Origin of the sequence: Shewanella vaxholmensis (assembly GCF_031932135.1) — a bacterium.
In the GTDB taxonomy this organism is placed as follows: domain Bacteria; phylum Pseudomonadota; class Gammaproteobacteria; order Enterobacterales; family Shewanellaceae; genus Shewanella; species Shewanella hafniensis.
The window spans coordinates 57,672-115,342 of record NZ_JAUOEV010000012.1; the positions used below are offsets into that span (position 1 = coordinate 57,672).

Sequence of the window (57,671 nt, forward strand, 5' to 3'; positions counted from 1 at the left end):
GGACTGAAAGCGGGCGAGACGGTACTGATCCATGGCGGCTCGGGCGGTATTGGTAGTACGGCCATTCAACTCGCCAGCGCTTTAGGTTCAACAGTGATAGCGACGACTGGGCAAGATGAGAAGCGCGATTATTGCTTGAGCCTTGGGGCGGCTGAAGTCATCAACTATCGCACCCACAACTTTGTTGAGCCCGTCATGGCGCTCACCCAAGATAAGGGGGTAAACGTGGTCTTTGATATCGCGGGTGGCGATTTTATTAACCTCGATTTACAAGCCTTGGCGATGGACGGTCGTATGGTGTCGGTGGCGATGCAGCGCGGGCCTAAGGCTGAAGTCGAGATTTTCCGCTTGATGGCAAAACGCATTATGTGGACAGGGTCGACCTTAAGACCGCAAAGCGTGGAGGCAAAAGCCGCGATTGCCGCCGAATTATTTGAGAAAGTCTGGCCACTGTTAAACGCCCATAAAATTGTGCCGAATATTTTTGCGACCTTTCCATTAGGCGAAGCCGCGAAAGCCCATGCACTGATGGAGTCGGGTGAGCACAGGGGCAAGGTGGTATTGACTGTTATTTAGATTAGGCACCTTGGCTTGGCTGCGATGCATCGTTTAGGTCGCTGCCATTCGATGCCAGTCTGCGATCTTTCTGACAAAAGTGTGGCTGAGTAACGCAGTGGTAAATAGCCGTTTGCGCGACTGTCGTTAAATCGTCATGGTTAAACCTGATGCTTAACCTTGCAGTAACCTCGAACGGCAACTTCGAATCGCAAAGTTTAAGCCCATCGAACATAGTCGATATGATTTTTTTATTGGGAATAAAACTTGCCGCGTCGATTTTTTAGACTAAAGTCGTTAATGATTAAACTTTTTGGGTACTTTGGCAGAAATTAATACGTAATTAGTGAAAATTTCATGGTATGAGGCATTGATTATCGGAAATATTCTGTAAAAATACCCAGTTGAAAACGTCAGAGACTTTCCGGCGCTATTCGTGGATCAAAGCAAGCGATGCTTCGCTTATTCAGGCTAAAAAACTCATAGTGTATGTGTTGATTTAAGGGTATTAGCATATATGTATAACACAGCAAAGAAACAGGTTTGGTATGGTGAGCTGAGAACATCGAAAGGCAACGCGATTGTCGTCCATGACAACCAGCTGCCCGATGCCTCCCCAGGACGTATCTACCTATACAATACCGATCGCGATGCGATCATTGAGTATGTGGAAGATATAGTCAAAGTGAACCTATACGACTTAGATGAGGCTGCGTTAAAAGCTGCTGAGGCTAAGTTTAGTGGTGCATGGAAGGCGGCTAGAGCTCAATTCATGAGTAAGCATCAAGCTCGTATTGACCTAAACAACGTGAAGGAAACTGCGCCTGTACGTAAGGCAAAGCCTGAAGTTGAACCAGAAGTGGAATCCGATGCCGTAGGCGTGGATTTTGACGATGATTGGGGCGATGATTTTGATGATTAACACAGTGTCGGCTTAAGGGCTAACACTGTGAGTGTAAGGAATAAAATAGGGCTTATTTTATTCCTTATCGCTTTATTTCCTTCCGCGAAACCGAGTGTTAACCTCAATTCATCGCTATTTTATCGCGACTCGATTTACCCGCTAATATACCGCTAATTTATAGCTAATGTTACGCATCGGCATCGAACTGATATCGGCTGATGTGGTGATAAACCTTGCCAGGTACTAACCAAACATCATCACCAAAGCGCTCGCCTTGATTCGGTGAGTCTGGCAGCATCTGCGGCTCTAAACACACGCCATGATGTTGATTTAATACCTGTTGATTGCGACCTACAGTGCCATCTAAAAAGTTAGCGCAGTAGAGCTGCACGCTCGGTTGATTGGTATAAACCGTCATAGCGCGACCACTCACTGGACTGCTTAAACAGCCAAAGCGGGCGAGTGAACCGTCGGGGTCATTCATCATATAACAGTGATCATAACCGCGCGTACTTGCGAGTTCTGCGGCATGCAGTTTGTCGCCTAAGCGTATCGGCTGACTCAAGTCGAAAATCGATCCTGCAGTCTCGGCAATCCCGGTGGGAACACTGACATCATTCATGGTGAGATAACGCTTGGCATCGATTTGCATCAAATGCTCGTGATTGGTCTCTGAACCATCGAGGTTGAAATAACTGTGCTGGGTTAAGCTCACGGGACAGGCTTTATCCACCGAGGCTAAGATCTCCACATAGAGATTATTGCCTGCGAGGCGGTAATCCAGTTGAACCGTGCAATTACCGGGGAAACCCATGTCGCCGTCTGGACTCATTAAGGTCAAGCGCACACCATCGGGCAGTTGGCCTAAGTGCCAGTTTTTACGGTTAAATCCTTCACGGCCGCCGTGTAAACAGTTAGTCGCTTGGTTGACATCAAGTTGATAATCTTGGCCTTGATAGTGCATTTTGCCGTTAGCGATACGATTTGCAAAACGGCCAGCAATGGCGCCTAAGTGAGCCGATTGGGTCAGGTAGTCTTCGGCGCTGTCGCAACCAAGGACGATATTGGCACGTTCGCCGTGTTTATCTGGGGTCCACAGAGCGCGGATAATTCCGCCTAAGCTGATGACTTCTAATGCGAGTATGCCATTGTCGATCCGAACCCGTTCGATTTCGCCGCCACGGGGATCGGTCCAAGGATCCAAAACACTGAAACGTACCATTTAGCTTCCCTCTGTGTTGAATATGCTCACTGCTTAATTGTGTTAAATGAGTATGTTAACCCTATTATTTGCCATCAACACTATAAAGTTCAGCGATGAATTCGTATGGTATCGACGGCGTTGTCACTGTATTGGTTTTCTTTGTTTTAAGCGCGTTCTGGCTAATTGTCTATGCGGCCCGCGCCAGCGCTGGCGGAACATAAATAGACAGTGGCATCGATGGCGGTTTTATCGAAAAATTCATGTTCAACAGCGGCAACGACAGCGTCGGTCAGTTCATGATCGACTAAAGCCACCACGCAGCCGTCGGTCATGCGGATACCGCCACGCTCGCCAATCACTTGGCTGACAATCTCAACTAAAGTATCAAATTCGGGCAGTGTCACTTCAAAATCATCCCGCAGTGAAACATGGGATTCCGCCATTAAGCGGCTGAATTTTTCAATGTTATTTTGCTCTAACGCGCGTGCAGCACTTAGGGTTCTTTGGTTTTCTGTGACTACGTGTTTCGCTCTGCGATATAACACTTCATCTAAATCGGCTTTTGCGCTTTCTAATCGACGTAAATCGAGGTGACGCAGTGCATCTAAGCCAAAGTATTCTGCCGCTTGGGCGCATTCATTGCGACGTTGTTGATTGGTGGCGGCTAAACGTTGTTTCTCAATATGGGCATCTATGATGATAAGGCTTAGGTTTTCTGGGATAGGAATGGCTTCACTGTCCAGATCTAAGCAGTCAATCAGTAGTGCGTGGTCTTGCTCACCCATAGCGCTGCACATTTGATCCATGATGCCACAGGCCGATTCAACATACCTGTGCTCGCCGCGCTGTGCGAGTTGCGCTACCGCCATTGGCGATAAATGCAGTTGGCTGGTATCACTGATGGCAGTGCCGAAGGCGACAACGAGGGCACCCGAGGAGGATAAACCTGCTGCAAGTGGCACATCGCCCACAATGGCTAAGTCTAAGCCCTTGGCTAATAAACCCGTTTGCGCCATAGCCGCAGTAAAACCTTTGAGGTAATTCACCCAGCCATCTTGCGGGTCCATGTCGTTTTCTTGACCGAAGGTCCACTCTTTAATTTGTCCGGGGAAGGCATCGGCAACGGCACGAAACTTAGTGTCGTCACGGCGTTTTACCGCAATCACTGTATGAAAATTAATGGCCGCGGGGAGTACAAAACCGTCGTTGTAATCCGTGTATTCACCGATCAGATTGACGCGCCCAGGGGCTTGATATAAATCGTCGGCTTTAGTGCCAAAGGTTTGGACAAATAACTTTGTGGCGCGCTGCGCAGGGTTTGACATGCTGTAAAAAATTCCAAAAAAGCTGAGCTAATTTCGTTACCGTCATCGATTTATATCACGACTGAGTCGGTGATGTAACTGAGATTTTTTGCTGAAATGGCGATAGGTTGTAAGGAGAAAATCGATACTGTAATAGGAAGTCAAAATAGCGTATTCAGTGCGTTATCTAGTCGATTGATTTGTAAAGATTAGTCAGTAGTTAGTTGGATGCCGCACAAACTTGCAGAAGAGGTTACTGCTTGTTTGTGCGGCCTATTATGGCGTGATTTTAATTCAATGCAGCATTAGCAGGCACTTAACTATTGGACTCTGCATTAATCTTAGGATCAGCCACTTGCGCTGTTTCTTCCGCTTGCGCGGTGTTTTTCTCTGAGTCTTGCAACAGCTCGTAAATCACATGATCCACAAAACCGGCACCGGCGGCTTCGTACAGGTTGTAAACACTGTGTACGCCGGATTCTCGAAGCGCCGCGGCGTCGTCACTGTACTGCACAATCGCGCTGATCTTGCCTTGATAATTCAGTTTTTTAAGTTGCTCAACCGCAAACATATTTCCCGCGTGGTGCGGCATGGCCAGCAGCACTAATTCAAGATTCGGTGCTCTGTCGAGCTTCTCCCAAAAGTCGGTATCCGAGGCATCACCTTGTACTACGTTGCGGCCCTTGGCTTTATGTAAGTCGACTATGTCTTGCTTGTGCTCAATGCCGAGAATTTCGCCGTCAAATTGCTCCCTGAGTTCATCGTAGGCGCCGCTACCAATACGGCCCATACCTAAAATTAAGAAGCGTGGATTGCCAATGGCGATCGGTCTGTCTTCTGGATGCAATGGGCGTTTTTCAAGCTTGATTAAACGCTGTTGGAATCGTTGATAGATGTTACCTACGGTAGCGTTAAGCGGCGCGGCGAGTAAAAAGCTAAAGCTTAATGCCACGGCGATGATCACTAGCCACTCGGGAGGTAACCAGCCTTTATAGGTGGCAACGGCGGCGACAATCAAACCGAATTCACTGAAGTTACCTAGGTTGAACGAGCCTAACATAGAGGTACGTGAACGCAGCTTAAAGCGGGTAAGAATGTAGACAAACAGCAGGATTTTAAGTGGCACTAACAGCACTAACAGCGCCGCGAGCACGATATCCGATACCGTAGGTAAGCCGTTGAGCCCAATGGTTAAGAAGAAGGCGACGAGGAAAAGTTCTTTAAAATAGAACAGGGATTTTGCCAGCTCAGAGGACTTTTTGTGGCCCGCCAACAAGATACCGATAATCAGTGCGCCGAGATCGGGTTTTAAGCCAACAGACTCAAATAACCAAGCGCCAACCACGAGTGCCATTACTAGACCAAAAAGGACTAACAGTTCACCGTGGCCAACACGGTCGAAGGCTTTATAAATGAGCGGCTTAGCCAGTGGTAGTAAGAGTAATGCGAAGGCCCATACCGAAGGTACATCGCCCTTAGAAATGGTTAAAAACAGTACGGCGAAGATATCCTGCATAATCAAGATACCAATGGCGACTCGGCCGTAGAGGGATTGGACGTCGCCCTTATCTTCTAACACTTTGACCGCAAATACGGTACTGGAGAAGCTTAACGCGAAGGCGATTAACGTCAGTTGCTCAAGGTTAAGACTGGTGAGTTGGCTTAAACCTAGTAAGCCGAAGAGTTTCAGAATCGGTACAAAAATCACGATCGAGAGTATTAAGTGCACACTCGAACCCGCCCACACTTCGGCCTTGAACAGGCTGCGAATATCGAGTTTTAAACCAATCGCAAACAACAGCAAAGTTACGCCTAGGCTGGCGAGTTCTTGCAGCAATGGTAGGCTTTCTTTATCTATCCCTAGGACGAATAGTACAAAGCCCGCCACTAAGTAGCCGATGAGCGGTGGCAGTCCTATACGGCTGACGAGCATGCCGCAGATGAGTGTGATAATGAGGATACCGGGTTCCATGATGCTCCAATCTAAAAAGTCCAAAATAGTGACTGATTGTATAAGAAATCTATGACACTGGAACAAAAAAGCGGACTTTTAATGAAAAAAGTCCGCTTTTTATTGGTGTTGCGGCAAATACACTCGCCGGTTAAAACCTGCGCGAGTGAAATTGCTTTAGTGGTCTAAGTCTAAACCGTGACTATTTCACCAGATGATCTAAATGGGCGGCAAAATCTTTAGGGCCCATAAAACCAGTCACACGTAAATCTTCCCTTTGCTCGCCTTGTTCGTTAAACATCAACAAGGTAGGCAAACCGAGCACATTGTATTTTTCGAGTAAGGCCACATCGACCTTATCACTCTTAGTCACATCTGCTTGCAGTAGCACGATTTTATTCATGCGGGCTAACACGTCAGCATCCTTAAAGGTGATGGCTTCGAACTCTTTACAGGCAACACACCAATCGGCGTAGAGATCTAGCATCACAGGCTTACCTTGGGCGGCTGCTGCGGCGATTTCTTGCTCAAGATCTTTAATGGATTTAATCCGTTTAAAGCCATGGGCTTCTTCAGTTGTCGCCGCAGTGCCTACGGGATTGTGATTAAAACCTAAGTGGCCCATCACAGCTTGGAATCCATAGGAGAAACTCGCCAGTAGCGTCAGAGTTAATAGCACTGAACGGACAGTTTGTTTCCAGTTGAAGGGACTGAGTTTGTTCTGATGCATCAAGTAGCCGGTGAAGCTCACGCCCCACAGTGACCAAAGCACATCGGATACCACGCCCGTCCAAATGCGACCGAGCATTACGATAGACACAGCGATCAACAGGAAGCCGAAGACGGTTTTGATGATGTCCATCCAAGCGCCTGCTCTGGGTAATAATTTACCGCCAGAGGTGCCGATAATCAGCAGAGGTAAACCCATGCCCATACTCAGCACATACAGGGCTAAGAAGCCTTGGAGTAAGTCGCCGGTTTGCGCCACATAAACGAGCGCACCCGATAGCGGCGCGGTAGTGCAAGGTGATGCGACCAGACCTGAAATCACGCCCATCAAGAATACGCCAACTAAGTTGCCGCCTTTTTGGTTGTTCGATACTGAGTTCATCTTCTCCTGCCAGCTCGATGGCAGTTTTAAATCGTACAGGCCAAACATAGATAAGCTGAGCACAAAGAACAGAATCGCCAGAACCACTAACACGGCGGGATGTTGCAATGCCGCTTGGTATTTCAGTCCTGCCGATGCGACCACTAAACCTAAGATAGAGTAAGTGATTGCCATGCCTTGGACGTAGGCCATAGACAAGGTAAAGGCTTTCGCGGTTGAGAGTTTTTGCCCTTGGCCAACAATAATGCCAGACAAAATCGGGTACATAGGGAACACGCAGGGCGTTAATGCCAGACCGACACCTAGACCAAAGAAGATCACTAAGGTCCAAATCAGGCTGTCGTTTGACAGCATTTGGCTCAGGGTATCTTGCTGAGTAATAGGTTGGGTATTGGCTTTATCGGCCGTGCTCGGTTCAATGCTGGCTGACTCAGTGCTGGCAGGCTCTGCTGCGGCGGTCGATTCGCTCGCTTCGGCACCTGCGATTAAGCCATCGTTGGCGGCAATCGCTTTTAGCACCACGTCACGTTTGGTCGGTGGATAACACAACTTGCCTTCGGCGCAGCCCATAAAAGTGACGGTAAGCGTGGCATTTTCATCGGCCTGTTTCAGTGCAACGGGAATATCCACATAGGTGTAATAGACTTCTTGCTCGCCAAAATACTCATCTTCATGGGGCTTGCCCTTGGGCAGCGCCACTGTGCCTAGCTCGGCGCCATTGACAGTAAACTTAAGCTTGTCGCGGTACATGTAGTAACCGTCGGCAATCACCCAATTGAGTTTGACCTGATTACCTTCTTGCTTGAAATCGAAGGCAAAGGCTTGATCGACAGGCATCAATTCCGGTTCACTCTTCATGAAGTCGAATTTGTTACCGAAAACTCCTTCACTGTGCGCTAATGGCGTGAGGAGCAATAAAGACGTGAAAATAAGGCTGAGTAGTTTTTTCATGGCTGAGTGTTGTCTTTTATCCAATCTAAGTAGGCTGGTAGCCCGTGGGTCACAGGCACGGCAATAATTTCTGGTACTTGATAAGGGTGGAGTCTAAGCACAAGTTGTTCTAACTCTGAATATCGACTTTGTAAACATTTAATCTGTAAGCTAAATTCTTGTTCTTCACAGATTTTCCCTTCCCAAGCATAAATTGAACGTATCGGGGCGGAGATATGAACACAAGCGGCAATACGCGACTCAACTAAAGCCCGAGCCAAGGTATTGGCTTGTACTTCATCGGGGCAGGTAGTGCTAACCATTAAATACTGATGCTGCATGGTATTAGGTATCGTCTCTTAAGAATCTTAAAGTTCGCTTAAGCCAACTGAGTTAGGCTACTTTACGTGTTTTAATGGTCTCATACATTAGCGCGTTAACAAAAGGGTGAGCTAAATATCAGTTGTTAAATCCGTTGCTCAATCAGAGGTTATTAGCCCCTTAGTCTGTCGCAATGCTTAGCCTGACTTGAATTAAGACCGGATAGTCCCCATTTAGTTTACACAGATAGTCAGATAAACCTGAGGTCGGTATGTTTTTCATTATATTTTTACTCTTTGTGCTGATCCCAGTAATAGAGCTGTCGGTGCTGATCCGTGTGGGTGAAGTGCTTGGCACTTGGACTACCATAGGTTTAGTGCTGTTTACCGCCGTGCTCGGGGTCTCTTTGGTTCGCAGCCAAGGTTTAAGCACCTTAATGCAAGTACAGCAAAAACTTGCTCGCGGTGAAGCGCCGGGGCAAGAAATCGTCGAAGGCATGATGTTAGCCATGGCGGGTATTTTACTGGTGATCCCCGGTTTTGTGACCGATGCCATTGGCCTGTTATTGCTGACGCCATTCACCCGTCGTCCCATTGCTGCCTTGCTGTTTAAGCGCATGCAGTTGCGCGTTGTAGCGGGGTTACAGGGCGGAATGCACGGCGGCTTTCAAGCGGGCCAAAGTCCCTTTGGGCCTAAGCCGCAGGACCCATTTGGCCAAGCGCCGTTTGATGATAGCGTGAAGAAAGACGGTAATGTGTTTGAGGGCGACTTCGAACATAAAGTCGATCCAAGTGATATCAAGCCCGCGAGTCATCAGCTGCCTGATAAAGATCAGAATAAAGAACAAGGTAACGCGCAGGATAGAGATCCTAAGCCTTAGTCTGTTATGGTCTAGCTAATTTGATTTACGCGTTTATTCGTTTGAGCTTCTACCCAAACCTCGCTTCAATACCAGCGGCCTTCAGAATCCTCTGAGCTACGCCGCTGGTGCTTTTTTTCCACTCGTTATAAAAATTCCACTGAGTTGAGAAAGGCTTCTGCGGTGCGACGGTTTTGGCCATTGTCGTCATAGCTGGCGGTTAAAATCAGCAGGTGATTATTGTAGGCATAGGCATGCTGCACTAAGGTGCCGAGATCCTTACCCATATCCATACTGATCTCATAACCCCGCTGCCCGCCGTGTTCGATATAACCGCGCGTCAATTTCAGCTCATCTGTTCCCTGCATCTCTTTAAACTTTTTTGCTAGCGTGTTGGTGTCATCGAAGGAAAGCTCAGTAATGTCTTCCTCATCTATAGTTTCAAACTGGGAGCTGTAGGCGATAACGCTCAATACCAGCGGTTCTTGAGCTTGTTTTTGAGTGGTGATGGTTTCAACGCTGACCTGTCCCGAGTTTTTATGTAGCGCCTTAGGATTAGGTAACATGTGCACTTTCACGGGGACAGAAGTTAATACATGGGATTCGAGGGGTTTGACTGCATACCATTTTTGATACGCCATAAAAACGAGGCCGAGCAGCACAGCTAGCTTGATGAGCTTCATATAACTTCCTTATTTAATAATCACTTCCTTGAGCCTGTCGCTCGCCATCAAGTGTAAATGGCAAGTCAGATAAGCGCAACAGATCGCAATAGCTAGGGTGGGACATGTATTAGAAATGACCAGCCAGCCACGAGTGACTGACCGGCCGCGCCGGGAAGCGTTTTTGGAACAATTGCGGAGCTAAAAAGTTGAGTGTTATTTGTTAGGTGACTCACCTCCTATCGCTGTCGCTTTAATATTGAATACTAGGCTGTACATCACTGGCAGTACTATGAGTGTCAGCAGTGAAGCAAAACCGAGACCGAAGATAATCGTAATCGCCATTGAACCAAAAAAGGCGTCTGAGATCAGTGGGATCATCCCGAGCATAGTGGTTATCGCCGCCATCATGACGGGGCGCACGCGGCTGACACAGGAATCGACCAAGGCGAAATAGGCGGGTTTACCTTCACTGAGTTCGAGGTTGATTTGATCGACCAAGACGATACCGTTTTTAATCACCATGCCCGATAAACTCAGCAGGCCGAGCAGCGCCATAAAGCTGAAAGGTGCGTCGAATAACAAGAGTCCCGCAGACACACCAATCAAGGCCAAGGGCACAGTAAACCAGATCACTAAGGGCTGACGCACTGAGTTGAATAGGAATACGGTGATTAAAAACATCGCCAGATAACCCATGGGAATCGAGCTGAATACCGCGGTTTGCGCTTCGCCTGCGGTTTCAAATTCACCGCCCCATTCCAAGTGATAACCTGCGGGCAGGCTGATCGCTTCTACCTTGTCTTTCACTTTACGCAGTACAGAGTCGGCGGTTTCATCACTGCCAAGCTTAGGATCGGCCATCACAGCGAGCATACGCATACGATCTCGGCGCATCACCAGCGGGTTTTCCCACTCAGTGTTAAAGCTACTCACCACTTGGGTGGCAGGCACAAAGGTGTTGTGTTCGCTACTCCAAATTTGCAACTTCCACAGGCTGTCGGCCTGCAAACGTTCTTCGGCGGGCGCTCTGGCGACGATGGGCAACAAGTGGCTGGTTTCTCGGTATAAACCAATTTGCTTACCGCTAAAGTTAACCAATAGGGCATTGTCGAGATCTTGCTTACTGATCCCCGTTTCCCGCGCTTGGGCATTTTCCAGCTGTGGACGGATCAAGGGCACTTGATTACGCCAGTTGTGACGTATGCCATCCATGCTCGGTTCGGCGTGGAAAATGGCCTCGGCTTGGGCGCCTAAAGCGCGCAGCACTTCAGGATTATCACCGTAGAAGCGTGCCTCAATTTTAGCGGCGGGCGAAGGGCCGTTCTCCATGTTTTTCAAGCGATATTGCGCCTGTGGGAAACGTTGATTTAACAAGGTTTCTAACTCTGGCATATAGGCTTTAACGGCGTCTAGATCTTGCATTTCGACTATCAACTGGGCAAAGGCGGGATAGCCTTTTTCTGGCTGATAGGGCAGGACGAAACGCTGCGAGCCTTGGCCGATAACGCTGGTTAAGTGTTTCAACCCAATATCTTTTTGCTCGTTCTGTTGCAGTAACTGGCGCTCAATATCGGCAGTAAAACGTTCGGTCGCCTTAATGTCCGTGCCTTCTGGCATCCAGATATCCACAAAGAAAATCGGCGTGTTAGAGGCAGGGAAGAACACATTCTTGATATGACCAAAGCCCACTACAGCGCTGAACAGCATGGCTATAACCAGCAGAATACTCACTAATCTAAAGCGCAGCGCTAGGGTTAAACTTGCGCGATATAAGCTGAAGAACCAGCCCTTGTAAGGGTCTTGGGCTTCTTCGTCGCTCGGCGCATCCTTAAATAACAGATGGCAGAAGAACGGCGTTAAGGTGATGGCGGTGATCCAACTGATAAACAGCGAAATCATCAACACTTGGAATAAAGAACGGCAGAATTCACCTGCGGCATTTTGCGATAAGCCAATGGGCGCAAAGGCAATAATGGCAATTACAGTCGCGCCCAATAGCGGCCACTGGGTTTGAGCCACAATTTGCTTCGCCGCTTCGAGACGGGTTTTACCACGGCGCAGGCCAATCAAAATACCTTCGGTGACCACAATCGCGTTATCGACCAACATGCCAAGGGCGATAATGAGTGCGCCGAGGGAGATGAGTTGCAGCTCAATCCCCAGCACTTTCATCACGATAAAGGTACCCAAAATCGTCAGCAGTAAGATCAGGCCCATCAACATACCCGAGCGCAGCCCCATAAACAGCAGGAGCACGGCGATCACGATAGCAATCGATTCTAATAAGTTGATTAAGAAGCCATTGACTGTCTCATCGACCGCCTGACTCTGATTGTAAACCGTCGCTAAATTCATGCCGATTGGGCGTTGGGATTCAAGCTCGGCTAAACGGTCACTGACCTTTTGTCCAACTTCAACCACGTTCACGCCACTAGAGAAAGAAATCCCCAGTGATAACGCCGCTTCGCCCTTGTTGTGGTAAAGCACATTCGGGGTTTCGTCGTAATCCTTTTCGATATTGGCAATGTCGCCAAGGTAAATCAGCTCAGTGCTACCCGGTGGGCTGACAATCAAGCGCGCCAGATCCTGCACATTGCTAAATTCGCCCGTGGGATGAATGCGAATACGGTTATCGCCAATCACTAAGCTGCCCGCGTTGGAGACCACGTTTTGATTGTTCACTAAACCATAGATGTAGCTTTGATCTAATCCTAGTGCCGATAGTTTTTGCTGGGAGATTTCAATCACGACTTGCTCGGTGACGTTGCCCGCAACTGAAACTTTTTTCACCCCGGGCACGAGCACGAGTTCACGGCGCAGATAGTCGGCGTAATTGCTTAACTCGCGGTTGCTGTAATCGGGGCCTGAGAGATTAAATAAAATGCCATACACATCGCCAAAGTCGTCCATCACCTGCGGCGCAGTGGTGCCCGGAGGCAAGTTGCCCGCCGTGTCGTTGACCTTACGACGCACTTCATCCCACACCTGTGGCAGGGTGGTTTTGTCGTAGCTTTCTTTAATCTCGATTTGGATTTGTGACAGGCCCGCACTGTTAATCGAGGTCACATGCTTAATGGCATCGAGTTGCTGCAGGGCATCTTCGAGCGGCAGCGTGACTTCTTCTTCAACTTGCTCAGGTGATGCGCCGGGATAAGCCGTGATCACTAGGGCTTCTTTAATGGTGAATTCGGGGAATTCCAATTGCCCCAAACCGGTAAAACTCACGCCGCCACCCACGAGTAGCAGCAACACAAACATCCAACTGATGACTTTGTGGCGTATCGAATACTCTGCAATGTTCATCAATTACACCCCACGCTGCCAGCGTAGTGGTTTGACTTTCATGCCAGCGGATAATTGAGACACCCCAGCGCTAACGATAAGGTCGCCCTTGTTGATACCCGTTAAAATCTCAACACCTTGGTTATTTACGCGTCCTAGGGTCACCATAGTGGGTTTGACTTCACCCGATTGGGTTTGATAAACCCACACTTGCACTTGGCCATCTTGATCGCGTTTATCGATGGCGGTTACGGGCACTATGCTGGATGCAAGGGCGCTTGGATCTTTAACTAAGGCTAAGGTTAACTCGGCGCTCATCCCAGGAAGTAATTGAATATCTTGGGGTTGAGGCAATGAAAATACCACTTCATAGGCTTGAGTACCTGGGGTGACTTGGGTGGAGTATTCTTTAAATTTGGCGTCGAAACTCTGCTCGGGAAAGGCGCTAAAACGCACCTTAGCCGTAAAGTGAGCTTGATCTGTATATTGCTTTAACCCCGCCGCCATCGCCTCGGGCACTTGAATGCTCACATCGAGCAAGTTGTTGTTTTGCAGTGTTAACACCCCTTGATTGGCCTGCACGATTTGGTGGTTATCCACTAAACGTTTAGCAATCGTGCCGCTAAAGGGCGCGGTTAAGCGGGTGTAACTCAGCTGATCGCGTGCTGCCGCAAGGGCGGCCTTGGCCGATTTGAGCTGCGCCTGCGTACTATCAAACTCAGATTGTGAAATCAGCTTACGATTGAGCAGCTCGACCTTACGTTTAAAGTCGGCGGCTAACAGTTCGTGCTCGGCCTCACGGGTCATTAAGTTATTTTTGGCATCCCTGTCGTCAAGCTGGGCGAGCAGGCTACCTTGAGCGACTCTTTGGCCTTCGACTAATGTCAGTTCGGTTAATTGCCCTGAAATACGGAACGACAATTCGGCGCGGCTGTTAGCGGCAACGCGGGCAGGAAATGTTCTAAAATCTCCAGCTTCTACGTTGAGCACTTCAAACAGTTTAACCGGACGGACAGTGTCCACTTGTACTGAACTTTCCGCAGGCGAACAACCACTGAGCAGGGCTGGAAGCAGCATTGCCAGTTGCAAGAGTCGATATGATTTCATGGTGGCGATTTCCTAGTTAACAAGTTGTCAGCATTTCTGGGCGCGAAGATACCAGCTAAAGTAGTTGCAATAAACGGGATACTTTGGGATTATCAGTCCCACATAATGAGATTGAACTTAAGGTCAAAATGAAGACAGAGGACTTAGCGTTATTCCACAGAATTGCTGAAACCGGTAGTTTGATTGAAGCGGCTGATTTGCTTAACTTGCCCAAATCGACTGTCAGTCGGCGTTTGCAAGCCTTGGAAGATGAGCTGAATATTAAATTGTTCCACCGCCAGAGCCGCTCCATGACGCTCACGTCTGCAGGTAGCCATTTTTACCAGCGCTCGCAAAACATTCTGGCCCAGCTCGATGAAACCCTATTCGAAATGACCAATGATGATGCTGAGATCAGCGGGCATCTGCGCATTCAAATGTTCCCCATCCATAGCATGAAAATCTTGATGCAAGCCATTTTCCGCTTTATGGATATGCACCCAAAACTCACCTTAGAAGTCATCAGCAGCTCAGAATCCGTCGATATGGTGAAACATAATCTCGATGTGGCCTTTGTGGTTGAGCCTGCGTTGGATACCTTAGATTTAGTGGTGCGGCCGATTTTTACCACTGACTTACGTTTTTACGCCAGTCCGCAATATTTAGCGGTACACGGCACACCTAAAACACCGAAAGAGATTGAAGCGCATAATGTGTCTATGTTCCGTTTATCCAACGGCAAAATTTTTAATGAGTTATTTATCGGTTCAGAACAAGAGGTGAGAGTCAGAGGCAATTTCTGCTCGAACAGTATTGAAGTGGCGGTTGAGTTTGGATTGCAAGGGCGCGGTATCGTGTATGCGCCTGCTGAAGTCGTGGATGAATATGTGCAAAGCGGTGAGCTAGTGACTCTGTTACCTGAAATCCAGCCCCATCAAGGCGAATGTTTCTTAGCTTATCCATCAAGACGTTACGTGAGTTTAGCCTGTCGACGCTTTATCGACTACATAATGCAAGAGTTAGTGCCAAATGGCGTGCCGATCAACATGAGCGAGCAAGGCCCACGTCGATCCTGCAAAGCCTCTTCAGAAGCGTTTTCAGATGATGTTTTGCCACTTTCTAGGCAAAAAATCGAACTCGTTTCCCTTTAGCTCATGGCGTTAGCGGTTGTGACCTTTGTCGGTTCACAGATCCGCTGCGCCAGCCAGTAACAGGCAATCCCCATCAAAATATTGGTCACAGGCAGCGCCAGCAGCAGGCCTTTAACGTCACCTATATAGGATCCTAAAGCCGCCAGCGGCAGCATAAGTAGCACTAAGCGGCACAGGTTGATCACCAGTGAACTCATAGGTCTGTGGTAAGCATTGAGCGAGGTCGCCACAATAATCACTATGCCCAAAGGGCCGTAGGCGCAGGGCAGCACTAAGATGTAAAAACTCAACCACTCGATCACCAGCGGATCGGTACTGAATAAGTGCGCAATAGGCTCAGCTAAAAAGATCAGCGGGATATAGAGTAAGGTTTGGAAAACAAAAATAAATTTTATCGATAATAGCAGGGCTTCTTTCGCTCTTTGTGGCTGTCCTGCCCCTAAGTTTTGCGCGATAAAGGGCATTAGGCTCGACGACAGTGCCATCACTACTATTAACAGCACTGACTCTAAGCGAGTCCCAGCCCCAAAGGCTGCCACTGCGCTATGGTCGATATGCGCCAACATCGCCATGATAACGGCATTGGCTAATGGATTGATTAAATTCATCAAGGCGGCGGGTTGGGCGATATGGGCTAATTTAGTCCAGTTGGCGCGCATTCTGTCGATGTCAAAGGCCGCCCATTCGAGCATCTTGCGCCTAACAATCAACAAATAGCCCGACAAAGATAAGGCAATCAACCAAGCGAATAGGGTTGCTATCGCGGCGCCTTGGATTTCTAAGCGCGGAAACGGCCCAATACCGAAGATAAGTAATGGATCGAGGATAAGGTTAATGACTGCCGCTAGCGCCATAATCATCGCAGGCGAGCGGGTATCACCGGTGGAACGTAAGCCCTGATTGCCCACCATCAACAACACCAGCAGCGGCGCACCGACATACCAGTAAATCATATAGTCGTGGATCAGTGGCAAGCTGTCATCGTTTGCCCCGAGTAAGCGAAACAGTGGCTCGATAAAAATGCTACCCAGGGCGGCTAAACTGGCAATCAAGCCAAAGGTCAGTAATAAGGCATCATGCAAGAATACTTTGGCCTTGTGGGCATTACCCGAGCCGATAAGTCGGCCTAAATTGGTCGAGACTCCAGCACCAATACCAATGGCGATACTCGAGATCACTAAGGTCACCGGAAAGGTAAAACTGATGGCGGCTAAGGCTTCGGTGCCCAATTGGCTGATAAAAAAAGTGTCAGCGAGGCTGAAACCTAGAATGGTCATAATGCCAATTAAGTTGGGGAGGCTCATGTTGAGCAGTACACGACCAATTGGCGCGGTGAGCAGCCCGTGTCTGTCTTTCATGGAAAAATAGTGCCTTGTTAGCGAGCGGAGGCGAGATTCTAGCAGGATTGTGCGGACTTGAAAAAACCGACATCAAAAAATTGAAGTTTTTTTTATAAATGCCCTTGGATCTCGACACTATCAGCCCCATATCTCAGACAGCAAAAGAGCAGACTCAGGTGTCTGTTTTTTTAATCACAAATAGGCTCGATTGTAGGGCATCAAATCATTAGGAGAGTTCATAGATGAATATTCGTCCATTACATGACCGCGTAATCGTTAAGCGTCTAGAAGTTGAATCAACATCAGCGGGTGGCATAGTACTGACCGGTAGCGCCGCTGAAAAATCAACTCGCGGTGAAATCCTTGCTGTGGGCAATGGCCGTATCTTAGAAAATGGCACAGTTAAACCACTGGATGTCAAAGTGGGTGACGTGGTGATCTTCAATGAAGGTTACGGCGTTAAGAAAGAAAAAATCGACGGACAAGAAGTTTTGATCCTGTCGGAAGCTGACCTGATGGCAGTAGTGGGTTAATCCTCAGCATCAATTCGACATTCCAATTAATCATTAAAAATTTAAAGGATAATCAAGATGGCAGCTAAAGAAGTTGTATTTGGTAATGACGCTCGCGTAAGAATGCTGGCTGGCGTAAACATTCTCGCAAACGCAGTGAAAGTGACCTTAGGCCCTAAAGGCCGTAACGTGGTATTAGACAAAAGCTTTGGCTCACCACTGATCACTAAAGACGGTGTGTCTGTTGCCAAAGAAATCGAGTTAGAAGACAAATTCGAAAACATGGGCGCGCAAATGGTGAAAGAAGTTGCTTCTAAAGCCAACGACGCCGCCGGTGATGGTACTACTACTGCAACTGTACTGGCTCAAGCCATTGTTGTTGAAGGCTTAAAAGCCGTTGCAGCCGGTATGAACCCAATGGATCTGAAGCGCGGTATCGACAAAGCTGTTATCGCTGCAGTTGCTGAATTAAAAGCCTTATCACAACCTTGTGCAGATTCAAAAGCGATTGCACAAGTTGCGACTATCTCTGCAAACTCTGACGAATCTATCGGCGAAATCATCGCAACTGCGATGGAAAAAGTCGGCAAAGAAGGCGTGATCACAGTTGAAGAAGGCCAAGCGTTAGAAAACGAATTGGACGTAGTAGAAGGTATGCAGTTTGACCGTGGCTACCTATCTCCATACTTCATCAACAAGCCAGAAACTGGCAGCGTTGAATTAGATCACCCATTCGTACTGTTAGTAGACAAGAAAATCTCTAACATTCGCGAACTGTTACCTATCCTTGAAGGTCTGGCAAAAACCGGTAAGCCATTGCTTATCGTTGCTGAAGACGTTGAAGGCGAAGCATTAGCAACTTTAGTTGTGAACAACATGCGCGGTATCGTGAAAGTGGCTGCCGTTAAAGCACCTGGCTTTGGCGATCGTCGTAAGGCAATGCTGCAAGACGTAGCAATCCTGACTGGCGGTACTGTTATTGCTGAAGAAATCGGCCTAGAGCTTGAAAAAGCAACCCTGGAAGATTTAGGTACAGCTAAGCGTGTTGTGATCACTAAAGACAACACCACCATCATCGATGGTAACGGCGAGCAAACACAAATTGCTGCTCGTGTAAGCCAAATCAAACAACAAGTTGAAGAATCAACTTCTGACTACGACAAAGAAAAACTGCAAGAGCGTATGGCTAAACTAGCTGGCGGCGTAGCAGTCATCAAAGTTGGCGCAGCGACTGAAGTTGAAATGAAAGAGAAAAAAGCCCGCGTTGAAGATGCTCTGCATGCAACTCGCGCTGCGGTAGAAGAAGGCGTGGTTCCTGGCGGCGGTGTTGCTCTGGTTCGCGTAGCTTCTAAGATCGCTGAAGTTGAAGTATTAAACGAAGACCAAAAACACGGTGTGGTTATCGCACTGCGTGCAATGGAAGCGCCACTGCGTCAAATCGCCACAAACGCGGGTGAAGAAGCGTCAGTTGTTGCTAACACAGTGAAGAACGGCAGCGGTAACTATGGTTACAACGCCGGCAACGACACTTACGGTGACATGTTAGAAATGGGTATCCTTGACCCAACTAAAGTGACCCGTTGTGCATTGCAATTCGCTGCGTCAATCGCAGGTCTGATGATCACTACAGAAGCTATGGTTGCTGAAATTCCACAAAATGCTAGCCAAGATATGGGCGGTATGGGTGGCATGGGCGGAATGGGCGGCATGATGTAATCTTACTGGTCTAAATCGGTGATAACTGCGTTGCTTCACCACTCGTTTAAGAAAGCTAAACGTCGTGGTAAAGCGCCTTGTTCTAACTCGATTTATCCTACGTAAGATACTTTGCTGGTCTGGAGCCTAAAAGCCTCAAACCAAAGTTCTTGTAAAAGAAAACCCCGATACTGGAAACAGTGTCGGGGTTTTGTTTTTGGTCTGGTAGCTTGGGCAAGTTTCAGGTGTACTTACCTACACTTTTTGGAATTTAAGCACTGAAATGGCCATGAAAGTGTAACATTGTACACTTTTTGGTGGCTTATCATTTTCAACAATCCAAAAGTGTAGTTCTGTACACTTTTATATTGAATGGGGCTGGTTTTAGGACTAAGGTGTATGAAGTTACACTTTTGGAGATGATGATGGCATCACCGCTAAATCAACAATCCCTCGGCTTGTTAATTAAAGAACGAAGGAAAAGTGCTGCTCTTACTCAAGACGTGGCAGCCATGCTGTGCGGCGTAACCAAAAAAACGCTGATCCGAGTTGAAAAAGGTGAGGATGTTTATATCTCAACAGTATTCAAAATCCTTGATGGTCTGGGGATTGAGATCGTTTCGGCTCAAACCAGCGACACCGAAACTAACGGCTGGTATTAACCTATGAGTACTTCCAAAAAGCTCACGTTAGAGATGCACCTCGGTGATTTAATTATCGGGGAGTTATCCTTTGATGCGACGACCGACACCTTTGCCGTACATTACACCAAAGACTGGCAACAAAGTGGATTCCCACTATCCCCAACAATTCCCTTAGATGGCACAGGAAGTAGCAGTCAGATATCGATGTTTTTGGTTAACTTATTACCGGAAAACAAAGGATTAGATTATCTAATTGAATCGCTTGGCGTCTCCAAGGGGAATACCTTTGCCTTGATCCGCGCCATTGGTCTCGATACCGCTGGTGCTGTTGCTTTTGTTCCTAAAGGGACTTTGCTGCCTGAAACACAATTACGGCCAATTAAGGCTGAAGAAGTTATTCAGCGAATTGAAGATCCCACAATGTGGCCGATGGAAATTTGGGACGGCAAACCTCGACTGTCGGTTGCGGGTGTGCAACCTAAATTAAACCTGTTTTATAACGGTGAAGAATTTGCATTTGCCGAAGGCGCACTGTCATCTACCCATATTGTTAAATTCGAAAAATATCGCCATTTAGTGCTCAATGAATTTATGACGATGCGCTTAGCCAAGGCGATTGGAATGAATGTGGCTAATGTTGATATCGTTCATTTTGGAGATTACAAAGTACTCTGTGTCGAACGCTTTGACCGACGTTATATGCCAAATGAGCAAAGGGTATTAAGAAGGCATATTGTCGATAGCTGCCAAGCACTTGGTTTTAGTGTTAGCAAAAAATATGAACGTAATTTTGGTTCAGGGCGTGATGTTAAAGATATTCGTGAAGGGGTAAGTTTTAACAGGCTCTTTAGTCTTGCTGTAAAATGTCGCAATCCAGTGGCTGCTAAGCAAGACATGTTGCAATGGGCGCTGTTCAATTTACTGACCGGCAATGCCGATGCACACGGTAAAAACTATTCGTTTTTTATGACGCCAAGCGGAATGGAGCCAACTCCTTGGTACGATTTGGTCAGCGTGGCTATGTATGAGGATTTTGAACAACAGCTTGCGATGGCAATCGATGACGAATTTGATCCAAACAGCATTTACGCGTATCAATTGGCCGCATTTATTGATGGCTTAGGTTTACCAAGAAATCTATTAATCAGTAACTTAACGACAATAGCGCGAAGAATACCGCAGGCAATAACTGAGGTGGTTTCAATGCTCCCGGCTCTCGATGAGAGTGAAACAGTATTTGTGGCTCATTACAAAGCGCAGTTGCTGGCGAGATGTGATCGTTACCTTAGTTTTGCCGCCGAGGTCAGGGATGTGGAAGTGTAGCTCTAGCTACATCTTATCACCCAGCGGTAATTTCGTTGGAGGGAGAACTTCTTTAGCCACAGTGTTGGCTGTTAATCTTCGGAGATTTGTGACTGTCCCATCTTTCTATATTGTTAGTTATTGCGGCCTTACGGCCGAGATGAATCAAAGTCGTGGGGCTTCACCCCACACCTGATCTAGGAGGACTGCTCATCCTATCCTCCTTGCTATTGTTTTCACAAGCAGCCAAGACGTCCCTAGCGAAGTTACATGCATTGACTCTCTATTTATAAAGCAGGGCTTCGTGCTTATTCGAAAATCGCTAACGCTTCCGATGGATGTGCTTTACATCCATGCAAAGCCATCCAGTTCGGCAGTCCCTGCATCTCGCTTATAAGCACAAAAATCACCGATTTTCATTCGCCCCTTCCCCGAAAACTACGCAGACGTCCTGTCTGCGTCACACGCCATTCTTTCAATAAAGAGTCTTCAGCGCCCTTCAGCAACTTCGCAGGGGAGGGTGAACTTCTGTAGCCTCGGTATCGGCTGTTAATCTCAAAAGAGATATTCCTGTTCCATTTTCGTCGGCCTTGACTCACCGGGAGCGTCCATATATAGCCATGTTATTACTATGGAGTTCTGTCAATAAGTGTACTAAAAGAAAAGTATTAAAAGAAACCAACCTTCGTGTAGAATACATAACAATATTATGTAATTAGAAATAGATAGAAGGATTTTGTTATGGGGTCAAGAACATTTGCAACAAGGATGACTTGCTTTTCTTTAGTGTCGGCAATTGAAAGCGATTTAAGACACATAATTGCAATTATGGACACAACCAATAAATTAGATATTCCTAATGATGTATCGAGTAATGCGAAGGAAAGGTTTAAAATCCATTTTAAAGAAAACTTTTGTGATAAACAGCCTATTATAGATTTAATTGAATTTAGTGATTTCTCCGACCTTGCAAAGATACTTTCAAAGAACAAAAATGTTCAAAATACTATTGATAAAATAGAGGTTGAAAGAATTATAGAAGGCTTGAATAACTTAATACAAACTAGAAATAGAACTTGTCACTCAAGACCTCTAGAATATAATGACATTAATGATCTAACGGAGTTCTCAATAGTAATAAAGAAAATTGGAAGTCAGCATTGGTGGACTAATATAAATGAGGCATTAGAAAATCTTAATAATCCAGCATTCGCTTTGTCTTTGCAAATACCTTCTTACTGGAAATCTAATAAAGTAAATATTTATAACAATTTACCTTTGCCTGAGTTTGATGATACAGGATTTTTAGGTCGTAAAAATGAGAGGATTGCAATAAACGATTTAATTTATTCTCACACCCGTGTAATTTCATTAATTGGAGAGGGTGGAGTTGGTAAAACAGCTTTAGCTTTAAGATGCCTCTATGATGTTTTAGAAAGAGTAGAAAACTCTGGTGAAAATATCTATGACATGGTTGTGTGGGTTACACTAAAAGCTAATAGATTAACTAATTCTGGAGTTATACAGTTAAGAGATGCGATTGTTTCTACATTAGGGTTATTTCAAGATATTGGAGATAATATAGGTTTAAATACAAAGTTATCTATTTCTGATTTACTAGAAGAAATATCACTTTACATGTCTGAGTTTAAAATACTCCTATGTATTGATAATTTGGAAACAATTGAGCAGCATGATATAAGAGATTTTTTAGCTGGGATTCCAAACGGTTCAAAAGTATTAATCACAACAAGAATTGGTTTAGGAGAAATTGAATATAGATACAAACTAGATAGTTTAGATGAAAAGTCATCTATTGATTTAATCAGAAAACTATCAACATTATTAAATATTGAGTCGTTAAAGAAAAGAAAAACATCTTCCTTGGAGAATTTGGTTAAGAAATTGTATTATAATCCATTGCTAATAAAATGGTATGTGTTAGGTGTTGGATCAGGAAAACAACAAGACGAATTATTAAGTAAAGATTCACTTAGTTATAAAGAAGCTCTAAAGTTTTGTTTTGAAAACTTATATAATAAATTAACAACTGTTGAGCTAGAAATTATAAAAACTATAGCTTGCTTGAGAAATAGCGTTACAGCTGTTGAACTAAGGTATATTTTAAGTAATAAGGATGAGTTGGAAATAGCTGAAAGTTTACATAACCTAAATAATTCAAGTATGTTAAAGTCAGATTTACATGACTCAAAAGAAAACAAGGGAATAAGAACATATGCTCTAACAGATATAGCAAGTGATTACTTATCATCAATATCGTCAATAGAGGACAGTTTTCATGCCGATGTAAGACAAAAAAATAAAGAGCTACGAAGGCATATTGAAGAAAACTCTACAGAACGAAGCCATTATCATCTAGATATCACAAACATTCACGCAAACAATCGTGATGAAAAGATTTGCGCAGTTTTTCTTAAGCAAGCATTAAGTATTTCAAAGAGCGGTGGTGTATATGAAGAAGCATTAATTCATATTCAGAAAGCGAAAGGAATGATGCCTAGCTTTTCAGAGTCCTATCGTATCAATGCTCAATTATTAAGCTCAAGTCCTTATAAAGCTGAATCAGAGTATGAAGCTGCAATAGAGTATAACTCTGAGTCCGTAATCGCTTACTATTCTTTTGCTCAATTTTTAGTGCAAGAAGAAGATTTTCCATATGCCTTAGAGCAGATTGATAGAGCAATAAAATTGAAAGAAAAAGATGAGTCTCTTATATCATTTAAAGCTTTAATTCTTACAAGAATGGGAGATTATAAAGAAGCAATAAGTTTATATGAAGAGATTCTCCCCGTTCAACGTAAAAACTCTCATAGAAAATTTAGAATAAGTACTTATCAACAATTAATAAGTTGCTACAAAAGGTATGCGGAGAGGCTGCTAGTTGATAGTGACCTACCTAAATCAAATGATATTGTAAAGAGAATATTCGAGCTATTCCATGAAATGTTTAATAGCGAGAATTATGATGAAAGATCGCTATCTTTATTTAGCCAGATTATTATACTTTGTGATCGAATAGATATGAAAAACACTAACCTTACACAAACTAATGCCGCAATAAAATTACTTGATGATTACAGAGTTATATTTAGTGTTCATGATAAAAATCATATAAGAGGATATTTATCCGCTTCACTAACAATGTTACATTCTCAAAATAAACAAAAAATTGAGACTATTATTGAAGATTTAATAGGTGAGCAAGTTAATGAATATTCTGATGAACTAAGTTTTTTTAAAGGTTGTATAAAAGATATTCGTATAAAAAATGGAAAGCTATCATTTGGTTTTATAACTGGTGATGATAATAAAGAATATTTCTTCCACCGAGGTGAAGTTAACCCACATGAAGTACTAGATAATAAAGGTGATTATAGAGGGGCGCGCGTGGGGTTTTCTCCAAGCCATGGGGTAAAAGGACCTACAGCAAAAAATGTTCACTTAATATAACCTTTATTTGACATTATATTAGTTTTAAAATTTTGCTCACAGAATTTAACTGGCCACCCATTGTTAAATTTTATAAAAGGGATGGTAGGCATAATTCTGTTTGCTTTACATGACTCGCAAGCAACACCAAATATAAAAGAGATACACCTTCCCCGGCGAAGTTGTCGAAATACGCAGATAGCTCTTAGTTGTTTGAGTGGGGCCGTGGCGACATCATGGATGATGGCGCAGGCTCGGGGAAAGTGATGTCCCATCTGAGCCGTTAGGCCGCAAATAAGCATCGAAATCTAATAATCCTATGTTATGTTTTTGCTGGGCCGTGTTTTTGGCGGCGGTTCAATAAGTCTAATCACTCGCTTAATCACATAGCTTAATTACATAACAAAAAGGGTGCATCGATGAACGAAGAGCAATACGAGAAGGGTCTTGAGGTGCGTCGTGCTGTGATGGGCGATAGCTATGTGGATAAGGCGCTCAATAGTGCGACGGATTTTACCCAGCTGCTGCAAGATTTAGTTACTGTGAGATTTAGTTAAATTGAGGTTTAGTGGTTTTAACATTCGCTAGGGGAGCTGAGTTACGCGCATTCCCCTAGCGCACGATGGCTACAAACTTGAACAGTCTGCGCTTATTTTTGTAACTGGGCTTTTGCGGCTTCTACTTTTGAGAAATCCAAACCGAGTTCAAGCACAGCTTCTTTGATCAAGGCCGGTTTCTGCATCACTAGCCCCAGCAGTTGTTGTAGTTTTTCGGCTGGGATGCCTAATTGACCGAGCGTACCCATCGCCATTAATGGATTTTCGGTTAATGTTTGAAACAGTTCTTGGATCTTAGTGTCACTTACGTTGTGTTCTTTTAAGATGGCAATAATGGGATTCATTGCATTACCTTGTTGATATGAAAGTTAAACAGGTGCCGATTTTATCACAATTCTGCCAGAGTGGTTGCCCCACACATGCGTACCCGTTGGATTTTGCCACGCCTTGCCTATGCCATTAAGCGCATTAGATTTTATCCCCAATAAGCTTTACTCTGGTGATGTATTCCTCAAAAGTCTGCCGATAAAAACCTGCGCGACAGTTGTGCATCTTGAGTCGTTGCACTGGGTATTGTGGCTCTAGATATTATGGCTGTGGATATTTGTTGCATTAGATAGTGCGGAGCTGCGCCATGCCGCTTTTATCATCCCTTAAAAATAGAAAGGAACTGTGGTTATGCTTGATGTTGTCGCGAACCAAGACAAAAGTATTGTGGTTAAACAGTTGCGATATGGGCGTGATAATGAGGTGCTGGTCGTCGATGAGTGGCAACTGCATCCCGCTGAACATTGGGCGATTTTCGCGACCGACAGCTATTGTGGTTCCTTGCTCGGGCGAATATTAACCGGTGATATTCAGCCCAATGAAGGGACGATTGCTGGCCTGCCGCAACGTATCGGCTGGGTGTCACTTGGGTTGCAGCAAGCGTTGCTGGAGCGCGAGTTAGAAAAAGACGAGTTGGATTACGGTTCGAGTGTCGAATCCTTAGTGTTGGAATGCTGCCAAGATGCCGCACAACTCGCGCCACTATTACAAAAGGTTGGGCTTGAGCCGCTGCGCCTGCGTGGTTTTCGGCAGTTATCTACGGGCGAAACGCGCCGAGTTATGCTGGCGCGTGCGCTGGCAATATTACCGCAATTGCTGATCTTAGATGACCCTTATGCTGGGCTCGATGTTGAACATCAGGCGAGCTTATCTGAGCTGCTGAGTGAAGTGGCTGAGCATACTCAGTTGCTGATCATCACCTCGCGCCAAGAAGAATTGCCGCCGTGTATCAGCCATGTGGCGCTGTTTAATGGCGAGATGCTCAAATCGGGGCAGAGTGTGCACAAACTCAGCCCGTCGATGTCGATTGAGCAATGGCACAATCATCCTGTGATGGCGCAGTTGAATGCGTTATCGGCGCAGCGTAGTGATGAACTCTTGGCCTTGATGGAGCGGCAAAGACACAACGCAGAGGCGTTTGATCCTCTGGTCGAGATTAAAAATGGCAAAGTGGAATATGTCAGTGGGCTGATTTTCAGTGGCGTGAATTGGCGCATCGAGGCGGGGCAACATTGGCAAGTTCGCGGCCCAAATGGCTGCGGCAAAAGCACTTTGCTAGGGCTGATTTTAGGCGACCATCCCCAATGCTATAGCAACGACATCACACTCTTTGGCCGACCTCGCGGAAGCGGCGAGAGTATTTGGCAGATTAAACAACGGATTGGCATAGTGTCGTCGGCGCTGCACTTGCAATATCGCGTCAGTTGCTCGGCATTAGATGTGCTGCTTTCAGGCTTTTTTGACTCTATTGGTCTGTACCAGAAACCCACTAAACCTCAGCTGGATTTGGCGAAGGAATGGTTAGCCATTTTGCACATGACAGGGCTGGCAAGCACCAGCTTTAAGAAGCTCGATTATGGGCAGCAGCGGTTATTGCTTATTGGTCGCGCCTTGATTAAACAGCCCTTATTACTGATTTTAGATGAGCCGTATCAGGGCTTAGATTTTATCAATCGCACCTTAGTGATGCGGGCGTTGGAGATGATAGCCGAGCATCATCTGAGCCAATTGCTGTACGTGTCGCACCATAGGGAAGATGCGCTGCCCGCTATCCATCATTTCGTGGATTTTATTAAGCAGGGCGACGGTTATTCGGTGCAGGTGAGTGATAGCGAGTCCAAGGATTGAGCCAGTCTTAACAAGCAAGCAAGCAAGCAAGCAAGCAAGCAAGCAAGCAAGCAAGCAAGCAAGCAAGCAAGCATCAGCAACCGCTGGCGAGTCACGGCTACTTAGCTGTTTGCTGAGCGTGTAATGAAAATCGGTGTTGGAAGTGTTGTTATGCAAAGCAGGGATGAAAAGCCTGAGGCTTGCCATCCCATTGAGCTTTTATTACAAGCTATCTGCCACCAGATCTCTATTACTAGCTATCTGCCACAAGCTTGCTATTTCACTCGTAGTAACCCGTACAGCACACCCTTTGTAACAATTCCTCGGCGCTCAAAGGCATTTTAAGGGCTGCCTCATTTGGCTTGAGTTGATATCGTATAGCCCATGTTTAGCGTCAGTCTAAAGCGCTACTGCTGTTGTGTGCATCTATCTAAAAATAATAAAGGAATCTCCACTATGCCTCATTGGCTCAGGGCAACTGCCATCCTGTGGGCTGGCTGCTCGGCGCTTGCCGTTGCTGCGCCCAGCACCTCCGAACCTTCATACTTTGATCCACAAACCTTATTTGCGCCGCTGTCGCTGCCTTATCCCGCGACGGCACTGCGAAATGGCGCGGGCAAGCCCGGTGCGATGTTTTGGCAAAATCGCGTTGATTACAGTTTGCACGCCACTATCGATACGCAAAACGATAAGTTAAGCAGCAAAGAAGTCATCACTTACACCAATAACAGTCCAGATGCCTTACCAACGCTGTGGGTGCAGTTAGATCAAAACATGTACCGCAAGGACTCCCGCAGTACTGTGGCGTCCGAATGGCGTCGTGGTCAATTTACCGATGGATATCAATTCGATAAGGTCACAGTCTTGATTGGCGGTAAACGCTATGATGCTAAATTCTTAATCGATGATACCCGCATGCGGGTGGACTTGGCCGAGCCTCTGGCGGCGAACGGCGGCAAGCTACAACTGCAAATCGATTATAGCTATCAAGTTCCCGGCACTTGGGGCGGCCGTACTTCAGTCACGCCGTCGACTAATGGCAAGATTTTTGAAATCGCCCAGTGGTTTCCACGCATGGCGGTATATGACGATCTCCATGGCTGGAACAACAATCCCTACATAGGCTCTGAGTTTTACTTGGAATACGGCACCATAGATTACACGGTCACAGTGCCGGGTAACTATTGGGTGGTGGGTTCTGGCGAGTTAGTGAATCCTAAGGATGTGCTAACCAAAACCGAGCAGCAGAGATTCGCCGCGGCCAAGCAAAGTGATAAAACTGTGTATATCCGTACTTTAGAGGATCTTGCTAAAACCGACAGTCGCCCAAGTGCGAGCAAAACCTTAGATTGGCATTTCCGTATGGAGCACACCCGCGATGTGGCCTTTGCGGCATCGCCCGCGTTTGTGATTGATGCGGCGCGAATTAATCTACCCAATGGCAAAGCGTCGCTGGCGATGTCCGCCTATCCCGCCGAAGGTGTGGGATCGAATAAGTGGGACCGCGCCACTGAGTATGTGAAAGCCAATATTGAGCATTTTTCCCAATGGTATCCTTATCCTTGGCCTGCGGCGGTCAACCTCGGCGGTCAGGGCGCTGGCATGGAATATCCCGGTATAGTGTTTGATGGCATGGACGATAAGGACGATCTGCTGTTTTGGATCACCGCCCATGAACTCGGCCACAACTGGTTCCCTATGATTGTGGGCTCAGACGAACGTCGCCACGCCTTTATGGACGAAGGGTTTAATACCTTTATCGATGTGTATGCCTCGGATGCTTTCAATCAAGGCGAGTTTGCACCTAAACGCGACAGCGAATATGCGCCTAAGGGCGGCAATCCTGTGGATGAAATCTTGTCTGTGTTGGCCGATGCAGAAGCGCCAACTCTGATGGCACCCTCGGAAGCGGTTGCTGAAACCTATCGCCATTCAGTGAGTTACTTTAAAGGTGCCTTAGGGCTGGTCTTGCTGCGTGAGCAGATTTTAGGGCCTGATAGATTCGATCCCGCCTTTAAAGAATACATTGCTACTTGGGCGTTTAAGCATCCTACGCCATCGGACTTTTTCCGCTTTATGGAAAGCGCCGCTGGTGAAGATCTCGCATGGTGGTGGCGTGGCTGGTATCTCAATAATTGGCAGTTGGATATGGCAGTCACAGGTGTAAAAGCTGTAGATGACAAACATGGCAAAGGTACAGCTATCAGTTTGACCAGTAAACAAAAGTTGGTCATGCCAGCCACGCTGCGTTTGCAATATATTGATGGGACGAGTGAGGATTTTCGTATTCCGGTTGAAACCTGGATGCACCGTGTTTCGCCAACGATTGTCTTACCTGTCACTAAACCCGTGAAGACGGCAACACTGGATCCCGAGCATAAATTACCTGACGCCGACCGCAGCAATAATAGCCTGAGCTTGTAATTGTTTTAGTGTTGAAAATCCCGAAAGCGCCCTAGTGGCGCTTTTTTGTTGCTGCAAAGTGCAAAAGTTTGCCACTGAAATGAGTTTTTTAACTTCCGATACTTGATATGTGCTAATCGCTTACAGGTGCTTTTTGGAGTAAACCATAGGGGCGGGCAAGCGCCCCTCGAATATCCGCTAACGAAAATACCTTAGAAAACCGTCCGAAGGTTTTGCCATAGAACACACATTCCACCACTGGCAGAGTAAATACATTGTGGCTCGCCGCTATCTCAGCTTGGGCTTGGCAATCGATATAGGCCATCTGCATCAGCGGGAACGCTTGCGCTAACATCTCAGCAATTCTCGGTTTGAGCGTTTGGCACACACCGCAGTCCGGCGCGCCAAATAACAACAGCACCGCTGCGTGCTCGGTTAACAAAGACTCAAGCATCTCTGGTGAGTCAATTTGCGTGATGATATCAGTGTGCATGCGTTGCCATTGGGAAGTTGCTATGGGTATGAATTAATGGGCTAGTTTGCGTGTTTTTAGGGTTAAAGCCAGCCCATTTTTACCACGCTACTACCGATAAATTGACCAAGGTAGAATAAGCCAAGCATGAGAAGCCCGATACTGGCAGCAATCACTCCGGTTTGCTGTATGCCTGTCAGGCTATCTCGCCATTGTTTTAGATTACTTATCATTTTACTACCTGCTCAGGCTTAAGGTTACACGCGTAACTTTACATATGTCGTATCGCTAACGGCACCACTGGCGCTCGCAGGGAATGCCATCATTGTCACCATCCATTTGAGTATTGGGGCAATGTTGGATATAGAATGTCGCTTCTGCGCAGGAACTCATCTGGCTGCAATGGGTTTTACCCGCTTCACATTGGAATCTTGGCGTTGCAGGTGTTTGAGTTCTCACTTTAGTTTCGTACATGGGCATTGGCTGAATGTCTTCATTTGTGAGGACTGGTACTTCATCGATTGCAGGAGCTTCATTAAATTCTTGGTATTGTTTAAAGCCAAAGATAACTATGGCAACGATTATTAGCAGCGGGATTATCGTATTAAATGAAGATTTTCGTGGGCTATGGTAATGGGCTTTGTTTTTGTTATTGAAGTTTTCATTGCGTGATTGGACATGAGAGTGGGAATCGGTGCGTGGCGCTGAGCTTGCCGCTACCACCGCGACGCCTTCAATCGAGGCGATAACCGCTTTTCTTTTTCCGTCATTTTGCACTTCAGTTTGAAACAGAATGCTGTCGCCCACTATGGGTTTTCTCGCCATCTTTTTTAGCACCGAAATGTGAATAAACACATCTTGGGCGGCGTTTTTTTCAGGCTGAATAAAGCCAAATCCCTTTTCATCGTTCCAGCGTACCAGCACGCCTCTATCCATGAGCATTTTCTATGTCCTTAATTTAACGGCTTAATAGTTTTAGTTATTGAATATCAATACTTACTTGAGTCGATCCGATTTATCCCCTTGGAGGAATAAACCGTTTTTAGGTTGGCGAGTCGGCTATTCAATGTTGGATGCTAAGTTACTCAAGCATAGGAAGTTTTGCAATTTTTTATCTTGAATTTGCTTATGTGGGAGTCATTTGCTTTGAGTGTATGGCACAGAGGAAATGTGAGCACTCTGCAGAAACGGTTGGCATTTTTCTAAATTCAATACAAACAAGTGTTTGTGTTTATTTTGAACATAGAGAGCAAAAAGTGCGCAATAAAAACTTGCAATATTACTGTGTGCTGCATAGTATTTGCTGTGTGGCGCACAGTGTGTGTGACACAGTGTTCAGGATGGGAATTCGACTATGACAAGTTCACAGCTAGTCAAAATGCGACTCGAGTTGCGTCGTGGGGTATTAGTGTTGGCAGTACTGGGATTATTAAAACAACCCCATTACGGTTATTCGCTCCGCAAACAGTTGCAGGAAGGCGGTATCGATATTGATGAGGGGACTCTGTATCCCTTAGTGCGCCGCCTAGCCGATCAAGGATTGTTGGATAGTGAGTGGCGACAGGCCGAAGGGCGTGAGCGTCGTTATTACCAATTGTCGTCATTGGGGGCTGAGTTACTCAGTCAACTTACCGATGAATGGCAGCAACTTAATGGCGCCTTGGCTTTTTTGCTGGAGCAAAGCGCTGACACTAATGGCTCTGATATTAACCGCTCAGACGAGAGCGCAGAGGAGATTTGATATGGAATTAGTCGATCGCTATATCGCCGCGGTGCAGCGTGAATTGCCCGAGAACAAGCGTCAGGAAATTGGTCGTGAATTAAAAGCCAATATCTGCGACCAATTGGATGCCTTATCTGAGCAAGGTGAATTGACCGAATCGCAAATTGCCGATGTATTAAAGCAAATGGGTCATCCCTGTAAGGTCGCGCAGCAATTTGTACCGGCAGTGCCTATTATTGCCTCTGAGGATATTCCGCTTTTTAAACATACACTTTTCATGGTGCTTGGTGTTTTATTTGTGCTGCAGGTGGTAGGCGGCACGACTCAATGGCTGGGCTCGGCAGAGGGAAATCTATTCGGATTTATCCATCATATTGCCAAAGGTTTTATCGGCGATGCTTGTCTTGCCTTTACTGCAATTGGCTTGTCTTTTTGGAGCTTTTCGGCTCAAGGAAAACCGCTATCTGGCAGCAATTGCCAAAAATGGCAGCCGCAGAATTTGCCAAAGGTCGGCCCCGGTTGGCAGCATATTAGTTTAAGCGATGTGTTTGCCGATCTGGCGACGTATCTCTTCCTCTTGCTCGTGATCTGGTGTTCTGTGTGGATGAGTAGCGAGCAATTAGCCGCACGCACTGTGATTTTTAGCGCCAATGCTCAGCAATTACTGCAATGGTTTAGCCCTATTATTTTGCTGTCTATGGGCAATAGTCTGTGGCGGTTACGCTGCAGAGTGTGGACCACTGAATTGTTACTGGCGAATATGGGGATTAATCTTGCTTATGCCTTGTTCTTAGTCTTTCTGGCATTTAGTTCGCCACTATTACAAACCCAAGTACAGAGCCAAGGAACCGAATTACAGGGGATGTTTACGTTACTGCAGCTAGATAAATGGCTCAGTTATAGTCTAGTGATTGCCGCTATGTTCCCCGGGTATGAGGTGATTCGTGATGGATTACGTTGGCGTAAACTCGCCAGCCAGTAAGGCTTAACCTAGGCTTTGCAGGTGAGTCTTATTGGTTTTTTTCATCGAATACATGGCCTGATCAGCATGATTGATCAGGCTTTTTGCATCTGTGCCGTTTTCTGGATAAATCGCCAAACCGACGCTGACACCGATATGGATTTGATGACCATTGATAGTGTAGGGCGCGCAAATAGCTTGGCTTATCTGAGGGATCAGTTGGCCGATTCTGTGGGTATTGGCAAGGTGTTCTAGCAGGATCACAAACTCATCGCCTCCGAGGCGAGTGATGGTATCCATTTGGCGAATCCCAGATGAAAGCCGTTTCGCGACTTCCTGTAATAGTTTATCTCCCACATCGTGACCAAACTGGTCATTCACTGGCTTAAAGTTATCTAAGTCTAAGAAAAGGATTGCAAAAATATCATCAGACCGTTGGGCGTGCACTATGGCTTGTTCAAGTTTAGTGTGGAATAACACACGATTAGGCAGGTTAGTCAGGGCATCGTGATGGGCGATATGACGCAGATATTCCTCCTCTGCCTTGCGTTCGGCAATGTCGGTAATCACAATGACAAAATGAGTCAGGCGGTCATGCTCATTGCGCACTGTATTGATGCGCACACTGAGCGGCAGTAAGTCGCCCGTTTTAACTTGTTTGAGTAATTCCCCCTGCCATTGCTCGCCCTGTTGTAGCAGATTTAGCATGGCTTGGCGGGCGTCATCACTATTGTGCCCGTCATTGAGGAAGTGGTTGGCATCGCCGTGCAAATCCTGCTGGGTAAAGCCAGTAATATGAGTAAAGGCTTGATTGATAGAAATAATACTCAGCAGGGGATCGGTGATCATTATGCCGTCGGTGCTGGCATTAAACACGGTTGCCGCGAGCCTGAGTTTATCTTCGGCCTGTTTACTGGCGGTGAGATCCATAAAGTAAGCCACGCCTTCATATTTGCTGCCATTTAAAAAACTGGCCGCTAACATCACAGGCACTAAGGCACCACTCTTGCTGATAAGTTGTTTTTCATATTGTTGGCAGTGACCAAACTGTTCTAACTCTGCAATCGCAATGGCATCTCGTGTTTCATATTCAGGTGGGGTAATTGAGCGCCAGTTGATTAAGCCTGAGGTCAAATCCGCGCGGTCAAAATTGAGCATCTTGAGGAAATGATCATTAGCATCATGGAGGGTGCCATCGAGCTGCCAAGAAATAATCCCTATGGTGTCGGAGTTTTTTAGGCTAGTGAAGCGAGATTCACTGATCAGTAACTGCCGTTCAGACTTGGCGATGTTACGAATGATCTGCCGACTGGCGAAGATCCCAATACTGATAAACAGCAGTAGGGCGCCAAGGCTAATCAACCAGGTCATTTGCTTTACCCAACGTGCGCCTTCACTGAGCACTGCTGAAAATTCAATTTCTAGGCTAAGCAATTCTTCATTGGCATCAATCAATTGCTGGCGGTATTGCGCGAGGATTTCGGGCCTGCCACCCAGTTGATTGATTTCAATACGCATATTCTCAGCGAGTTGCATTACAAACTCGAAGCGTTGATCCGCTAAGCCCCACAGCTGAATTGCTTGCCGCATATAGGCATTGGATTGAAAGTGACGGAAGAACCAGATCAGTGAGTCGGTATCCCGTTCGTCATTGAGGCCCTGAATAAAACCCTGTTTGGCGGCCTGTTCATCGATTGGCGTTGCGAGTAAGGCTTGCCTAGCTTGATGATCACCTTCCATGACGCTCGTCGCTGCACGATAACGCTGAAAGTCCACATCATTTTGGGTGTAAGAGTAATGGGTGAGATAAAGTACCGCATCTTTTTGCGCCTTGGCCCACAAGCCTTCACCGCGGACATAGGTGCGTACACCATCAAATATATTGCCTTGAATATACACAAGTGCGACGAGCGCGATGCAGATCCCTACGAACATGCTGATGATTAATAAAACCTTAGCAACGGTTGAACGAGTTCGTTGCCGTAACCTAGCGAAGGTGCGTGCGAACTGAGTCCCCATCCTTATGCTCCACGGCCAGCACAGCAATACCACTTCAGAGTGGGCAGCTTAGGGAGAAGGGGTAAATCGATTTGTCTGCAATTTTTGAGGACTATTTTGCTATTCATCTGTTCCTTAGGTTGATTGTTCCACATGCTAAATCTAAATACCGTTTGGTTGTGGGTCAGCCTCTTTGTTGGGCAATACACTGCCAGTTCATTCATGTACTGTCAGTTAAGCCATATATGTCAGCGACATACTTTAGATAACACTAAAACGCTTTGAAATTAAGTCAATGAAATAATTGAAACAAGATTGGCGATGCCGATTAAGTTATTGTGGGGCATCGCCATTATTCACTGCATCATTAAGTGATTTTTTTGCCTGCTGTTTATAGGTTTCAAATATGCCTTCTTGCTTCATCTGTTTTAACTCCCGAGCAAGATTAACGGCGAGTGCCGCGTGACGTTTATTCAAGTAACCATAGCTGGTGAGTTCTTCTAGGGTGGCAATCGCGCTGATCTCGCTACCTTGAAACTCTGGCGTTTGTAATAGATCCAATGAGCTTGCTTCCGTATCAATATAGATATCGATCCGGTCGCGGAGTATTTTACGAAAAGAGCTTACAGGGGATGAGGATTCAGTCAGGCGTTCCTTTGGAATGAGTCCCTTTAGCTTTTGTTCTGCGAGGAACACGCCTCGATAGTATTCGATCTTATATCGACTCTTTTGCAGTGCTTGCCAGTTAGTAATCTTGATGTTGGGATTATGTGCGAAGGCAATTAAACGGGTATCGACAACCGGTTCTTCGATGCGAATGAGGTTAGTAAATTTTTCACCATAATGAAATACGCGTCCCGGTTCACCATCCACTTTTCCAGAGTCTGCCATCATACTGGCGCGAACTGCAGGAACCACTTGATAGGCGAAGCCATAGCCTAAGCGTTCAAAGGCTTGGGTGTATATCAGCTCAGCCCATTTAAAGTAAAAGTTGTGTTTGGGGTCCTCATAAAACGCCATGGTAATAATAGGTTTAGCTGCAAGCGCCGTTGTAGTTTCTGCTGTGGATTTACAGATCGCAGGAACTGAGAAACAAAAGAATAGGACTATCACCCCCCAAAAAATGCGCATATTGCTCCGTCGCTGCATAGCCTGTCCCTAAACGTGTTGATTTATCTAGAGTATAGCTAGCCTAATAAATGGGTTCATTTTTATTCAAGTTAAATCACTCGTTTCCATGAACTCGCATCAATAGGGTGTTGAAATGTGATCTGCTGGCGGACATTTTGTCCTTTTGCCTTTAAAAATGTGCGATACAATACATAGAATTAACATTTGCCGGTATTTTGCTGTTTTTTTACTCATCAGAGTTTGAGCTCGATCGGCTTTTTCCGTGTGAATTAGGCGTTAAATCGGCGTCATCTATTACTTGTACTAGGAAATAAGGGATGAAGTCGGGACGTGAACTACCAGGAATACGGTTATCAAAACTTTGGTTATCAATGGCATGGTTATTACCTCTCTGTAGTTTATCCAGCGTGGTTATGGCTGATGCGGCGACTGACAATATTGAACGCCTTGAGGTGCGCGGCAGACAAATTAATACCTTAGGGCACAGCACTTCAGCATCTGAAGGGATAGTCGGCGCGGCAGAAATCGAGAGTCGACCACTATTACGAACCGGCGAAATCCTCGAATTTGTTCCTGGGATGATAGTCACTCAGCACAGTGGTTCAGGTAAGGCGAATCAGTATTTCTTACGCGGCTTTAACTTGGACCATGGCACTGACTTTAATACCCGCGTCGACGGCATGCCGGTGAATATGCGTACCCACGGGCATGGTCAGGGTTATACGGATCTTAACTTTTTGATCCCAGAACTTATTGGTGAGATCCGTTATGCCAAAGGCGCTTATTATCCTGAGGTGGCCGATTTTTCCGGTGCGGGTGCCGCCCAATTGCTGCTTGCCGATCAATTGCCCCACAACCAAGTAGGTGTGACTTTGGGGGAATATGGTTACCAGCGGCTTGTGGCGACGCAGGAGTTAAACACTGATATGGGGCGGTTTATTCTTGGCGGTGAAGTACAAGCCTATGATGGTCCGTGGACGGATATTAATGAGGATGTGAGTAAAGTCAGTTTGGTGGGGCGTTATTTAACTCGGCTCGGTGAGGGTGACTTGAGCGTGACTATGATGGCCTATGACAACAGCTGGAATTCGGCGGATCAGATCCCTGCCCGTGCGGTAGATTCTGGATTAATCGATTTTTACGGATCGTTAGATAAAGACGTCGGCGGTGATTCAAGCCGCTATAGCGTGTCAGCCAATTACGATGCGGGCGATTGGCAGGGAAATGTGTATGCCATTCGCTCGACCATGAATTTATTCTCTAATTTTACTTACTTCTTAAACGACCCCGTTAATGGCGATGAGTTTGAACAAGTCGATGAGCGTACGCTTTGGGGTGGCGATCTGAAACGCGACTGGCAGACTTACCTTGGCGGCACTCAACTGAATTACAGTGTGGGCGGCGATGTACGTTATGACGATATTGGCGCAGTGGGTTTGTATAACACTAAGGCGCGACAACGGCTGAATACCGTCAGGCTCGATGACGTGCAAGAGTTGTCGAGCGGTATATTTGGCAAAGTGGAGTGGCTGCCCGTAGAGCAATGGCGCTTCAACCTTGGGCTGCGTTACGACTATTTTGATGTGCAGGTCGTCAGTGATAATCCACTGAACAGTGGCGATGCGTCCGATGGTATGTTCAGTCTTAAGGCGGGCGCTTCCTATTTGTGGAGCGATAATCTTGAGTTATATGTGAATGCAGGCCAAGGGCTACATTCGAACGATGCCCGTGGTGCGACCATTAGCGTCGATCCCGTGAGTGGCGATGAGGTCGAGAAAGTCGATCTGCTCGTGCGCTCCAATGGCGGCGAATTTGGGGTGAAATATTATGATAGGGACTTTATCAATTTCTCCGCCGCGCTTTGGTATCTGCAATTAGACTCAGAACTCGTGTTTGTCGGCGATGCAGGTAACACTGAACCGAGTCGCGCATCTGAACGTTATGGTGCTGAATTAACGGCTTATTATTGGCTGAATGATGCCATCAGTATCGATATGGAGTTGGCTTGGACCAATGCTAGATTTACTGAAAATGAACTCGAAGAGGGCAAGTATATCGATGGCGCGGTTCCTTTTGTTGCCAGTGCGGGCATTACCTATCGACCCGACGGCGATGGCCTGTATTCTAGTGTACGCGTGCGCCACCTTGGCGAGCGGGTGCTCGACAGTTTCAATGATCACAAGGCCGATGCGACCACATTAGTTAACCTCGCGCTAGGATACGAGTTCCGCCGCTTCGACACTAAGCTTGAGCTACTCAATGTGTTCGATAGTAAAGATCACGACATAGATTACTTCTATGAATCACGCTTACTTAGTGAAGCCGCCGAAGGGGTAGAAGATCAGCATTATCATCCTGTTGAGCCGCGTATGGTGAGAGTGAGCGTGAGTTACCATTTCTAAGATTACCCCATCCTTTGATCAGTTTGGCCACCATGCTGGTGGTCAAACTTAACGTCTGGCATATTGTTAGTTGAAATAAATCTGACACTTAGCTGCAATAAAATCGCCATCCAAATCACGCTTATTCGTCACATAAATGCCTGAAAATCGGGTCGCCTCTACAGGGAATACCCTCATACACTCAATAATAAATCGGTGATGAACGTGATGAATATTAAACGGATCGCTGCAGCTATCTCCTGCAGCTTAATGACGGTTGTGGCTCATGCTGCAGTCCTACCCGCAACACAAACAGACAGCCAGTGGTTTAAAGACAGTGCGGCAAACGTGGTGGCTAAAGCCCAAGTCGACACTAAAAAAACCGCTAAAAATGTGATTTTATTTGTCGGTGACGGCATGAGTATTTCGACGCTAACGGCAGCCCGTATTCTGCAAGGGCAGGATAAAGCTGACAACCAAGGCGGCGAAGAAAACTTCTTAAGTTTCGAACAGTTCCCCCACACGGCGTTAGTGAAAACCTATAACACTAACCAACAAACGCCAGATTCTGCGGGCACTATGACAGCCATGGCGACAGGCGTTAAAACCAAGGCGGGTATTATCTCTATTTCAGATACCAGCTTACGTGGTAACTGTTTGTCTTCAAAAGGCAATGAACTTGTTTCACTGGTCGACCTTGCTAATGCCAAAGGGTTATCAACGGGCATAGTCACTACGGCGCGTTTAACCCACGCCACGCCAGCGGCAACCTATGCCAAGTCACCTGAGCGCGATTGGGAAGGCGATTTCAACTTACCTGCCGAAGCGGTGGCGAACGGTTGTACTGACATCGCCAGCCAATTGGTGATGCGCGATGAAGCTAATTCGTTAACTGTGGCATTAGGTGGCGGCCGTAGCTACTTCCTACCCACAACTGTGACAGATGGCGAGAACAAAGCCGGTAAACGTAAAGATGGCAAAGATTTAACCAAAGCTTGGGTCGATAACTTCAGCAAATCTGCCTACGTGTGGGACAAAAAAGGCTTCGACGCCATTGATGCCGCCAACACAGATCATTTACTCGGCCTATTCAATCCATCACACATGGAATACGAAGCAGACCGCGCTGATGACGTAGGTGGTGAGCCATCACTAACTGAAATGACCGCCAAATCCCTCGACATATTGAAGAAGAACGATAAAGGCTACTTGCTGATCGTTGAATCTGGCCGTATCGACCATGGTCACCATGCGGGCAATGCGAGCCGTGCCCTGACCGATGCGGTTGAATTATCTAATGCAGTGAAAGCGGCAATGGATGCAACCAGCAGCGACGATACCTTGATCATGGTAACAGCGGATCACAGCCATGTGTTCACGATCGCAGGCTACCCAAAACGCGGTAACCCAATCTTAGGTTTAGTGCATAACGTCGATGGCACATTAGCGACAGCGAATGACAACAAGCCTTATACCACGCTGGCTTATACCAACGGCCCTGGTGCTGTGGTGGGTGTGCGTGACGACTTAACCTCAGTCGATACGCAAGATAAAGATTTTATGCAACAAGCGCTTATCCCAATGGAAAGTGAGACTCACGCCGGTGAAGACATCAGCTTACATGCCAGAGGTCCAGGTTCTAATCTGGTTCAGGGCGTGATTGAGCAGAACGTGATCTTCCACATTATCAACCAAGCGCAGCAGCTTGGCGGCACTAAGTACTAATCCCGAATTAGTTACTGAGTCCTCACTTTTGGAGCAAAAAATGAATAAGAAATTACTAGTAGTCGCGATTTCAGCCATGCTGGGTTTAGCCGCATGCGGTAGCGATGGTGATAATGGTGCCGCGGGCACTCCGGGTAGCAATGGATCAAATGGGTCTAACGGTAGCAACGGTAAAGACTGGACTGCTGTGAATCAGTGGTATGTCGATGCACAAGCTCGCGTGACCAAAGCCGAAGGCTTAACGGTTAACAATGATGTTGGCGCCGCTAAAAACGTGATCCTGTTTGTGGGTGACGGTATGGGTGTATCAACCATTACTGCTGCACGTATTTTAGAAGGCCAGCTAAAAGGCAAAACGGGTGAAGAAAACTCGTTATCTTTCGAAACTCTACCGTATGTGGGTCTTTCTAAAACCTATAACGTCGACGGCCAAACGCCAGATTCTGCAGGCACTATGTCGGCGATGATGACAGGTGTAAAAACTGACGTGGGCGTGATTTCACAAGCTGAAGGCGTAGTACGTGCTAACTGTGCTTCGACTAAAGATCAAAATCTCGTGACATCACTTGAGCTTGCTGCGATGGCGGGAATGGCAACGGGCGTGGTAACGACTGCGCGTTTAACCCACGCAACTCCTGCGGCGACTTACGCCCATGTGCCAGAACGTGATTGGGAAGCCGATTCAAACCTGCCAGCTGAAGCTGTGACTAATGGCTGTAAAGATATCGCCGCGCAAATGCTCGACTTTAACTACGGCAGCGGTCTTAACGTGATGATGGGTGGCGGTCGCCGCGCCTTTATTCCTAAGACGACCGTTGATCCAGAAGGTAAAGCCGGTAAGCGTAACGATGGTCGCGATCTCACTGCTGAGTGGATGAGCAAATACACTAACGCCGCTTACGTGCAAGACAGGGACGGTTTCCTCAGTGTGGATGCGGCAAGCACAGATCATTTGCTGGGCCTATTCAACTCATCGCACATGGAATACGACTACGACCGTAAAGAAGCGGGCGTGACTGGCGAGCCATCACTGGCGGAAATGACGGCTAAGTCGATTGATATTCTGAAGAAAAACTCAAAAGGCTTCGTGCTGATTGTTGAAGCTGGCCGTATCGACCACGCTCACCATGCAGGTAATGCGGCGCGTGCGCTGTATGACACAGTTGCGCTTTCTGAAGCGGTGCGTGTGGCGATGGAAAAAACCTCGGCAAACGATACCTTGTTAATGGTTACAGCGGATCACAGCCATGTGTTCACCATTGCAGGTTATCCAACTCGCGGTAACCCTATCCTAGGTTTAGTGAAGTCGAACGACGCCAACGGCGTTGCTGAAGTGACTAACTCTACCGATGCTAACGGTTTACCATATACCACAGTCGGTTACGCTAACGGCATGGGCTATGCGTCATTAGCAACAGGTGGCGATGAGCGTTACAACTTCCCAGTGGATGCAGGTCGTAAGGACTTGAACTTTGTTGATACCCAAAGTGCAGGATTCCACCAAGAAGCGCTAGTGCCATTAAGTGACGAGACCCATGCTGGGGAAGACGTAGCGATTTTCGCCCGCGGCCCAAGTTCGGATCTTATCCAAGGTACGGTTGAGCAGAACCACATTTTCCACGTGATGAACCGCGCGGCAAATTTAGTGGCTAAAGCTGAAGCGGCTGCCGTTAAGTAAGACCCGCTTAGTCTCTGCATAGTGAAGTAAGAAATAGTGCAGTAAGACATAGTGCAGTAGTAGCTAAGTAAAAGCAGTGCCGATGGATGGCATACGTCATCCATCGGCCTTTAGCCTAACGATTTAACATACCAAAGCGTTTACAAAAGCTTAAGTGTTTACCCTGTTCAGCAAGTGAGAAGTCTAATGAAAAACCGTCTATTGGCTCTAATGTTATCCAGCTTAGTTCTGCCCAATGTTGTTATGGCAGCGCAAGAGGCTCAGTGTCCAACGCTACAAGCCGAGCATTTAAAGGCTCAATATCAAGTGACCAATGGCAAGGGCCAGCAATGGCAAATGACCCTCATCCGTAATGGACAAGACTTTATTATTCAGCGTGATGGATCAACATTTGAAGAATGGTCGAGCAATGGCGAGTACGTGCGTTATTTCCCCGCTGAAAAACGTTCTGTGACTTACCGTAAAGGTGATTTGCGCGCACTCAACATTCAACACGATCGCGACCAGTTGTACCATGTCGTATCGCCAGCATTGCCGACCCACATGACCAAGACACAAGCTAAGCAAGAGGCGTGTTTTACGACTCAAGGCTTTGAAGGTAAGGTTAACGGCTTAGAGAGTGAGCTTGTTTGGATTGATGCCATCAGCCTGCCCGCTGAGTTTATCTTAGGTCAATCTCAACCGAATCTAGCCTACAAGCTGGTGGGCGTAGAGCCATTTGATAGCGATGCGTTTGTGGTATTAACCCAAGATTATCAAGATATTGATTTTGCCGATGTTGGTGACAGTGAGTCCGATCCCTTTATCGCTAAGATGATCAACCAAGGCTTTATTGAACATGGCGGTAGCGGTTTTTACAACAGCGAAGGCCAATCTATTGAAGCCCAGGGCGGACACGGCAGCCATTCGCATTAATCCGCATTAATCGATATTAAGTGTAAGTGATACTGACGAGCTTCGCGCTGAGTAGAACTTATAACGTAAGCCAGTCCGTATTTATAAGCGCCCACAGAGTTGGGCGTTTTTGTTTTTCTTCGGCGCTAATGTGAACACCCATTCATGCGCTAGTTAATGTGCCAATCTATGCGCACATTTCATCAAACGATATGGCTGCAATAATTTACTATTCCCGCGCTGACAATGAAGGCTAAAATGAACCCTAGTGGATTTGAGTTTTCCCAGTGTTAAAACTGATGTTATAGGTAATAGCCGCGAGCGATGAGTACAGCAATACCCGTTGAAAACATTAACTATTGGCGTCATCCCAGCTTATCAGGTATAGAACTGAGTCAGGCGGAATTCACTCATTTCAGTTTTGATAAACATGTGCATCTGGATTACCACTTAGGTGTGGTCACCCAAGGTGCGCAGCAGTTTGTGAATAAGGGCAGTAGTTATCAGCTTGGTCAGCACAGTCTATCGACCTTAAATCCTGACGAAACCCACGATGGCCAGAGCCGCGATGCCGACGGTTATCGGGTGAAAGTCATGTCGATCCCCGTGGAATACATGAATGAAGTCAGCCAAGAACTGGGCTTGAAGGAGCACTTTTTCAGCGCGCCTATGGTGGATGACCCGATGCTTTACCAATACTTTATTCAGCTACACGAGCTATTAATCCAAGGCCAATGCAGTGCGCTCGCGGGCGAGTCCCACCTACTGAACTTTATTCATCTGCTGCTGGAGCGTTACCCAAGCGGCGTTTCATCTTGCATCACTAAGCCGAATCAACCGCAGGGGCTATCTAAGTTGCAGGTGAGCTTAGTGAAGCAGCGAATTCACGATGAGCCTTGGCATAATACTCAGCTTGAAACCTTAGCCAATGAAGTGAGCTTAAGTAAGTTTCAGTTTTTGCGGCAATTTAAACAGGCAACAGGGATGACACCCCATGCTTATCTCAAGCGGGTGCGTTTAGAGTTGGCGAAAAAATCCTTAAGTCATGGCGCTCTAGTGGCGGATGTGGCGCAGCAATTCGGATTTTTTGACCAGAGCCATTTGAATAAAGCCTTTAAGCAGGCATTCCTATTATCGCCGGTGCAATTTCAGCGACGTATGCTCTAGTTTCCCCCGTCTTTCGACGATTGCTGCAGAGTTGAAGGTTGCAGCTTTTAAAGCCGTTGCTTTGAAACCGTTATTTCGAAAACGGTTGCCTCTAAAGTCACTGGTTCAAAAACACTAATTCGAATAAAACAGAATCGTGCAATTTATTACAATTCAGCCCTGCGATAAATGGCCATACTGGCAGCCTCAGTTATCGTTCATCACCTTTTTTGCGGAGCCGCATCTCTATGGATTTATCTTTATTACTCACCTTGGCCGTGATCCACTCGGTTGCCTTGATAAGCCCCGGACCCGATTTCGCTATTATGGTGAAGATTGCGACTCAGCAGTCGCGAAGCACGGCGATTGCCGCCGCAGTGGGGATTTCAATCGCCATTTTAGCCCACACGATTTTAAGTCTGACTGGCGTGAGTCTGCTTATTAAGAGTTCACACACTCTGTATCTATTAGTGCAAATTGTGGGTGCGTCTTACCTAGCTTGGATGGGTTTTGGTGCCCTGCGTGCAGGCCTTGCGATACTGGCTAAACGTAAAGCGAGTGCCAGTACAAATGCTGGGACAAATGTTGATGCTATTTCTGCTGACGTTGAAGGTGCGGCGTCTATTGCTGATGGCTTAGGTGGCACTATGTCACAGAAGCAAGGTTTTTTGACTGGGCTTTATACCAATCTATTGAATCCCAAAGCATTGGTGTTTTTCTTAACGCTGTTTTCGGCCTTGATTACCCCAAGCGTTACCACTAGCACTAAAATCGCTTCCGCTATCTTGTTGTTATCGCTGTCGCTGGCATGGTTTGGCTTTTTGGCTGTGATGTTATCTAAGGCGCAGGTGCAACTTAAATTGCAGCGACTGACACCGATTATCGATGCAATTATTGGTGTCATCTTTATGTCAGTCGCGCTGGCGATTTACGCTAACCTGTTGCTGACGGCTTAGTCAGGCATTGCGTCAATCAGCTTAGGTTTTAGTCCTGTGCATTTATGTTATTCTTTGCCTTTGGTCTCAGTAGAGACGTTTGGATGTAAGGGATAAAGATGTCACTCGCCTCACCACTAAAGGCAATAAAATTAGCAGTTTTCGGCCAAGCTAAACTAATGCAAATCGCGTGTTATGCCGCCTTGATATTTGGTGCTATGGGTTTGAGTAGCACAGTGAATGCCGCCGATGAGGCTTTGCCAAAGGAATATATTCCTCTGGTGCAAGGGCTTATCGATGCGGCTAAGGCGAACGATCCAGAAGCCATTGTTAAGCGATTGGCTTACCCACTTAAACGTGAATATCCGATCCCAGCGATTCAAAATACCCAGGAAATGGTCGCACGTTTCGATCAAGTATTCGATTCGCAACTAATTGAACTGATTGCTAATTCTAAGGTTAACGCTGATTGGCAGATTATGGGCTGGCGCGGCATTATGCTCGGCAGCGGTGAAGTATGGCTGGATTTAGATGGCAAGATCATAGCCATTAACTACCAAACACCCGCAGAGGCAAAACTGAAAGCTGAGCTGATCGCTAAGCAAAAAACGGGATTACATGCGAGCGTGAGTGAGTTTGTGAGCCCAGAATTAACTTGGGAAACCGCTAAGTTTACGATTCGTGTCGATAATATGGGGAATGATCAATACCGTTATGCCGCTTGGGCAAAGGGTAAGCCATTGAGCGAAAAGCCAGATCTAGTGCTGAATAAAGGCAAACTCGTATTCGATGGTAGCGGCGGGAATCATTCATTCCAATTTCGCAGCGACCCATACCAGTATCATTGTTATGTCACCGTCTTAGGCACCAGCGATAGCCCTCCAGGCGAGCTAGTGGTGTTTAAAAATGACAAAGAAATACTAAAACAAGCCGTCATCAAAGCAGACTAGTCTCGTTTCCCTATCCCTATGAGTGAGATTTAAAGCAGCGACCATGCAACTCATGGTCGTCGCTGCAATTATGGTAATTCTTTAGTGAATCACTCACCTGTTAGTGGCCTCTAAAGCTATCCCAAAACGAGTTAACTTTATCGTCAATGACGCTGTATTTATTGTCATTATTTTCCCTAAGATTCACGGTCATTTTGTTAAATAAAAAGTGTCCTTTAAAGCTCTACGACAATATTTGATTAATATGGAATACATCAAATATCGTGCTTACATGATCAAAGAGGTTGCCGATATCTCAGTAACATTTTTCATGCTTATGAGTCAGATGTGAGTTGATGAGTCAATTCATGTTGAGTTAGGGAGGGAGGTTTGAAGGAAAAATATTTACTAGTTAAATCTAAGATGTGACATTAGTGATCTATATTGTACTATTAGCCTGAGCTTTTCTATAATTCATCCCAGTAGATTTTTACCTAATTACCATGGAAAATAATATGTTTCCTTACAGAATACTCCGCCAGACTCACCTTGCTAAACAGTTTATCCTTTTATCCTTATTGTGTTACGGCGTTACCCATGCTGCAGAGCAACAAAATCCCGCTCAGCTTATTGATGAAGATAAACCTCAAACGTTAATCACTTTACCTGAAGCATATTTATATATGGGTAGTGAAATTGGCATAAATCATTATCAGCATGGTTGTGAGTCTTGGAGTATTGATTGCGATAAAAACAGCACAATGGCAAGCTTTTTTGCGGGTTATCAATTTAATCATCATTTAGCTTTCGAAGTGGCTTATATTGATTTAGGAAAAGCAGAAGCAACTTATCTCGAAGCTTCAAAAAAAAATATTTATCAAGGTAGTATGCGAGGGCTAAATCTTTCATCCGTGGCTTCGATTGATTTTGGTGCTGATTTAGCGCTGTTTGCAAAAGCAGGTGTATTTAATTGGCATGGTGAAAATAAAGGCCCATTTTCTACGATAAAAGCAGATGATTGGTCACCCTCTTTTGGCGTGGGAATGACTTACCAATTAAGTGATTCTTGGCAAGCTCGATTGCAATATGAGTACTTTCATCATCTAGGTAATGATGATATTGGTGGTACTAACGCTCATGCAACCAGTCTTGGGATTAGCTATCAATTTGGACGTTCAAGACCGGAGGTTATCACTAGTACAGTCATAAATTCGGTAACAAATACAGTGATTAAAGCGACGCCTATTGAATTGGAAGAAGTCACTTTTCCTGTGTTATTTAACTTTGATAGTAGCGAGCTTTTCTTCGTCGATTCTTTGCAGATTATTATTAATCGCTTAATTCAATTCCCGCAGGCCACTGTCATTTTACGAGGCTATTCTGACTCTCAAGGAAGTAGTGAATATAACTTAGCATTATCAAAACGTCGTACTGACAGTATTACCCAATATCTTACAGAACATGGGGTAAAACCGCAGCAGATCATCGCGGAGCATTACGGTGAACAATATCCTGTGACAGATAAAATTTCTGAACAACATAAGCATTTAAATCGCCGTGTTCAGGTGTTACTTCCTCAAACGATAATTCAGCCACAGCAGGAACAACGATAATGATGTCTATATCCCATCCCAAATATCTGATTTTATCATTATTGATGCTGTTATTAAGCGCATGTGGTGACGGCAGTAATTCTGGCTTTCCAAGTGGTTGTGGCGGGGAAGGCAACTTATGTGTGAGCCAGTTGACGATTAGCCCTAAAACATCAGCAGTATTAGTAAGCGGTCAGCAAAGCTATAAAGCAATTGCGATCTTCACTGATGGTAGTGAGCTTGATATCACAGATAAAGTTACTTGGTTTATAGATGACAGCAGTATTGCGACCCTATTAGTTGAGGGTAATCGAGTTGTCGCGACTGGTATCACGGATGGTTTAGCGACAATCTCTGCGAGTTATCACGATTTGAATGCCAGTGCACAGTTATTAGTTGGGGCTATTAGTGTCAGTATTACTCCCAGTGTGAGCACTATACTTACTGATATGGAGCAGAGTTATCAAGCATTTGCAATTTTCTCTAATGGCTTACAAGTTGACGTGACTCAGCAAGTTTCTTGGCATAGCGATAATCTGGCTGTGGCGAGTATTGGTGTCGTTGGTGATAAAGTCATCGCTAAAGGCTTAACCGAAGGATTAGCTATAATATCAGCAAGTTATAATGGTAAGTTTATTTATGCTCAACTCAATGTTGTTAATAGTACCGCTGAAACTTTGGTGATTACTCCGGCTAGTACAGTGATCCCTAAGGGGACAGCAACACAGTATCGTGCTTTTTTGACCACAAGTAGCGGTGACGTGATAGATGTTACTACTAAGGTAAGTTGGCAAGTCACAGACTCAAGCATCGCGACTATTGATGCTGATGCATGGCTTAGCGCACTAAAAATGGGTTCAACGAGTATCACTGCAAGTTTGATTCATAATGCTAAGACGTTAACTGCGATCGCAGCCCTAACTGTTAATAACGCCCAACTTAGTACTCTGGCAATCAGTCCTGTGGATGGAATTTTTCCCGTAGGAAAAATAGGTGCCTATCGCGCCCATGCATATTTCTCTGATGGTAGTGTTATTGATGTTACGCGAGCTTCGACTTGGAATATCGCAGACCCAAGTATTGGGACTATCATTCATACAGGGATTTTTGCGGGTGACAGTGTGGCTTTATCTCCTGGTAAAACAACCGTTAACGCGAGCTTTAATAGCATCACGGCTGATACTGGTTTGGAGGTAACAAGCGCCAAAATACTGAATATCAGTATCAGTCCGCATGATTTCTCTACCCCGCTAGGCACAAGAATCGCTTATCAAGCCTATGCGCGTTATTCAGATGGGTCAAAGCAAGACATTACCCAAATAGCCGCTTGGTCCAGTAGTGAGCCGAGTGTTGCCGCCATTCAATTTAGTGGGGCGCTATCTGGTGTTGCCAATACTCTCGCGATTGGTAATACCGATATAACGGTAAGTTTTGAAGGCATGAGCAAAACCACTACGCTGACGGTAAATCAAGCTGTAGTTGAATCATTACAAATCACACCACAAAATCCGAGTGTACCAGTGGGGGTTGAGGGACAATTTACCGCCATTGCATTTTACTCCGACAAGACCACAGTAGACGTCACTCAGAGTGCAAACTGGCAAGTCGATGATTATAGTATCGCAGCGGTTATTCCTAACGGTGATTCAGCAGGTTACGCTAAAGCCTTAGGGGAGGGAACTAATCAATTATCGGTGAAGTTTTCTGGTCAAACCGCCAGTACTTCGATATCTGTTTCTGCGGCCAAGCTAGATTCTATCTCGTTAACACCATCTGTCGCTGAAGCTCCTGCTGGTACGACTCTGCAATATCAGTTATTTGGTTTATTTTCTGATGGCACAAATCATGATTTAACCACATTTGCTAACTATCAAACTAGCGATAACGCGTTAGCATCTATCGATAGCCATGGCTTAGCCACTGCTCATCAATATAACGCCAAGCCTGTCACAATGACTGCAAGCTATAATGGCTTGCAAGCAAGCGCAACTCTCAAGGTGACAGCAGGTTTGCTTGACCATATAGAAGTCACTCCAACGGCGCAAAGCATAGCCATTGGCCATAAAGGTTCACTCCAAGCACGTGCTTTTTATTCTGATAAAACCAGTTCCGATATCACCCTATTAGCCAGTTGGAGTGTGAATGATGGTGATATAGCATCGGTAGATAATACTCAAGCAGAAAGTGGTTCTGTCTTGGGTATCCGTGAGGGGGTGGTGACAGTGACTGCCAGTTTTGGCGGTAAGACAGCATCAAACATCACTACCGTGACAGCTGCTGTGTTAGACAGTGTTAGCATTTCGCCGATTAAACATGCTATGGCTGCAGGTTTTACTCAGCAATATGCATTAACAGCGCAGTTCTCTGATAAGACCAGTGTTGATGTCTCAAAACTTAGTCATTGGCAATCGAGTGATGTGACTACGGCATCAATTGATAATTTTGGCGTGGTCCAGAGTTATAAAGAAGGCAAAGTGAGTATTACTGGCACATATCAAGGTTTATCAGCAAGTGCTAATTTGACTATTTCGGCTGCGTTATTGACTGACTTACAAATTACTCCTGATAATCCCAATGAACCATTAGGCAGTGCTGGTTATTTTACGGCTACTGCATTTTTTAGTAATGGTTTCAGTGCAAACGTCACCCGCAGTGCAACTTGGAGCTCTTCAGATTCGAAAGTGGTTAGCATTATTGCCAGCGGCATTAGGGCGGGGCATGCCAGTGCCGATCAAATAGGCACTTCGACTATTCGTGCCACCTATGGTTCGGTGAGCCAAACAAGCTTAGCCATAGTCACTGATGCTAAGCTTGTTAGTATAGTTATTACCCCTGCCACGGCGAGTGTAGTCCAAGGGATGAAGTATCAATTTACTGCTGCCGGCATATATTCAGATAACAGTCAGCAAGATATAACTAATTTAGTGAGTTGGCAGACTAGCGATACTCGTTTAGCGAGTATAACTAGCAGTGGCTTAGCGAAAGGTGAGCAGCAAGGTTCAGTCAATGTTATCGCTAATTATCAAGGAAAGCAGGCTAAAGCGAAGTTAGATATTTCAGCCCCAGTTGTCACTCGCCTCGTCATAATGCCAAATACAGCAGAACTGCCTGTTGGCGCAAGTGTTGATTACGAAGCAATTGCCTATGATTCAACGGGCAAAAAATATTTAGTGAGTAATGCTGCCGATTGGCGCATGGTGGATCAGGCAATCGCTCATGTAGATAATACAGCGACCAATGGCGGTTTTGTGACCTCACTAGCCGTGGGAACTAGTCAGATCGAGATAAATTTCGCAGGGCTTACTCAAACCGCTGTTGTAGTGGTTACCCCTGCAATTATGAGTTCATTAACTATTTCACCAGCAGACACCACTATTATTGATGGTAAAAATCAAGCTTATACAGCGACAGCTCACTTTACTAATTCCACTAGCCTAGACGTCACTAATGAGAGCAGTTGGCAGATTACTAATCCTGATGTTGCCACTCTTAGCACTAATGTTAGCTCATTAGTGATTAGTAAAGCTCCTGGTGTGACGAATATTCAGGCGACTTACCTTGGGATTACAGCTCAAACCAGCCTAACTGTGCAGGAAAAAGTGATCGATAATGTGCAAATCATTCCGCATGTTAACTACCTCGATATTGATGAGCAGGTTCAATTAAGGTGCTCAATTATTTATGTCGATTTAAGTGTAGGCGATTGTACTCATGAAGCATTATGGACAGTTTCTGATGTGAGTATTGCCCATATAGAGCCCTCAGGCGGTTTAGTTACTGGCTTAAAATCAGGGACAACAAGAGTCTTTGCCTCTTACCATGGCGTGACCAGTCTAAATACTGATGGACAGGTCACCATACGATAATCGAGATTAGGGCTATATCTGCAGTGATACTTTGTTTTTGTGAGGTGATGTTGAGTGCTAACTATGTGGTTCGATTTCTTTGTTCTGCATAGTTCTACAGAATTTAATTTGTAAGATTAAAAAGAGCATTGAGGATGAACTTAATGCTCTTTTTTATGGATAAATGCCTGCTCAAACTCGTGTGCTGTGATGGGTTTACCGTAGAGGTAGCCTTGGCCTAAGTCGCATTCCTCGTGACGAATAAAGGCATCTTGTTCTAGGGTTTCCACGCCTTCGGCGATCACGACTAAGTTCAGTTTCTTGCCTATGGCAATAATCGCTTTAGTGAGCTCCCTATCTTGTTCGTTTTCTTCGAGTTTATTGATAAAACAGCGATCGATTTTTAAGGTGTCAAAAGAGTATTTTTGTAGATAACTTAGGGATGAATAGCCAGTGCCAAAGTCATCTAAGGAGATGCGGATCCCGAGTTCCTGCAGTTTTTGGATGGCGTTGTGGGCAATGTGCTCGTCCTGCATCAACATGCCTTCGGTAATTTCAAGCTCTAGAGCGGTCGGTGGTAATTGATAGAGGGTGAGTAAGTCAGCTATGTGCTCGCTAAAACGGGGATTGCGCATTTGCAAAGGGGAGATATTGATGGCGATTTTAAACTCCTGGTCTAGCTCGCTACACCATTTTGCAGCCTGAGCCAGCGCGGTATGCAATACAAAATTACCGATATCAATGATCTGGCCATTACGTTCTGCTAAGGCGATAAATCTGTCTGGGGCTACATTGCCAAGGATCGGATTGTGCCAGCGCAGCAGGGCTTCGGCGCCTATCACCTTTTGAGTCTTTAAGTTAATAAAGGGTTGGTAATGCAGACTTAATTCGTTCTTGTTCAATGCATCGACCAAGTGAGATTCCAGTTGATAGCGTAGATTCACCGCTGCTTGAGTGTCTTGATTAAAGAAGCTGTGAGTTGAGCCATCGGCTTTGCTGATCGTCATCGCAGCTCCTGCTTTTTGCAGCAAAATGGCGGCATCTATGCCATCGATGGGCGCTTGAGCGATACCCATGCTCGACGGAATCGTGATCACAAAATCTGCCACGCCAAAGGGGGTATTACAGCAGTTAAGTACTTTATTGATGAGTTTATTGGTTTCGTTATTCGAAGGTTTATGGGCTTGAATAATCACAAACTCGGCGCCGGCAATACGGGCGATGAAGGTGTTTTCATCGGCATAGTGTTGTAAACGGTGGCTGAGGATGGTGAGAATTTTATCACCAATCAGATAGCCATAACTGTCGTTAATGGATTTGAAATTGCGCAGCCCCAGATAGAGTACTGAAATCTTTTCCTTGCGATTCACTTCTTCGAGCATAGTCGAAAGGCTATTAATCAAATTGATGCGATTCGGTAATCCCGTCAGTGAATCATAGCTTTTGTGGTATTCCAGTGAGGTTTCGGTGGAGGTCCGATTTTCGATTTCTTTGATGAGTTTGCTACTGAGTTCGGCGAGTTCATGGGTACGTTGTTGCACTTTTTGCTCTAACTCTTGGTTATGCAGTTGCAGCTTTGCCTGTTGATAGAGGGTGACGAGGTTGGCTTCGATACCATTTTGAAACCGAGCGAGTAAGCTGCGAAACGATTGGCTGTAATTATGCTCTTTGCTATCGAGCATGCAGATAGTGCCAAAGGCGCTGTTATCGGGCCAGCGTAAAGGTAAGCCACAGTAGGCAATCATGCCGAGTTTAATATCAGGATTTTTATCCCAGTCTTTATCTTTTAGGGCATTCGGAATGTGGAGTTCCTTGCCTTCTTTGATCACTGTTTCGCAGTAAAGTCCGTGGCCTAAACTGTCTTTGTCGTGTTTTTTATAGGGATTCCCCTGAGTGCGGCTCGAGGTAAAGACCTCAATATCGGTTTGATGGACACGCATGATCAAAGCGGCGGGAGTGTCGACTAATTCAGAGAGCAAATCTAAGGTTTGTTGCCAGTTATCAACCATTTCTTGGGGAACAACGATTTTGTCTGTGTCGATAGCAATGTCGGCAAATAAACGATTTTTTTGAGACTGGTTAATGGCGAGGTTGTATGGCATGAATGCTCAGTCCTAGAGGCGCGATATTATTTATAAACTATAGTCTTTTTACTCATGTTGTGAGTTTTTTTGTAGAAATTTACTTGTATTGAGATGTAGGTTTTTTGTTATCAATCGTACGATTGTGTTTCTTAAGTTTTAGATAAGAATTCAGCGCTACGCTAACAAAAGATATTCTAGTCAGTGGATTTATGCGTGGGTAACTATTTGAAAGATAATGTTAGGATGACATTTATCGATTTTGCCAAAGGGCATCTAATCGCGCCACTTTTAGTGTTTGCGGTGATCATCTTTGGGCTTGAACGGACTCACGCTGATATGAAAGTGGCGACCTTGTTATTTCATTGGCAGGGTGGCGTCGACTCTTGGCCATTAAGAGGCCATTGGCTGACTGAAAATGTATTGCACGTTGCTGGGCGTAACTTTGTTATCTTGCTGGCGGTGAGCGTTGTAGTCGGCATTGCCTTTAGTTTTCGAAGCGACAGGGTTAAGCCGTACCGCAAAGGGTTGATTTATCTATTTTGTAGCGTATTGGCCAGTGTGTTACTGGTACGCATTGGCAAGAGCGTTACTCACATGACTTGCCCCTGGGATGTGATTGAGTTTGGCGGCCATATGCTGCATTCATCCTTGTTTGCCCGTTTACCCCAAGGCGCTGAATTTGGCCAATGTTTCCCTGGCGGCCATGCCAGCGGCGGGTTTGCCTGGGTTGCCTTATATTACGTGCTGCGTGAGTATCGTCCGCATTTAGCTAAGTTTGGTTTGATTTTTGGAGTGGGTTTGGGACTCGTGTTTGGTATCGGCCAAGAGTTACGTGGCGCCCATTTTTTGAGCCATGATTTATGGAGTTTAGCCATAGCATGGACGTCGGCGAGTTTGCTTTACTATGGTTTTTTCCTGCGTCCATCAGGGTTAAAAAAAGCTAAATTGGCCGATGTTAGCCAAAGAGTCAATGTTAAATCCACTGCTGGATTAACACAAAAATAGCGACTGTTAAACTGACTAACCTATGCGATTAACTTAAACACTGAGTCCAATTGGGCTCAGTGTTTTTTTATGGCTTAGAATCTCAATTCGAAGCGCATATCGGGTCTGCGTAGGCGAGATCTTTCATCTAACAGTTGGTTCTTCTCATTGAGTAGGCTGTTTTTCTGTTTTAATAAATCGGCCTTATCGGTGAGATTATTGATCTTGCCATCAAGACTGCTTATTTCTCTATCAATGGCATTTAAGCGATCGGCTATTTCAGCTAAGCGTTTGTTAGTTAGATATTGTTGATGGCCCTGATTATAACGTTCAACGAAGGCGTTATTGCTGCAAACCCCATAATAGCTTTCTCCCGCTAAGCCTACGCGATAGCCATTTTCGGGAAGACAGTAACTGGCTAACCCTTGCTGGTATCCTTGTTTCCACTGTGCGGTATCGACGCTGAGATTAAATTCTCGGCAATCTTTTTGATATTGATTCAATTGCCCTGCGCTCGTCCCACGGTTGCCATCGGCCAGTCCTAGGGCAAACCAATCACTATTGGCGCATTCTTCAATCGATAAGCTGCTGCATTGAGTGAGCGATAGGACCGAAAGGGCGAGGAAAAGGCTGGGATAATGCATGGACAAGTTCTCTATATGTTGTGGCGTTTAGGATAAAGGCTCTTCTGGGGGAGATCTAGTTTTATATACCGCCGATGATTCTGTCTTAGATGCGCTTTTTTGGGCAAAATCCATCACAGTTTAACGGATGGATGCATGATAACCGGCTGATATTATGTTAGTTTACGATTAACACTTTCATGTCTGCTTTGGGGTTAGCTATGATTTCACCCGTTTCATCGGCGCATTCTGCTTCATTACCGACGGCCAAATCGGTTCATCAACCCAGCGAGATTGCAGAGCCAAGTGGACTCAAATCCTTTACCTATGGCGCTTTAGGATTGGCGGCTCCCAAAGCTGAGCCCAGTTCCGATGTTGCTGCAATGAGCAAAACTGAGGCGCCTACTCCCGATACAGCCCCTAATGACGCGAATGATTCGAACGATACTTATTACAGTGCTGGCCAAATACTGAAAGCGGCGGCGACCGTGGGAAGTGTGATTGCCTTATTTGTGTGAGTTAAGTTTCTGCGTAAACCTAGCTCGGATATCTATTTGAGCGGTCTTGAATTTGAATGTTCGCTGCAGGATAGTGGCTGTGGTTTTACCTCTTGCTTTATACAGGTTGGCGGAAAAGAATATTCTTTTAGTTTAAGCTTCATTTTCAGTCTCTTTCTTTGCCAAAGTCCTCAGTAAATCTGGTATTGTGTTTAACACGCAAGTGCATTAGTTTTTACTTAAAATTCGTTTAACAATCCTGAACTATATTCATCAAACTTCCGCTGGAGACCGCTTTTGTATGAAGATTTGCCCGCAGTATTCCATATCATGCCTAAGTAAGGTATAAGGGCGCTATGAAAACTCCGAAACGAATCCAACCCCTGGTTGATGAAGGACTGGTCGATGAGGTCATTAGCCAGTTAATGAGCGGTAAAGAAGCTACTGTGTACGTTGTACGCAGTGGTGATGATATCCGCTGTGCCAAAGTCTATAAAGAAGCGGACAAGCGCAGTTTTAAGCAAGCGGTGTTGTATCAAGAAGGCCGAAAAGTCCGCAACAGCCGTCGAGCACGTGCGATGGAGAAAGGCTCTAAATTTGGACGCGATCAGCAGGAAGAAGCTTGGCAAAATGCCGAAGTTGAAGCACTTTATCGTTTAGCAAATGCAGGTGTGCGCGTGCCAACGCCCTATGGCTGTTTTGATGGCGTGTTGCTGATGGAGTTAGTGACGGATGCCGAGGGCAATGTCGCACCGAGATTGAACGATGTCAGTATGTCGGCAGAAAAAGCCCTGAACGATCATGCGTTGGTGATGACCTATGTCAAACGTATGCTCTGTGCAGGTTTAGTGCACGGTGACTTGTCTGAGTTTAACGTGTTAGTCGATAGTGAAGGGCCAGTGATTATCGACTTGCCTCAGGCAGTCGATGCCGCGGCGAATAACCATGCCAAATGGATGTTAGCGCGTGATGTGAATAACATGACCCAATACTATGGCTTGTATGCTCCTGAGCTGTTGAAAACACAATATGCCAAAGAGATTTGGGCCCTGTTTGAAGCGGGTGAATTGAAGCCTGAAACGCCATTAACCGGTGAGTTTACCGAAGTGTTGGTCGAAGCCGATGTCAGTGCCGTGTTAGAGGAAATTCAAGCGGCCTTTGAAGAGGCGCAAGAGCGTAAACAAAGGATCCAAGAGGCAAACGAAGAAGACTATTAATCGTCAGTCATTGTTTTCGCCCATAAAAAAGACGCTCAAAGTAGCGTCTTTTTTATGCTAAAAATTAAGTGTCACTATTATTTTTATTGTTGATTTTATTACTGATTTTATTATTGTTATTTAATTTTTGGCGTTAGCCAATCCTTGGCTTAATCCCCAATAGAAGCTGGGGCCATCCTTGTTGCTACAAACAAGCTAGCAATCATAGAACTGTGAATAAAATGACAAGACCAGAGAGAGAAATATGTTCATGACTTGGGGGAGCACAATTCACATATTTGATCTTGGGGGAGATAACTCCCTCCCCAGTCTTGCCGAAACTTTTGCATTGTCCCTATTCGTTTGTTGCTGTTAATACTCTTTCCCAATCTTTGTTGGGTCTATCAATTTGGACGACAAGGCCGGACTAAAAAGGGCGCTGTTATTATTGTTGTTAGCACATCTTTTACATCGTTAGCGTTATCAGCAGGGCGATATGCAATCTCGTCCGACCTTGTCTATTCGGGCACGTTTAACTTGTTGTACAGGCACTCAATTGCCATGCAGCGCTTAACCTATGGTGCGTAGCTCGTTATTGAGCTGTTTAATTCTTTTCTGCAGTTGGGCAATCTCGCTCATTAATGCGCATTCTCTTTGCTGGGGTTGTAGATCGCTTTCCCGCACCCATTGGTAGACTGCCTTGGCAGATAGACCGTATTGACGTGCAACATCCGACAGTAAGCGACCTTGCACTTTAACCTCGGTGATAACATGTAGCTTGAGACTATTTTCTGCGATTCCCATGAGCGTTCCCTCTTTTACTGCTTTCTAACTAAAATATGACCGTTTGCATTGCCTTTTATTGATGATAGTGACGCTGTTCTAAATCCCACTGGCTCAGACCTAGGTGGCGCAGACAAATCCATTCGTGGCGACATAGTGCGATAAAGTTCATGACTGTTTTCATACTTCCTCCTTCATGACCCTAAATACTCGAGTTCATTTTCTGTCTCTATAGGTCCATTTAATTTGGATTAATCCTGTTGAAGTCGACTTGAGTTTTCGGCGATTTATACCGCGTCTGACTGTCTACTCACTTAGTAGTATGTAAAATTCGTGCCAATATTCTAATTTTTATTTTAATCTTTAAAATCATGAGTTTGATTATTCGATTAAAACGGTGTGATTTTTTAGAGCTGACAAAAAAGGTGCAAGGCGCACTATTTCGGTGCCATCGGCTTGATATGGAGCAGGGCGGTCTAAGCCAAGATTTAAGCCCGAAATCTGTATCTTTGCTGACTAAAATCTGGATTAGCAGAATTGAATATGGATAAAGGATTGTCTCAAGCGCAATTGCCTATATACCCAAGCTACCTGAAGATACTAGTTTCAGAGCGCCTAGGGTGCTTCAATTCAAGGCGCATCAATGACAGAATGTCGGCCACCTTTTGAATTGATGCAACACGGAAGTGGAGTGCCCTAGGCGCTCCGTCCCGG

The 57,671-nt window shown here is 45.8% G+C and carries 43 protein-coding genes and 1 pseudogene (1 of these 44 only partly in view); 26 read left to right on the top strand and 18 right to left on the bottom strand.

Translation table 11 applies throughout. The annotated features are described in order from the left end of the window. Both Q4Q46_RS11925 and Q4Q46_RS11930 read left to right on the top strand, forming a co-directional pair. On the top strand, positions 1–576 hold the 3' portion of the coding sequence (locus Q4Q46_RS11925; RefSeq protein WP_311906035.1) for an NAD(P)H-quinone oxidoreductase. The gene continues 426 nt to the left of window position 1, outside the view; 576 of the gene's 1,002 nt are visible here — the last part of the coding sequence; the start codon falls outside the window, past its left edge; it ends in the stop codon at positions 574–576. 496 nt (positions 577–1,072) lie between these two features. Beyond that, positions 1,073–1,477 carry a hypothetical protein gene (locus Q4Q46_RS11930; RefSeq protein WP_220591940.1) on the top strand — a complete coding sequence of 135 codons (405 nt, stop codon included), beginning with the start codon at positions 1,073–1,075 and terminating at the stop codon, positions 1,475–1,477. A 169-nt stretch (positions 1,478–1,646) separates the two neighbouring features. On the opposite strand, the gene Q4Q46_RS11935 is transcribed toward Q4Q46_RS11930, so the two are convergent. From Q4Q46_RS11935 to cutA, 5 genes are all read right to left on the bottom strand, one after another. Next, positions 1,647–2,681, bottom strand: a complete 1,035-nt coding sequence (locus Q4Q46_RS11935) for an aldose epimerase family protein (protein ID WP_006083131.1) — start codon at positions 2,679–2,681, stop codon at positions 1,647–1,649. A gap of 161 nt (positions 2,682–2,842) precedes the next feature. Beyond that, positions 2,843–3,988, bottom strand: a complete 1,146-nt coding sequence (gene galK, locus Q4Q46_RS11940) for a galactokinase (RefSeq protein WP_106649368.1) — start codon at positions 3,986–3,988, stop codon at positions 2,843–2,845. Positions 3,989–4,283: 295 nt separating this feature from the next. Beyond that, a complete protein-coding gene (locus tag Q4Q46_RS11945; protein WP_311906036.1) occupies positions 4,284–5,939 on the bottom strand; it encodes a cation:proton antiporter domain-containing protein in 1,656 nt (551 codons plus the stop codon). Between the two features lie 181 nt (positions 5,940–6,120). Beyond that, complete coding sequence (locus Q4Q46_RS11950; RefSeq protein WP_311906037.1) at positions 6,121–7,980, bottom strand: protein-disulfide reductase DsbD; 1,860 nt, start codon at positions 7,978–7,980, stop codon at positions 6,121–6,123. Then, positions 7,977–8,300 carry a divalent-cation tolerance protein CutA gene (gene cutA, locus Q4Q46_RS11955; protein ID WP_012088202.1) on the bottom strand — a complete coding sequence of 108 codons (324 nt, stop codon included), beginning with the start codon at positions 8,298–8,300 and terminating at the stop codon, positions 7,977–7,979. The genes Q4Q46_RS11950 and cutA overlap by 4 nt, the downstream gene beginning before the upstream one ends. A gap of 251 nt (positions 8,301–8,551) precedes the next feature. Between cutA and Q4Q46_RS11960 the strand changes: the two genes are divergently transcribed. Continuing rightward, positions 8,552–9,160: an FxsA family protein gene (locus Q4Q46_RS11960; protein WP_311906038.1), complete on the top strand. Its 609-nt coding sequence runs from the start codon at positions 8,552–8,554 to the stop codon at positions 9,158–9,160. 125 nt (positions 9,161–9,285) lie between these two features. Here Q4Q46_RS11960 and Q4Q46_RS11965 read toward each other — a convergent pair whose 3' ends face one another. The 3 genes from Q4Q46_RS11965 to Q4Q46_RS11975 all read right to left on the bottom strand — a co-directional run bounded on the left by Q4Q46_RS11965 (position 9,286) and on the right by Q4Q46_RS11975 (position 14,193). Continuing rightward, positions 9,286–9,822 (bottom strand): hypothetical protein, encoded by a 537-nt coding sequence (locus Q4Q46_RS11965; protein ID WP_012088204.1) that lies wholly within the window; start codon positions 9,820–9,822, stop codon positions 9,286–9,288. A 195-nt stretch (positions 9,823–10,017) separates the two neighbouring features. Further along, the gene (locus Q4Q46_RS11970) at positions 10,018–13,107 is read right to left on the bottom strand and encodes an efflux RND transporter permease subunit (RefSeq protein ID WP_311906039.1); all 3,090 of its coding nucleotides are present in this window, start codon (positions 13,105–13,107) and stop codon (positions 10,018–10,020) included. A 3-nt stretch (positions 13,108–13,110) separates the two neighbouring features. Continuing rightward, a complete protein-coding gene (locus Q4Q46_RS11975; RefSeq protein ID WP_311906040.1) occupies positions 13,111–14,193 on the bottom strand; it encodes an efflux RND transporter periplasmic adaptor subunit in 1,083 nt (360 codons plus the stop codon). Positions 14,194–14,321: 128 nt separating this feature from the next. Between Q4Q46_RS11975 and Q4Q46_RS11980 the strand changes: the two genes are divergently transcribed. Further along, positions 14,322–15,323 (top strand): LysR family transcriptional regulator, encoded by a 1,002-nt coding sequence (locus tag Q4Q46_RS11980; protein WP_311906041.1) that lies wholly within the window; start codon positions 14,322–14,324, stop codon positions 15,321–15,323. Here the strand turns inward: Q4Q46_RS11980 and Q4Q46_RS11985 are convergent. Next, on the bottom strand, positions 15,320–16,681 hold the full coding sequence (locus Q4Q46_RS11985) for an MATE family efflux transporter (RefSeq protein WP_115335563.1): 1,362 nt from the start codon (positions 16,679–16,681) through the stop codon (positions 15,320–15,322). The genes Q4Q46_RS11980 and Q4Q46_RS11985 overlap by 4 nt on opposite strands. A 224-nt stretch (positions 16,682–16,905) precedes the next feature. On the opposite strand from Q4Q46_RS11985, the gene Q4Q46_RS11990 reads away from it, so the two are divergent. The 6 genes and pseudogenes from Q4Q46_RS11990 to Q4Q46_RS12015 all read left to right on the top strand — a co-directional run. After that, positions 16,906–17,196, top strand: a complete 291-nt coding sequence (locus Q4Q46_RS11990) for a co-chaperone GroES (protein WP_006086113.1) — start codon at positions 16,906–16,908, stop codon at positions 17,194–17,196. 57 nt (positions 17,197–17,253) lie between these two features. Next, positions 17,254–18,891 carry a chaperonin GroEL gene (gene groL / locus Q4Q46_RS11995; RefSeq protein ID WP_006086112.1) on the top strand — a complete coding sequence of 546 codons (1,638 nt, stop codon included), beginning with the start codon at positions 17,254–17,256 and terminating at the stop codon, positions 18,889–18,891. A gap of 404 nt (positions 18,892–19,295) precedes the next feature. Next, a complete protein-coding gene (gene hipB, locus Q4Q46_RS12000; RefSeq protein ID WP_126493436.1) occupies positions 19,296–19,532 on the top strand; it encodes a type II toxin-antitoxin system antitoxin HipB in 237 nt (78 codons plus the stop codon). A gap of 3 nt (positions 19,533–19,535) precedes the next feature. Next, the gene (locus Q4Q46_RS12005; RefSeq protein WP_311906042.1) at positions 19,536–20,837 is read left to right on the top strand and encodes a HipA domain-containing protein; all 1,302 of its coding nucleotides are present in this window, start codon (positions 19,536–19,538) and stop codon (positions 20,835–20,837) included. A gap of 720 nt (positions 20,838–21,557) precedes the next feature. Continuing rightward, positions 21,558–24,287 carry an NB-ARC domain-containing protein gene (locus tag Q4Q46_RS12010; protein ID WP_311906043.1) on the top strand — a complete coding sequence of 910 codons (2,730 nt, stop codon included), beginning with the start codon at positions 21,558–21,560 and terminating at the stop codon, positions 24,285–24,287. 398 nt (positions 24,288–24,685) lie between these two features. Beyond that, positions 24,686–24,808 (top strand): annotated as a pseudogene (locus tag Q4Q46_RS12015) (4-carboxymuconolactone decarboxylase); the annotation flags it as partial. 107 nt (positions 24,809–24,915) lie between these two features. Here the strand turns inward: Q4Q46_RS12015 and Q4Q46_RS12020 are convergent. Beyond that, positions 24,916–25,167, bottom strand: a complete 252-nt coding sequence (locus Q4Q46_RS12020; RefSeq protein ID WP_286992106.1) for a DUF2999 family protein — start codon at positions 25,165–25,167, stop codon at positions 24,916–24,918. Between the two features lie 334 nt (positions 25,168–25,501). Between Q4Q46_RS12020 and Q4Q46_RS12025 the strand changes: the two genes are divergently transcribed. Then, positions 25,502–26,998 carry an ATP-binding cassette domain-containing protein gene (locus Q4Q46_RS12025; protein WP_311906044.1) on the top strand — a complete coding sequence of 499 codons (1,497 nt, stop codon included), beginning with the start codon at positions 25,502–25,504 and terminating at the stop codon, positions 26,996–26,998. 435 nt (positions 26,999–27,433) lie between these two features. Beyond that, the gene (locus Q4Q46_RS12030) at positions 27,434–29,401 is read left to right on the top strand and encodes a M1 family metallopeptidase (protein WP_311906045.1); all 1,968 of its coding nucleotides are present in this window, start codon (positions 27,434–27,436) and stop codon (positions 29,399–29,401) included. Between the two features lie 112 nt (positions 29,402–29,513). Here the strand turns inward: Q4Q46_RS12030 and Q4Q46_RS12035 are convergent, their stop codons facing one another. From Q4Q46_RS12035 to Q4Q46_RS12045, 3 genes are all read right to left on the bottom strand, one after another. Then, positions 29,514–29,873, bottom strand: coding sequence for a thioredoxin family protein (locus Q4Q46_RS12035; RefSeq protein WP_311906046.1), 360 nt, complete (start codon positions 29,871–29,873; stop codon positions 29,514–29,516). Between the two features lie 62 nt (positions 29,874–29,935). Then, the gene (locus Q4Q46_RS12040) at positions 29,936–30,085 is read right to left on the bottom strand and encodes a hypothetical protein (protein WP_006086096.1); all 150 of its coding nucleotides are present in this window, start codon (positions 30,083–30,085) and stop codon (positions 29,936–29,938) included. A 55-nt stretch (positions 30,086–30,140) separates the two neighbouring features. Continuing rightward, positions 30,141–30,794: an excalibur calcium-binding domain-containing protein gene (locus Q4Q46_RS12045; RefSeq protein ID WP_126491153.1), complete on the bottom strand. Its 654-nt coding sequence runs from the start codon at positions 30,792–30,794 to the stop codon at positions 30,141–30,143. 412 nt (positions 30,795–31,206) lie between these two features. On the opposite strand from Q4Q46_RS12045, the gene Q4Q46_RS12050 reads away from it, so the two are divergent. Continuing rightward, on the top strand, positions 31,207–31,593 hold the full coding sequence (locus tag Q4Q46_RS12050; protein ID WP_006086094.1) for a PadR family transcriptional regulator: 387 nt from the start codon (positions 31,207–31,209) through the stop codon (positions 31,591–31,593). A gap of 1 nt (position 31,594) precedes the next feature. Continuing rightward, positions 31,595–32,557 carry a hypothetical protein gene (locus tag Q4Q46_RS12055; RefSeq protein WP_311906047.1) on the top strand — a complete coding sequence of 321 codons (963 nt, stop codon included), beginning with the start codon at positions 31,595–31,597 and terminating at the stop codon, positions 32,555–32,557. 3 nt (positions 32,558–32,560) lie between these two features. Here Q4Q46_RS12055 and Q4Q46_RS12060 read toward each other — a convergent pair whose 3' ends face one another. Together Q4Q46_RS12060 and Q4Q46_RS12065 are read right to left on the bottom strand one after the other, a co-directional pair. Next, positions 32,561–34,555: a diguanylate cyclase domain-containing protein gene (locus tag Q4Q46_RS12060; protein ID WP_311906048.1), complete on the bottom strand. Its 1,995-nt coding sequence runs from the start codon at positions 34,553–34,555 to the stop codon at positions 32,561–32,563. Positions 34,556–34,867: 312 nt separating this feature from the next. Continuing rightward, a complete protein-coding gene (locus Q4Q46_RS12065; RefSeq protein ID WP_311906049.1) occupies positions 34,868–35,683 on the bottom strand; it encodes a transporter substrate-binding domain-containing protein in 816 nt (271 codons plus the stop codon). Between the two features lie 353 nt (positions 35,684–36,036). On the opposite strand from Q4Q46_RS12065, the gene Q4Q46_RS12070 reads away from it, so the two are divergent. From Q4Q46_RS12070 to Q4Q46_RS12110, 9 genes are all read left to right on the top strand, one after another. After that, positions 36,037–38,067, top strand: a complete 2,031-nt coding sequence (locus Q4Q46_RS12070) for a TonB-dependent receptor (protein ID WP_311906069.1) — start codon at positions 36,037–36,039, stop codon at positions 38,065–38,067. 207 nt (positions 38,068–38,274) lie between these two features. Further along, entirely contained in the window at positions 38,275–39,771 is a 1,497-nt protein-coding gene (locus Q4Q46_RS12075; RefSeq protein ID WP_311906070.1) for an alkaline phosphatase family protein, read from the top strand. Positions 39,772–39,811: 40 nt separating this feature from the next. After that, positions 39,812–41,449 (top strand): alkaline phosphatase family protein, encoded by a 1,638-nt coding sequence (locus tag Q4Q46_RS12080; protein ID WP_311906050.1) that lies wholly within the window; start codon positions 39,812–39,814, stop codon positions 41,447–41,449. 186 nt (positions 41,450–41,635) lie between these two features. Further along, a complete protein-coding gene (locus Q4Q46_RS12085; RefSeq protein ID WP_259560402.1) occupies positions 41,636–42,364 on the top strand; it encodes a hypothetical protein in 729 nt (242 codons plus the stop codon). A 303-nt stretch (positions 42,365–42,667) separates the two neighbouring features. Next, the gene (locus Q4Q46_RS12090) at positions 42,668–43,510 is read left to right on the top strand and encodes an AraC family transcriptional regulator (RefSeq protein WP_011847833.1); all 843 of its coding nucleotides are present in this window, start codon (positions 42,668–42,670) and stop codon (positions 43,508–43,510) included. Between the two features lie 227 nt (positions 43,511–43,737). Continuing rightward, a complete protein-coding gene (locus Q4Q46_RS12095) occupies positions 43,738–44,445 on the top strand; it encodes a LysE family translocator (protein WP_311906051.1) in 708 nt (235 codons plus the stop codon). Positions 44,446–44,543: 98 nt separating this feature from the next. Beyond that, entirely contained in the window at positions 44,544–45,374 is an 831-nt protein-coding gene (locus Q4Q46_RS12100; RefSeq protein ID WP_311906052.1) for a hypothetical protein, read from the top strand. A gap of 494 nt (positions 45,375–45,868) precedes the next feature. Next, on the top strand, positions 45,869–46,966 hold the full coding sequence (locus Q4Q46_RS12105) for an OmpA family protein (protein ID WP_311906053.1): 1,098 nt from the start codon (positions 45,869–45,871) through the stop codon (positions 46,964–46,966). Continuing rightward, a complete protein-coding gene (locus tag Q4Q46_RS12110) occupies positions 46,966–50,811 on the top strand; it encodes an Ig-like domain-containing protein (RefSeq protein WP_311906054.1) in 3,846 nt (1,281 codons plus the stop codon). The genes Q4Q46_RS12105 and Q4Q46_RS12110 overlap by 1 nt, the downstream gene beginning before the upstream one ends. 140 nt (positions 50,812–50,951) lie before the next feature. On the opposite strand, the gene Q4Q46_RS12115 is transcribed toward Q4Q46_RS12110, so the two are convergent. Next, positions 50,952–52,892 carry a bifunctional diguanylate cyclase/phosphodiesterase gene (locus Q4Q46_RS12115; RefSeq protein WP_311906055.1) on the bottom strand — a complete coding sequence of 647 codons (1,941 nt, stop codon included), beginning with the start codon at positions 52,890–52,892 and terminating at the stop codon, positions 50,952–50,954. Positions 52,893–53,117: 225 nt separating this feature from the next. Between Q4Q46_RS12115 and Q4Q46_RS12120 the strand changes: the two genes are divergently transcribed. Continuing rightward, entirely contained in the window at positions 53,118–53,879 is a 762-nt protein-coding gene (locus tag Q4Q46_RS12120; RefSeq protein ID WP_311906056.1) for a phosphatase PAP2 family protein, read from the top strand. Between the two features lie 74 nt (positions 53,880–53,953). Here Q4Q46_RS12120 and Q4Q46_RS12125 read toward each other — a convergent pair whose 3' ends face one another. Continuing rightward, on the bottom strand, positions 53,954–54,502 hold the full coding sequence (locus Q4Q46_RS12125; protein ID WP_106649405.1) for a DUF2799 domain-containing protein: 549 nt from the start codon (positions 54,500–54,502) through the stop codon (positions 53,954–53,956). Between the two features lie 179 nt (positions 54,503–54,681). Here Q4Q46_RS12125 and Q4Q46_RS12130 point away from each other — a divergent pair, with 179 nt between their 5' ends. After that, positions 54,682–54,999 carry a hypothetical protein gene (locus tag Q4Q46_RS12130; RefSeq protein ID WP_311906057.1) on the top strand — a complete coding sequence of 106 codons (318 nt, stop codon included), beginning with the start codon at positions 54,682–54,684 and terminating at the stop codon, positions 54,997–54,999. Positions 55,000–55,334: 335 nt separating this feature from the next. Further along, positions 55,335–56,195 (top strand): PA4780 family RIO1-like protein kinase, encoded by an 861-nt coding sequence (locus Q4Q46_RS12135; protein ID WP_006083079.1) that lies wholly within the window; start codon positions 55,335–55,337, stop codon positions 56,193–56,195. A gap of 549 nt (positions 56,196–56,744) precedes the next feature. Here the strand turns inward: Q4Q46_RS12135 and Q4Q46_RS12140 are convergent. Next, positions 56,745–56,978, bottom strand: a complete 234-nt coding sequence (locus tag Q4Q46_RS12140; RefSeq protein ID WP_006083078.1) for a transposase — start codon at positions 56,976–56,978, stop codon at positions 56,745–56,747. Between the last annotated feature and the right edge of the window lie 693 nt (positions 56,979–57,671).

Coding starts and splice junctions, on each gene's coding strand:
- Q4Q46_RS12060 (WP_311906048.1), bottom strand. CDS start 34,555: ATGGGGACTCAGTTCGCACGCACCTTCGCTAGGTTACGGCAACGAACT.
- Q4Q46_RS12120 (WP_311906056.1), top strand. CDS start 53,118: ATGACATTTATCGATTTTGCCAAAGGGCATCTAATCGCGCCACTTTTA.
- Q4Q46_RS12140 (WP_006083078.1), bottom strand. CDS start 56,978: ATGGGAATCGCAGAAAATAGTCTCAAGCTACATGTTATCACCGAGGTT.
- Q4Q46_RS11965 (WP_012088204.1), bottom strand. CDS start 9,822: ATGAAGCTCATCAAGCTAGCTGTGCTGCTCGGCCTCGTTTTTATGGCG.
- Q4Q46_RS12010 (WP_311906043.1), top strand. CDS start 21,558: ATGGGGTCAAGAACATTTGCAACAAGGATGACTTGCTTTTCTTTAGTG.
- cutA (WP_012088202.1), bottom strand. CDS start 8,300: ATGCAGCATCAGTATTTAATGGTTAGCACTACCTGCCCCGATGAAGTA.
- Q4Q46_RS12005 (WP_311906042.1), top strand. CDS start 19,536: ATGAGTACTTCCAAAAAGCTCACGTTAGAGATGCACCTCGGTGATTTA.
- groL (WP_006086112.1), top strand. CDS start 17,254: ATGGCAGCTAAAGAAGTTGTATTTGGTAATGACGCTCGCGTAAGAATG.
- Q4Q46_RS11945 (WP_311906036.1), bottom strand. CDS start 5,939: ATGGAACCCGGTATCCTCATTATCACACTCATCTGCGGCATGCTCGTC.
- galK (WP_106649368.1), bottom strand. CDS start 3,988: ATGTCAAACCCTGCGCAGCGCGCCACAAAGTTATTTGTCCAAACCTTT.
- Q4Q46_RS11970 (WP_311906039.1), bottom strand. CDS start 13,107: ATGAACATTGCAGAGTATTCGATACGCCACAAAGTCATCAGTTGGATG.
- Q4Q46_RS11930 (WP_220591940.1), top strand. CDS start 1,073: ATGTATAACACAGCAAAGAAACAGGTTTGGTATGGTGAGCTGAGAACA.
- Q4Q46_RS12055 (WP_311906047.1), top strand. CDS start 31,595: ATGGAATTAGTCGATCGCTATATCGCCGCGGTGCAGCGTGAATTGCCC.
- Q4Q46_RS12085 (WP_259560402.1), top strand. CDS start 41,636: ATGAAAAACCGTCTATTGGCTCTAATGTTATCCAGCTTAGTTCTGCCC.
- Q4Q46_RS11990 (WP_006086113.1), top strand. CDS start 16,906: ATGAATATTCGTCCATTACATGACCGCGTAATCGTTAAGCGTCTAGAA.
- Q4Q46_RS12040 (WP_006086096.1), bottom strand. CDS start 30,085: ATGATAAGTAATCTAAAACAATGGCGAGATAGCCTGACAGGCATACAG.
- Q4Q46_RS12080 (WP_311906050.1), top strand. CDS start 39,812: ATGAATAAGAAATTACTAGTAGTCGCGATTTCAGCCATGCTGGGTTTA.
- Q4Q46_RS12105 (WP_311906053.1), top strand. CDS start 45,869: ATGTTTCCTTACAGAATACTCCGCCAGACTCACCTTGCTAAACAGTTT.
- Q4Q46_RS12075 (WP_311906070.1), top strand. CDS start 38,275: ATGAATATTAAACGGATCGCTGCAGCTATCTCCTGCAGCTTAATGACG.
- hipB (WP_126493436.1), top strand. CDS start 19,296: ATGGCATCACCGCTAAATCAACAATCCCTCGGCTTGTTAATTAAAGAA.
- Q4Q46_RS11950 (WP_311906037.1), bottom strand. CDS start 7,980: ATGAAAAAACTACTCAGCCTTATTTTCACGTCTTTATTGCTCCTCACG.
- Q4Q46_RS12045 (WP_126491153.1), bottom strand. CDS start 30,794: ATGCTCATGGATAGAGGCGTGCTGGTACGCTGGAACGATGAAAAGGGA.
- Q4Q46_RS11960 (WP_311906038.1), top strand. CDS start 8,552: ATGTTTTTCATTATATTTTTACTCTTTGTGCTGATCCCAGTAATAGAG.
- Q4Q46_RS12130 (WP_311906057.1), top strand. CDS start 54,682: ATGTCTGCTTTGGGGTTAGCTATGATTTCACCCGTTTCATCGGCGCAT.
- Q4Q46_RS12095 (WP_311906051.1), top strand. CDS start 43,738: ATGGATTTATCTTTATTACTCACCTTGGCCGTGATCCACTCGGTTGCC.
- Q4Q46_RS12050 (WP_006086094.1), top strand. CDS start 31,207: ATGACAAGTTCACAGCTAGTCAAAATGCGACTCGAGTTGCGTCGTGGG.
- Q4Q46_RS12025 (WP_311906044.1), top strand. CDS start 25,502: ATGCTTGATGTTGTCGCGAACCAAGACAAAAGTATTGTGGTTAAACAG.
- Q4Q46_RS11935 (WP_006083131.1), bottom strand. CDS start 2,681: ATGGTACGTTTCAGTGTTTTGGATCCTTGGACCGATCCCCGTGGCGGC.
- Q4Q46_RS11975 (WP_311906040.1), bottom strand. CDS start 14,193: ATGAAATCATATCGACTCTTGCAACTGGCAATGCTGCTTCCAGCCCTG.
- Q4Q46_RS12065 (WP_311906049.1), bottom strand. CDS start 35,683: ATGCAGCGACGGAGCAATATGCGCATTTTTTGGGGGGTGATAGTCCTA.
- Q4Q46_RS12100 (WP_311906052.1), top strand. CDS start 44,544: ATGTCACTCGCCTCACCACTAAAGGCAATAAAATTAGCAGTTTTCGGC.
- Q4Q46_RS11980 (WP_311906041.1), top strand. CDS start 14,322: ATGAAGACAGAGGACTTAGCGTTATTCCACAGAATTGCTGAAACCGGT.
- Q4Q46_RS12020 (WP_286992106.1), bottom strand. CDS start 25,167: ATGAATCCCATTATTGCCATCTTAAAAGAACACAACGTAAGTGACACT.
- Q4Q46_RS11985 (WP_115335563.1), bottom strand. CDS start 16,681: ATGAAAGACAGACACGGGCTGCTCACCGCGCCAATTGGTCGTGTACTG.
- Q4Q46_RS12125 (WP_106649405.1), bottom strand. CDS start 54,502: ATGCATTATCCCAGCCTTTTCCTCGCCCTTTCGGTCCTATCGCTCACT.
- Q4Q46_RS12030 (WP_311906045.1), top strand. CDS start 27,434: ATGCCTCATTGGCTCAGGGCAACTGCCATCCTGTGGGCTGGCTGCTCG.
- Q4Q46_RS12035 (WP_311906046.1), bottom strand. CDS start 29,873: ATGCACACTGATATCATCACGCAAATTGACTCACCAGAGATGCTTGAG.
- Q4Q46_RS12115 (WP_311906055.1), bottom strand. CDS start 52,892: ATGCCATACAACCTCGCCATTAACCAGTCTCAAAAAAATCGTTTATTT.
- Q4Q46_RS12135 (WP_006083079.1), top strand. CDS start 55,335: ATGAAAACTCCGAAACGAATCCAACCCCTGGTTGATGAAGGACTGGTC.
- Q4Q46_RS12090 (WP_011847833.1), top strand. CDS start 42,668: ATGAGTACAGCAATACCCGTTGAAAACATTAACTATTGGCGTCATCCC.
- Q4Q46_RS12110 (WP_311906054.1), top strand. CDS start 46,966: ATGATGTCTATATCCCATCCCAAATATCTGATTTTATCATTATTGATG.
- Q4Q46_RS12070 (WP_311906069.1), top strand. CDS start 36,037: ATGGCATGGTTATTACCTCTCTGTAGTTTATCCAGCGTGGTTATGGCT.